This is a genomic window from Rhodopirellula halodulae (genome assembly GCF_020966775.1).
In the GTDB taxonomy this organism is placed as follows: domain Bacteria; phylum Planctomycetota; class Planctomycetia; order Pirellulales; family Pirellulaceae; genus Rhodopirellula; species Rhodopirellula halodulae.
The window spans coordinates 1-57671 of sequence record NZ_JAJKFV010000009.1; the positions used below are offsets into that span (position 1 = coordinate 1).

42 protein-coding genes (1 of these 42 running past the window's edge) are annotated in these 57671 nt (G+C 56.9%); 33 read left to right on the top strand and 9 right to left on the bottom strand.

Going from position 1 to position 57671, the window contains the following annotated elements:
* The first annotated feature begins 230 nt into the window (after positions 1 to 230).
* The 4 genes from LOC70_RS06435 to LOC70_RS06450 all read left to right on the top strand — a co-directional run bounded on the left by LOC70_RS06435 (position 231) and on the right by LOC70_RS06450 (position 4471).
* The gene (locus LOC70_RS06435; protein ID WP_230252645.1) at positions 231 to 1442 is read left to right on the top strand and encodes an AI-2E family transporter; all 1212 of its coding nucleotides are present in this window, start codon (positions 231 to 233) and stop codon (positions 1440 to 1442) included.
* Between the two features lie 119 nt (positions 1443 to 1561).
* Positions 1562 to 2416 (top strand): DUF1206 domain-containing protein, encoded by an 855-nt coding sequence (locus LOC70_RS06440; RefSeq protein WP_230252647.1) that lies wholly within the window; start codon positions 1562 to 1564, stop codon positions 2414 to 2416.
* A 283-nt stretch (positions 2417 to 2699) separates the two neighbouring features.
* Positions 2700 to 3560 (top strand): DUF2314 domain-containing protein, encoded by an 861-nt coding sequence (locus LOC70_RS06445; protein ID WP_230252649.1) that lies wholly within the window; start codon positions 2700 to 2702, stop codon positions 3558 to 3560.
* 47 nt (positions 3561 to 3607) lie between these two features.
* Positions 3608 to 4471 carry a carbon-nitrogen hydrolase family protein gene (locus tag LOC70_RS06450; protein ID WP_230252651.1) on the top strand — a complete coding sequence of 288 codons (864 nt, stop codon included), beginning with the start codon at positions 3608 to 3610 and terminating at the stop codon, positions 4469 to 4471.
* Positions 4472 to 4583: 112 nt separating this feature from the next.
* Here LOC70_RS06450 and LOC70_RS06455 read toward each other — a convergent pair whose 3' ends face one another.
* Entirely contained in the window at positions 4584 to 6443 is a 1860-nt protein-coding gene (locus LOC70_RS06455) for an arylsulfatase (protein WP_230252653.1), read from the bottom strand.
* Between the two features lie 230 nt (positions 6444 to 6673).
* On the opposite strand from LOC70_RS06455, the gene LOC70_RS06460 reads away from it, so the two are divergent.
* Together LOC70_RS06460 and LOC70_RS06465 are read left to right on the top strand one after the other, a co-directional pair.
* Complete coding sequence (locus LOC70_RS06460; protein WP_230252655.1) at positions 6674 to 7690, top strand: transglutaminase-like domain-containing protein; 1017 nt, start codon at positions 6674 to 6676, stop codon at positions 7688 to 7690.
* A 92-nt stretch (positions 7691 to 7782) separates the two neighbouring features.
* On the top strand, positions 7783 to 8640 hold the full coding sequence (locus LOC70_RS06465; protein ID WP_230252657.1) for a dihydroorotate dehydrogenase electron transfer subunit: 858 nt from the start codon (positions 7783 to 7785) through the stop codon (positions 8638 to 8640).
* 117 nt (positions 8641 to 8757) lie between these two features.
* On the opposite strand, the gene LOC70_RS06470 is transcribed toward LOC70_RS06465, so the two are convergent.
* Positions 8758 to 9783 carry a helix-turn-helix transcriptional regulator gene (locus LOC70_RS06470; protein WP_230252658.1) on the bottom strand — a complete coding sequence of 342 codons (1026 nt, stop codon included), beginning with the start codon at positions 9781 to 9783 and terminating at the stop codon, positions 8758 to 8760.
* A gap of 71 nt (positions 9784 to 9854) precedes the next feature.
* Positions 9855 to 10631, bottom strand: a complete 777-nt coding sequence (locus tag LOC70_RS06475) for a hypothetical protein (protein ID WP_230252659.1) — start codon at positions 10629 to 10631, stop codon at positions 9855 to 9857.
* Between the two features lie 488 nt (positions 10632 to 11119).
* Between LOC70_RS06475 and LOC70_RS06480 the strand changes: the two genes are divergently transcribed.
* The gene (locus LOC70_RS06480; RefSeq protein ID WP_230252660.1) at positions 11120 to 11581 is read left to right on the top strand and encodes a ferritin-like domain-containing protein; all 462 of its coding nucleotides are present in this window, start codon (positions 11120 to 11122) and stop codon (positions 11579 to 11581) included.
* 150 nt (positions 11582 to 11731) lie between these two features.
* Here the strand turns inward: LOC70_RS06480 and LOC70_RS06485 are convergent, their stop codons facing one another.
* From LOC70_RS06485 to LOC70_RS06505, 5 genes are all read right to left on the bottom strand, one after another.
* Positions 11732 to 12757, bottom strand: coding sequence for a hypothetical protein (locus LOC70_RS06485; RefSeq protein WP_230252661.1), 1026 nt, complete (start codon positions 12755 to 12757; stop codon positions 11732 to 11734).
* Complete coding sequence (locus LOC70_RS06490) at positions 12748 to 14043, bottom strand: HD-GYP domain-containing protein (protein WP_230252662.1); 1296 nt, start codon at positions 14041 to 14043, stop codon at positions 12748 to 12750. The genes LOC70_RS06485 and LOC70_RS06490 overlap by 10 nt, the downstream gene beginning before the upstream one ends.
* A 99-nt stretch (positions 14044 to 14142) precedes the next feature.
* Positions 14143 to 15330 (bottom strand): hypothetical protein, encoded by a 1188-nt coding sequence (locus tag LOC70_RS06495; protein WP_230252663.1) that lies wholly within the window; start codon positions 15328 to 15330, stop codon positions 14143 to 14145.
* Positions 15331 to 15568: 238 nt separating this feature from the next.
* The gene (locus LOC70_RS06500) at positions 15569 to 16513 is read right to left on the bottom strand and encodes an ATP-binding response regulator (protein WP_230252665.1); all 945 of its coding nucleotides are present in this window, start codon (positions 16511 to 16513) and stop codon (positions 15569 to 15571) included.
* Between the two features lie 300 nt (positions 16514 to 16813).
* Positions 16814 to 19489: a COG1361 S-layer family protein gene (locus LOC70_RS06505; RefSeq protein WP_230252667.1), complete on the bottom strand. Its 2676-nt coding sequence runs from the start codon at positions 19487 to 19489 to the stop codon at positions 16814 to 16816.
* A gap of 467 nt (positions 19490 to 19956) precedes the next feature.
* On the opposite strand from LOC70_RS06505, the gene LOC70_RS06510 reads away from it, so the two are divergent.
* The 23 genes from LOC70_RS06510 (at position 19957) to LOC70_RS06620 (ending at position 53766) form a co-directional block, all read left to right on the top strand.
* A complete protein-coding gene (locus tag LOC70_RS06510) occupies positions 19957 to 20178 on the top strand; it encodes a hypothetical protein (RefSeq protein ID WP_230252669.1) in 222 nt (73 codons plus the stop codon).
* Positions 20179 to 20306: 128 nt separating this feature from the next.
* Positions 20307 to 21464: a DUF1559 domain-containing protein gene (locus tag LOC70_RS06515; protein WP_230252671.1), complete on the top strand. Its 1158-nt coding sequence runs from the start codon at positions 20307 to 20309 to the stop codon at positions 21462 to 21464.
* 408 nt (positions 21465 to 21872) lie between these two features.
* A complete protein-coding gene (locus tag LOC70_RS06520; protein ID WP_230252977.1) occupies positions 21873 to 24026 on the top strand; it encodes an esterase/lipase family protein in 2154 nt (717 codons plus the stop codon).
* A gap of 339 nt (positions 24027 to 24365) precedes the next feature.
* A complete protein-coding gene (locus tag LOC70_RS06525; RefSeq protein ID WP_230252672.1) occupies positions 24366 to 25811 on the top strand; it encodes a UDP-glucose 6-dehydrogenase in 1446 nt (481 codons plus the stop codon).
* A 523-nt stretch (positions 25812 to 26334) separates the two neighbouring features.
* Positions 26335 to 27069, top strand: coding sequence for an FHA domain-containing protein (locus LOC70_RS06530; RefSeq protein ID WP_230252673.1), 735 nt, complete (start codon positions 26335 to 26337; stop codon positions 27067 to 27069).
* A gap of 133 nt (positions 27070 to 27202) precedes the next feature.
* The gene (locus tag LOC70_RS06535; RefSeq protein WP_230252674.1) at positions 27203 to 27778 is read left to right on the top strand and encodes an RNA polymerase sigma factor; all 576 of its coding nucleotides are present in this window, start codon (positions 27203 to 27205) and stop codon (positions 27776 to 27778) included.
* Positions 27775 to 28569, top strand: a complete 795-nt coding sequence (locus tag LOC70_RS06540) for a hypothetical protein (RefSeq protein ID WP_230252675.1) — start codon at positions 27775 to 27777, stop codon at positions 28567 to 28569. The genes LOC70_RS06535 and LOC70_RS06540 overlap by 4 nt, the downstream gene beginning before the upstream one ends.
* 178 nt (positions 28570 to 28747) lie before the next feature.
* On the top strand, positions 28748 to 31192 hold the full coding sequence (locus LOC70_RS06545; protein WP_390889010.1) for an alpha/beta hydrolase: 2445 nt from the start codon (positions 28748 to 28750) through the stop codon (positions 31190 to 31192).
* Positions 31193 to 31368: 176 nt separating this feature from the next.
* Complete coding sequence (locus tag LOC70_RS06550) at positions 31369 to 32430, top strand: AAA family ATPase (RefSeq protein WP_230252677.1); 1062 nt, start codon at positions 31369 to 31371, stop codon at positions 32428 to 32430.
* Complete coding sequence (locus LOC70_RS06555; RefSeq protein WP_230252979.1) at positions 32420 to 33301, top strand: DUF58 domain-containing protein; 882 nt, start codon at positions 32420 to 32422, stop codon at positions 33299 to 33301. Before LOC70_RS06550 ends, LOC70_RS06555 begins: the two co-directional genes overlap by 11 nt.
* A 269-nt stretch (positions 33302 to 33570) precedes the next feature.
* Positions 33571 to 36129 carry a BatA domain-containing protein gene (locus LOC70_RS06560; protein ID WP_230252678.1) on the top strand — a complete coding sequence of 853 codons (2559 nt, stop codon included), beginning with the start codon at positions 33571 to 33573 and terminating at the stop codon, positions 36127 to 36129.
* A complete protein-coding gene (locus LOC70_RS06565; protein ID WP_230252679.1) occupies positions 36126 to 38954 on the top strand; it encodes a VWA domain-containing protein in 2829 nt (942 codons plus the stop codon). The genes LOC70_RS06560 and LOC70_RS06565 overlap by 4 nt, the downstream gene beginning before the upstream one ends.
* A 160-nt stretch (positions 38955 to 39114) precedes the next feature.
* Positions 39115 to 40080 (top strand): NAD-dependent epimerase/dehydratase family protein, encoded by a 966-nt coding sequence (locus LOC70_RS06570; protein WP_230252681.1) that lies wholly within the window; start codon positions 39115 to 39117, stop codon positions 40078 to 40080.
* Positions 40081 to 40169: 89 nt separating this feature from the next.
* Positions 40170 to 42539, top strand: coding sequence for a serine/threonine-protein kinase (locus tag LOC70_RS06575; RefSeq protein ID WP_230252682.1), 2370 nt, complete (start codon positions 40170 to 40172; stop codon positions 42537 to 42539).
* A 209-nt stretch (positions 42540 to 42748) separates the two neighbouring features.
* A complete protein-coding gene (locus LOC70_RS06580; RefSeq protein WP_230252684.1) occupies positions 42749 to 43807 on the top strand; it encodes a hypothetical protein in 1059 nt (352 codons plus the stop codon).
* A gap of 73 nt (positions 43808 to 43880) precedes the next feature.
* Positions 43881 to 45725 (top strand): hypothetical protein, encoded by a 1845-nt coding sequence (locus LOC70_RS06585; RefSeq protein WP_390889011.1) that lies wholly within the window; start codon positions 43881 to 43883, stop codon positions 45723 to 45725.
* Between the two features lie 370 nt (positions 45726 to 46095).
* Positions 46096 to 47466: a Na(+)-translocating NADH-quinone reductase subunit A gene (locus tag LOC70_RS06590; protein ID WP_230252687.1), complete on the top strand. Its 1371-nt coding sequence runs from the start codon at positions 46096 to 46098 to the stop codon at positions 47464 to 47466.
* Between the two features lie 5 nt (positions 47467 to 47471).
* On the top strand, positions 47472 to 48731 hold the full coding sequence (locus tag LOC70_RS06595; RefSeq protein WP_230252688.1) for an NADH:ubiquinone reductase (Na(+)-transporting) subunit B: 1260 nt from the start codon (positions 47472 to 47474) through the stop codon (positions 48729 to 48731).
* Positions 48718 to 49620: a Na(+)-translocating NADH-quinone reductase subunit C gene (locus LOC70_RS06600; RefSeq protein ID WP_390889005.1), complete on the top strand. Its 903-nt coding sequence runs from the start codon at positions 48718 to 48720 to the stop codon at positions 49618 to 49620. Before LOC70_RS06595 ends, LOC70_RS06600 begins: the two co-directional genes overlap by 14 nt.
* A gap of 3 nt (positions 49621 to 49623) precedes the next feature.
* A complete protein-coding gene (locus LOC70_RS06605) occupies positions 49624 to 50250 on the top strand; it encodes an NADH:ubiquinone reductase (Na(+)-transporting) subunit D (RefSeq protein WP_230252690.1) in 627 nt (208 codons plus the stop codon).
* Between the two features lie 3 nt (positions 50251 to 50253).
* Positions 50254 to 50892: an NADH:ubiquinone reductase (Na(+)-transporting) subunit E gene (nqrE, locus tag LOC70_RS06610; protein ID WP_230252691.1), complete on the top strand. Its 639-nt coding sequence runs from the start codon at positions 50254 to 50256 to the stop codon at positions 50890 to 50892.
* Between the two features lie 108 nt (positions 50893 to 51000).
* On the top strand, positions 51001 to 52260 hold the full coding sequence (nqrF, locus tag LOC70_RS06615; RefSeq protein ID WP_230252692.1) for an NADH:ubiquinone reductase (Na(+)-transporting) subunit F: 1260 nt from the start codon (positions 51001 to 51003) through the stop codon (positions 52258 to 52260).
* A gap of 189 nt (positions 52261 to 52449) precedes the next feature.
* Positions 52450 to 53766, top strand: coding sequence for an FAD:protein FMN transferase (locus tag LOC70_RS06620; RefSeq protein WP_230252693.1), 1317 nt, complete (start codon positions 52450 to 52452; stop codon positions 53764 to 53766).
* Between the two features lie 38 nt (positions 53767 to 53804).
* Here LOC70_RS06620 and LOC70_RS06625 read toward each other — a convergent pair whose 3' ends face one another.
* Positions 53805 to 54554: a 4'-phosphopantetheinyl transferase family protein gene (locus tag LOC70_RS06625; RefSeq protein ID WP_230252695.1), complete on the bottom strand. Its 750-nt coding sequence runs from the start codon at positions 54552 to 54554 to the stop codon at positions 53805 to 53807.
* A gap of 158 nt (positions 54555 to 54712) precedes the next feature.
* Between LOC70_RS06625 and LOC70_RS06630 the strand changes: the two genes are divergently transcribed.
* The 3 genes from LOC70_RS06630 to LOC70_RS06640 form a co-directional block, all read left to right on the top strand.
* Positions 54713 to 55105, top strand: coding sequence for a hypothetical protein (locus LOC70_RS06630; RefSeq protein ID WP_230252696.1), 393 nt, complete (start codon positions 54713 to 54715; stop codon positions 55103 to 55105).
* Positions 55106 to 55221: 116 nt separating this feature from the next.
* Positions 55222 to 57549, top strand: a complete 2328-nt coding sequence (locus LOC70_RS06635; RefSeq protein WP_230252699.1) for an SHD1 domain-containing protein — start codon at positions 55222 to 55224, stop codon at positions 57547 to 57549.
* Between the two features lie 4 nt (positions 57550 to 57553).
* A protein-coding gene (locus LOC70_RS06640) for a hypothetical protein (protein WP_230252701.1) crosses the window boundary here: on the top strand, positions 57554 to 57671 show its 5' portion. It continues 272 nt past the right edge of the window; 118 of the gene's 390 nt are visible here — the first part of the coding sequence; it begins with the start codon at positions 57554 to 57556; its stop codon lies off the right edge, out of view.

Here is a 57671-nt window from a genome sequence, read left to right on the forward strand (position 1 = left end):
AGGCAACTTAGGCAGGTAAGACAGGAGCCGTATACGGACCCGTACGTACGGTTCTGTGAGAGGGCTGAGTCAGCGGTCGCTCCGCTGGCTCACCCTACTCGATCGTTGTGGAACATCGTTTGCGTGCCAGATCGGCATCTGCTTTGTAAACACAACCTGATTCTCGTCTGCGGAAAGCAATTCGCTTCAATTCAGCTTTATCGGCGAGACTCAACCATGTATCGAGTTCCATGATCGAGTCCATTCAGCAACCGTCGGAGCGAAAGCTATTGGACGGGAAACGGTTGCGTCTGGACCGTCTGCCGCCGGAACCGTCACCGCGCGGAAGTGATCCATGGTTGATTGTGATCGCGATTTGCATGGTTTGCGGACTGTTGTATCTCGGCGCGTCGTTGTTTGTTCCTTTGACGATCGCCTTGCTCGCTTACCTGTCACTGCGTCCCGCGGTGGCAAAGCTTTGTCATTTTGGGGTGCCGAAAACGTTGGCGAGCATGTCCGTGATCTTGGTCGCGTTTTTGTCCGTTGCTTTGATCGCGACCGTGTTGTATTCGCCCGTTCAGTCTTGGATGCAGCGAGCCCCCGAAACGCTGCAACGGTTTCGTGGGAACTTTGATTCGTTGACTCAGAGACTGGACGAATTGGACGAGGCCGAAGAGTCCGTTCGAGAAACCGGCCGAGAAATCGGTGTGGAGCAGAAAGTAGAAATCGAAGTCGATCAACCGGAGTTGATTGATTCGTCGTATTTGATCAACACGACCGGGAATGTTCTCGCCTTCATCTTGGCGGTGGCGGTGCTGACGTTCTTTATGTTGGCCAGCGGGGACGACCTGCTCAATCGCATTTTGAATGTGTTGCCTGATGAGTCGCGACGCCGCGAGGTGGTGAAAACGATTGGCGATATCCAGGACAACGTCGGTCGCTATCTAGCTCAAATCAGTCTGATCAATTTCGGATTGGCGGTCGCGGTGACGCTTGTGATGTGGGGTGTCGGGATGCCGACTCCGATCCTGTGGGGCGTCTTGGCGGGACTCTTCAACTTCATCCCGTATGTTGGGCCACTGGGGGCCACCGGATTGGTTTTCCTGGCGGCGGGCAGTGCGTTTGATTCGACAAGCCGAGCCGTTTTGACCGCGATTGCGTTTTGGTTGGTGACCGCGGTCGAAGGGCAGTTTGTCACACCGGCGGTGGTCGGCCACACGTTGAAGGTCGGCCCCATCATCGTCTTGGTTGCCGTCGCATTTTGGGGAGTGATGTGGGGACTGCCCGGTGTTCTGCTGGCGGTTCCAATGTTGATCATGATGCGTCAGATCTTTGCCGCGTTTGAATCGACTTTCCCACTCGCGGTGGTGTTGGGCGAATCGGCGTGCGATCCATCTCATTCAGATTGCGAACCAGTCAAAGAAGATCAGCCCATCGCCGAGATGGCGCAGGCCAACGGCTGAATTCGCGTCAGCCGTCGGGTGGCTGGTACGGTGTTTGCGAGAGTAGCGATGAAAATCAAGTTGGTTCGATCACCTCGTTCCGACAGACTTCATCAACTCTCGCACGTAGGATCCCTCCGATGTCCACGACCTCCGCGTCACGATTCTCTTGGCATGGTTTTCAAGAAGCTCGTTTGCCCAAGGTGCCTTCCTGGGTAGAAACGCTGGGAAGAGCGGGGCACATCGCCAAAGGCGTGGTTTATTTCATCGTCGGCTTTCTCGCCTTTCGTGTGACGATTGGTGCGGGAGGCGAGGTTGGTGGAGCCCGCAATGCAATCCAAGAAATTGGACAGCAGCCCTACGGAAAAGCCATGTTGGGTCTGGTTGCCATCGGATTGTTGGGCTACACGGCTTGGCGTTGGGTGCAGGCCGCCAAAGACACCGAGGGCGCGGGGACAGACACGAAAGGTTTGGTGAAACGGACTGGATACGCGATCAGTGGATTGACGTATCTGTTGCTTGGCGGCTACGCGGGTTCGCTCGCGTTGGGACTTGGCGGTTCATCATCGGGTGGTAATTCGCAAGCGTCTTTCTTGTTGGACAGTACGGCGGGCCGAGTGGTGTTGGGCATCGCTGGGGCAATCACGATCGGTGTGGGAATTTACTTCATGATCAAAGGCTATCAAGCGAAGTTCATGTCGAAGTATCACCTGGCTGAAATGAGCAACACCTTCCGCCAAGCCGCTTTGCATGCGGGGCGAATTGGGTTGATCACTCGCGGAATTGCGTTCGCCATCATCGGGTACTTTCTGGCTCAATCGGCGTGGCAAGGAACCGGAGGCGGGGAGATCGCAGGAATGGGAGATGCGCTTTCCGCGATCGCCAGCCAGACTTATGGGCGGATTTTGCTGGGCGTGGTCGGGTTTGGATTGATGGCGTACGCGGTGCACATGGCACTTTTAGGCTGCTATCGCCGTTTCAACGTGGCGAGCTGAGTCGTCGCTGGCTGATCGGTTCGTTTAGGGGCGTGTCGTCTCGCCTTGGCGGCTTTTTCTGTTGTTTCAGGTCGCATTGTTGCACAACAGGCCATTGGATTGCGTTACGTTAAGGCGTTGCGAGCAAATCGAGTCGATCGCGTGTCCAGCGGGGCGATCGGGAATTGCTCCGCCAATCGAATTGAAATTGGCTCGCACGACGTTGTGAGCGTCCGTTGAACTTCAGCGTGATGCGTCCGCAACCGTCGTTTCCGTTTCATTCGATTCGCATGGGTGGAGTTCAATGTCAGCCGAAGCATCCCCAGTGTTCCAAGTGCCCGGTAACGATTCCGAAATGGAAGCCGCCGGAGCCAAAGCCCGCAAAACGTTTCGCTACTTCTGGCGAGAGATGTCGTGGGAGCGGCGGCGAATTATTCCGGGTTTGTCGCTGGCGGCGATCAAGGCGACGTTTCGTGATCCGCCTGAAATGCAATCGACGGATCCCGATGCTTTGGAAGCGGAGCACATGTGGTTGGTGGATGTCGATTTCGATGGTCGGCGTTTGCAGGGGACGCTGATCAATTCGCCTCAGTCGTTGCAATCCATCGACGAGGGCGATCGTGTGACCGTCGCTGGCAAGCAGCTTTGCGATTGGATGTATGTGATCGGTGACAATGTTTATGGTGGTTTCACCGTGGACCTGATGCGGTCACGGATGGGCAAGTCGGAACGCAAGCAACACGACCAGGCATGGGGATTTGACTTCGGCGAGGTCGGCATCGTGAATTTGGTGCCTCCGGACTACATCGGCGATGAACCGCCCGCGAAAAAGGGGCTGTTTTCACGATTCAGTCATCCGGAAGTGTCGCCGCAGGATTACGACAAGGTGGCGGCAACGGAGCATCCGATGTCGGTCAACATACGTGAGTCACTGGAGGAAACCCTGTCGGAAAATCCAGACATGGTCCACGAGTTGGATGACAACGGATACACGTTCTTGCATCAGTTGTCTTTGGCGGGATCGTTGGATGGCGTCGATGTCTGTTTGAAACACGGAGCGGATCCCAATCGAAAGGCGTCCAACGGGATGACGCCCTACGCGTTGGCAAAATGTCTGGGATGGAAACGCGTGATGGCTCGACTGCAAAATGCGATGACCGATTGAGTTATATTGGGTTCATCACCCGAATTTCCTCCGTTCATCGATTTGGCATGAATCACTGCGTTCGACTGTTTGCCGTTCTGTTGCTCGGATTGCCTTGCTACACCGCCGCACACGCGGATTCAAAACGCACTCCCGTAAGAGTCGCGATGGCTCAGATCGTTTGTATCGACAGCGATCGCGATGGGAACTTGCGTCGAATTGAAAACGCGGTGCAAGAGGCAGCCTCGCGGGAGGCCGATCTGGTTTGTTTCCCCGAAACCGCGCTGTACGGTTGGGTCAATCCGAGCGCCCATGAGTTGGCGGATACGATTCCTGGACGCGACTCCGACGCGCTGGCCGCGATTGCGAAACGTCACCAGGTGATGTTGTCCGTCGGGTTGGCGGAAAAGGACGGAGAATCGCTCTATGATTCCGCGGTGTTGATCGATTCCGATGGCACCATCCTGTTGAAGCATCGCAAGATCAACGTGCTGACACATTTGATGCAGCCACCCTATCAAGCTGGCACCGACGTCGAGACCGTGGAGACTCGGTTCGGACGAATGGGGGTGTTGATCTGTGCGGATACCTTTGATGATTCGGTCGTCGAGCGAATGCAAACGCAGCGTCCCGATTTGCTCGTCGTGCCCTATGGCTGGGCCGCGCGAGCCGAAGACTGGCCAAAGCACGGGGAGTCGTTGAAGGCAACCATTTCACGAGCGACGAAGCGGATCGGTTGCACCATCGTCGGAACCAATCTGGTCGGAGCCATCAGCGGTGGGCCGTGGCAAGGCATGATTTACGGCGGTCAAAGTTATTGCGTAAGCGCCGACGGTGAAGTCCTATGCCAAGGTACCGACCGCGATCGAGAAATCAGCGTTTTCGATGTCGCGGTCGGGAACGCCGTCGGTGATGTGGTCGATCAAAACTAGCGATGGCGGCGAGCCAATCGCACGAAAGGCGACTGTCGAATATCAACAGGCGTGCGAGCACGCATCGCCGTCACGAATTAAATGCTTTTTGCGTCGTCCTGATGATCCCTGTTCAGGGGTTTGTGTTTGGAAGACGGTGAACGTCGACGTAGTAGGCGCCGCAGATGGAGTTGCCGTCTTGATCGAGCATCCAGGTCTGCATCTCGATCGGTCCGGCGCTAAGCTGCGTGCGGAACGTGATCGATTGGCCCGATGAATCCACGGGGCTGGTTTGATCAAAGTCGCCGATTCGCAGGCGTCCGGACTGAATCGGAAGTCCTTCCCCGGCGGGAAAGGTTCCGTCCGTGACCTGCTTCAACGGGATGGCTTGGTCAAGTTTTAAACCTGACTCTTTGGGCCAACGTCGCAGTTCGAATTGATAGGTCCCGGGTTGATCGACGATCAAATGCCAAACACCGTTCTTGCGAACCCCGCGACGGATCTGGACTTGTTGGTCGACGAAGATGTCCAGCCATTCGCACGCGGTCAACAGGCTTGGATTTTCGTTTTCGTGACCGATCACCACCCGTTCCGGTTTCATCACATCGTCTTTCACGCCATCCCACCACTGGTCCAGGTGAGTCCGCATCTTGCTGACGACCTCGGGGTGATCGGCGGCGACGTTGTGGTCCTGGTGGAGGTCTCTGCCAACATGGTAAAGACGCCGATTCTCGAGCAGGCGCCATTTTTTCCATAGCACGGCGGCGCCATGTTTTCTCGGAATGGCGGGGTTGCCTTTGGTGTAAGTGACTTTGAATTGAGGCATGCGGCTGTAGTTGATGACCAACATCCGGTCTTCAATCGAGTCGACTTTGCCCGTGATCCGATCGGCCAGACTGGTTCCATCAAGTGCTTCCGGAAGGTTGTCTCGGCAACCGGAAAGATCAGCCAGTGTGGGCAGGAGATCTTGAACATGGGTGAGGTCGTCGATCTCGGCGGGTTGGATCTTGTTCGGCCAGCGAATCAGACAAGGCACCCGGTGCCCGCCTTCCCACAATTGGGTCTTCTTGCCCCTCATGCCCGCGTTGAAATAGTGCAACCCAAAAGTGCTGCCATTGTCGGTCAGAAAGACGACGATCGTGTTGTCGGCCAGGCCCGACTGGTCGAGGAAATGCGTCAACTTGCCGACGTTGTCATCGATGTTGATCCCCATCGCCAAGAAACTGATCAGGTCTTCGTATTGGGCTGGTTTGGTTTCCATGGTGTGACGAAGTGTTTCGTCATCGCCGATCATTTCGCGAACGCGGTCGCGATAGCGGTCAGGGACGAACCACGGCCAGTGGGCTGAGTTCAGCGCGATGTAGGCGAAGAAAGGTTGGGTGTCGTTCTTTGCCCAGCGGATTGCCTCGTCGAAGAACACGTCGGTGCAGTAGCCCGAGTAGGTTTGACGTTGGCCGTTGTGAATGTAGGTGTCGTCGAAGTAGTCGTTGTCCCAGTGATCGGGAACGCTGTTGATGTGTGACGACGGGAACCAAAGAGCCTCTTCGAACCCGCGGTCTTCCGGACGGAAGGGATAGTTGTCACCGAGGTGCCATTTGCCGAAGAGCCCAGTCCGATAGCCGGACTCTTGGAAGACGTCCGCCATCGTCTTCAAATCATGACGCAGCAGTGTCCGACCACTGCTGACGTTGATCGCGGCATTGCGAAAGGCGTCCAGGCCCGACATCAACTGGCCGCGCGTGGGGGTGCACATCGGAGCCACATGAAAATCAGTGAGCTGGACGCTTTCTGATGCGAGACGATCGAGGTGAGGCGTTCGAATGAACGGGTTGTGATTGAACGAAAAGTCGCCGTAGCCTTGGTCATCCGTCATGACCACAATCACGTTGGGCGATTTCGCGAAAGGCGAATCAGCCGCGATTGCATGTGAATTTAGAAGCAATGCATGGGCGAGAAGGCAGCCAACGAGACTGCGTAGTTGGTGGTGGGGCATCGTGCGGATGGGGTGGGAAGTGAAGGTAGGTGGGAAGGAGATGCCGTCGAATGGGGGCAAGCACTTGGCGGCAATCACGCAGTCATGCTACTTGAAAACGGGGCGTGTTGGGTGAGCGGTTTGTATTGGTATTGCTGTTCATGCGCCCACAAAAAGCGGCCTGAAAGATTGCTCGGGTGAGTCGTCGCGAATTTGTTTGGGTGCCGAAGTCGCCGAGGTAAAATGGTGGCATGAAACGAACTGAAAAATCAATGCAGCGTCGATCTTGTTTGCGTGCTCTCACCGGAGCGTTTGCACTGGGGTGCGTCTCCGCCACCGAGTCGTTCTTGTTTGGGCAGGACGCGGAAGAAGCGGTTGCTCCGCCAGCGGCTCCGATGGATCTGACCAAGCCTCAAGCGACTCGTTGGCAGGTGGGTGTGAACATCGATACCCCGGTGACATTCACATCGGGGATTGCGACCTTCCCCGTATTCATGGATTGGCCCGAGCAAACCGTCGCGGTGACCAACCGATTGGTCGAGGGCCGGGTTGGCAACGTTGCGGTTCGTGACTTGCCAGGAGCCAAGCAAGTTGTTTGCACGATCCCTCGACTGACCAGCGGCGGGTCCGTGCGAGTCGAGTTTGAAATGGAGGTTGTGCGGCAGCCGATCGTCGCACCCGAGGACACGAGTGACTTGGTCATCCCAGCTCGGATGCCTCGGGAGATGCGAGCTTACATGGGCAACAGTCCCATGATCGATGCGTCGCACCCATCCATTCGAAATCTGTCTCGCGAGTTGGCAAACGATGCACCGGAGAACGCTTGGGAAAAGGTTCGGCATCTTTACGATGTGGTTCGCGAAAAAGTGAGATACCAAGAAGGGCCGATTCGCGAAGCTTCGGACGCATTGAAGACGGGCGTTGGCGACTGCGAAGACATGACCAGTTTGTTTGTCGCGTTGTGTCGGAACGCGGGGATCCCAGCTCGCATGGTATGGATTCCGGGGCACTGCTATCCCGAGTTCTATTTGGAACCTCGCGAGGCGACGGCGGCTCGCGGTGAATTGGCGGGGCAATGGTACCCGTGCCAAGCGGCGGGGACCGAGCAGTTCGGAGGGATGTTGGAATCTCGGCCCGTGCTGCAAAAGGGCGACCGGTTCCGCGTGCCGGAACAGCGGACACCGGTGCGTTACGTCGCGGAGTTCTTTCGATGCGACCGACAAGGATCCAAGGCGCCTCGCGTTGAGTTCGTGCGAAAGCCCGTGTGACGTCGCGGGCGTGGTTGGCTGGAGCGATTCCCGGCGTGCCGGTACACTTCTCGGACCGAAGAGTTGGTTTCGAGTTTTGACCCCGTGAGCACATGTCCAATCTGCACGCCGCTTATTACGCCGACGCGATGGTTCGAGTCGACGCTCCGTTGATTCGCAATGAGGCCATCGCCGAGAACACTCATTTGTTGCGTGTGGCCGCGCCGGAGATTGCTCGGACGTTTCGTCCGGGGCAATTCGTGATGATTCGGATGACCGGCGTGAACGCTCCTTTGATCGGCCGCGCTTTCGCGATTTACGATGTGCACGCGGGGGCGGATGGTCAGCCCGAATCGATCGATTTGGTCTATCTGCGCAAAGGTGCGTTGACGCTTCCTTTGTCGGAAGCACCCGTGGGAACGATGGTCACCGTTTGGGGGCCATTGGGGAACGGGTTTGATGATCGTTCGTGCGATCGTTTGATCATGGCCGTTGGCGGGATCGGTCAAACGCCGATGTTGGCCGCCGGGCGTGATGCGATGCAGAAGGGTTGGGCAAAGAATGTCGAGCTGATCTACGGGGCACGCCGCGCGTCGTTGCTGGCGGGTGTCGACGATTTTCGTGCTTCGGGTTTTCAGGTGACGACTTGCACGGACGATGGTTCCGAAGGCCGAGCGGCTCGCGTGCCCGACGTTCTGTCCGATCGGTTGAAGGAAGTGCGAGCCACGTCGCCGGATGAGACCGTTCGAGTGATCACGTGTGGTCCCGAAATCATGATGGAAAAGTCAGCCGAGGTTTGCCAGGAACTCGGAGTGGATTGCCAAGTCTCGATGGAAACCCCGATGGCATGCGGGATCGGGATTTGTTTTTCCTGCGTCGCGAAAGTCAAGCAAGACGATGGCGAATGGGATTACAAACGCACGTGTGTGGAAGGCCCGATCTTCGACGCGTGCAAGATCGTTTGGGATTGAGACCGAGCGCGGTGAAGACGCGCGGGTTGGGGGAGGTTCCCGGCTGGTATGGCCGCAAGCTGGCCCGTCCGGCATTGGCGGTACGGTGATCGGTTAGGGAATCGCTGAGGCGAACGTCTACTCGTCGTATGCTTGCGACAGTTTCTTGACCACATCCGCGACGGCTTCGCGGTATTCGGCGGGTTCCAAGACTTCCGCGTCACTTCCGAGCGCCAATACCTTCGGAAGCAATTCGCGAGGATGCGAGGCGGGCACCGTCAGGATGAAATCGCTGGATGAGTCGGCGGTTGATTCAGGTTCCAGCGTTTGTTCGGGGTGCCAGGGATCTTCACGAAGGTACGAGGCCGATCGGTTGCCCAGCCGGATCTTGACTTGCGTGCTGCTGTCTCCTGAAAAGATGCCGATGCTCTTTCCGAGGAACTCGTTCAGGTTGATCTTTGGATCGGGTTTGAAGTAGTCGTCCGTCACGGTGGCTTGCGTGAAGCGATCCAGTTTCCAATTGCGCAAACGTTCGGATTCGTCGGTGACTTCCGGTGCCGCGGCGACGACGTAGATGCTGTTTTGGTGAACCGCCAAACCATACGGTTCAATTTGTCGAAGCGATGCTTCTCGGCCGACCGGTTTGTATTTGATTTCGACGACGCGATGTTCCAGGATCGCGCGGTTGATGGTCTTCAGCATTCCCGATTGGGCTTCGTAGGTCTTGCTGGGGGTGCCAGAGACGTACAGGACTTTGCGATAGCGTTGGTAGTGCTCGTAGACGCCTTCGGGGATTGCTTCTTGGACCTTGTTCCAGAACGTCTCGATGCCTTGCCAGTACTGGGTGCCCATCAGCGGGTAAAGCAGTTCACGGCCAATCGACAGCGCGATCAGCTCGGTGGCTGAGAATGCGATCTCGTGAACCGCAGTGTGGTTGCGGCCCAGGCGATAGATGCGACCACGGTCCAGGACTTCGTTTTGGATGTCATAGCCGGCGCCCTGCAGTGCTTCCAGGTCTCGTCGCACCGTGCGGGTATGCAAGGTGGACAGCCCCAGATCGAGAATCAGATCCCCGCGAAGTTCGTCCAGGGTTCGGCCGAAGCGAGAATCTTCCAGCAGTTGCAGAAGCTTGTGTTGGCGAATCAGTTGTTCGTTGCGTGCCACGTATGAAGAGCCTGGGCGTCAGGTGAGCGGAAGCGATGGTGCGGGAGGCTTGGTCGTCGTGACAGTTCGAACTACTTTTGGGTTCGCGGGCGTTTGGTCTTGGGGGCGGAGGAGTCTTTGCTGGATTTGGCCGGTACACGAATTCGCTGCATCGAGATTTCGCCGTCCTTTGTCTTTTCGACTTGGATTTGTGGTCCGGGGCGGCGACCGCGGCGAGGCCCCGATTCGATGGGAGTGAATCGTTTGTTGATCGGCTGCAGCAATTTGGTCAGGCAGTAGTTGTTAATACTGAGTCCCAATTCCGATGCTTCGGCAACGCAGGTGGCGTGCATGGTGCGAGGCAGTCGCACGGTGATCATTCGCTCGGGTTCGTGCAAGCTGGTTTTGGAACGATCTTGGCTGCGGATCGAGGTCATGATTTCGAGCAGTTCGGCGAACTCCGGCGAGGCCTCGAAGTGTCGGCGCTGGGCGGCTTCGGGGAACAGTTTCCAGACCACTCCATCGCAGCCCATGATTTCGCGATAGAAGACGACCCAACTGCCGGTTTGTGCGAACACTTCAGCGGCCAGTTTCAAGGCCATCTCCGCGCGTTCTTCGTAGGGCATCTCCGGGTCGTAGGGCGACAGAACAATGTCGCTGGCGGTGGAGTCGGCTTCAGGCACAACGCCACGTTTCTTTTGAGTGCTGCTGGGTCGTCCCGCGGACTTTTTCGAAGGCAGATCGCTCGCGTAGATCGCCGCGTTGTTGTCGCTCGCTTCGTTGTCCGAGCTGCCGGAATCGCTTGCGATTTCCAAGGAGGCTTGTCGGGAAGTTTGAGAAGAGTCTCGTTGCGAAGGCGATGACGTCATGTCGTGGGCGATCGGGGTTGGCGGTGCACGGGTCGTTTGGGACGTGGTGCCATCCTCCAAGGTGATCAAATGCGTCTTCGGAACCTTTGCTAGCAATAGGACTTACGTCAGTTGTGTGGCCTTGCTTGTTTTTTGTGCACGCCCATTCGCGGCGGGGTGTCGCCGGCCTGCACGTTTTTTTAGCAGGTGAGAAATGCCTGAATTGAAAGTGTCCACTTCGGTGGGCAAGGGAAAAAGATTGGAAAAGTTTTCTTGAAGAGTGTGAGTCTCGGGCGTCGGATGATCGCTGCTGAAGCGGGTCTTGGGTGGGCTCAACTACTAATGCTGAGAGTCGATATCAACGCCGCGAAAACATCGTTGAAGTCCGCCTTTCGGGGCGTCGGTCGGGGTTTGCGTTGCAGGAGAATTCTGCAAAGCTTGGATTGTGAAAGCGGAGGAAAATTGCTCCGCCAACCCAAACTCATCCGTGACCGCAACAAGGAAATGCAATGGCTAGCGAAGCATTGATCAATCAGTTGAACGAGATCCTGAAGCACGAGTGGACCGGCGTGGCTCAGTACTCCCAAGCGTCCTTCATCATCGAAGGTGTGTGGCGTGAAGTTTACGCCGACAAGTTCTTGGGCGACGCGAAGGAGTCCTTCGGTCACGCTCAATTGGTCGGCGAGAAAATCGTCGCGTTGGGCGGCGTGCCCGTTGCGACTCGCAACGAGATCAAACAAAGCAAGAATCTCGTCGAAGTGCTCGAGTTCAGCCGCGACTTCGAGGCGAAGGCGGTCGAGATGTACACCAAAGCGATCGAGTTGGCCGAGCCCACGCGCAGCTTGGTCGTCTTCTTGGAAGACATCCTGAAAGAAGAACAGGAAGGCGTGGATGAGTACACGAAGTTGCTCCGCGACACGCCCGCTTCGCACGCGTCGATGAGCGGCGAACCTGTCCGCAAGTCGGGCTGAGCGTCCGAAGAGAAAGGTTGTCCGTTTCGACGGAGTTTGGAGGCAGTCCTGTGGGGCTGCCTTTTGTTTTGCGCCGGCGGTTGGTGGACCCTGTTGGGCAGAGAATGGCTATCGCCACTTGCCGGGGGGGCGCGTGGGAGTGGTTTGTGGTCAGCGGGTGCGGACGAGGTCGGAGGGTGAGATGGATTGTTGGCGGCAGGTGTGTTCGGCCGCGACAAGAAATCGGTCGGCATCGACGGGGTAGCCAGCGGTCGGTTGGAATGGGATGTCGCCCGACCAGTGCCTCTGAAAGTAGTCGTTGAAGAACGTCATCGCGATTTCGCGAAGGCACTTGGCGTGCAGCGAGCTGAGTGCGACGGGAGCAAACGAATCACCTTTGACCGTGAAGTGCATTCGCAGGGTTTGGTCATCAAGTCGCACGTCGTAGCTGCTGCACCGATTGGTTTCTTGCACGACGCGAATGTTGGCGTCCGGAAACGTCGCGGAGAGAACACCAGCGTAGTAGCGTCGCCCGCCGTGCCGGTCGAAGAAGACTTGTCCATGGCGATGTTGCTTCAGCGCCGGATCGCGAAGCATGGAAGCGACCAAGTTCAAACTGGTTTCACCGAGCAGGTCGCTTTTGTTGGCGGTGCGTCCGGTGGCGGGACAAGGTTCGCAAAAGGCGTTGAAGGCTTTTGCTGTCACCAGTCTCGCGCGAGCTTCGTGCAAGGACCAGTCCGGAACTTGCCAAGCTTGGAATGCTGGTTCGACGGTCTCACGCGAAAGCCACTTGGTTGGCAAGTCGGTGGGCCAGTTCGTCGCCTGGCGCATGCCGCTCAGCCATGGGATGGCACTGAGTTGCTCGATGTCGTCCGGGATCAGGGTTGGCAATCGTTGTTGCCACGTCGACTCGGGACGCTGCATCGCATGGTGTGCAAACGAGAGTGCTCGGTGCAAATTGCCAAGGGGCGATGAGTCACCGCGTCGATGCGTTCGGCTTTGGAAGACTTTCTTGGAATCGTCGATGACAATTCGTTGCCCATCGATTCGAACGGGCGTCTTCAGAAGGTCGAATCGGTTGGCTGTGTCGTCTGACCATTCCTCGGAGTCGACTGGGCCGTCCCAGCGAGTTGCAGCCACCACCAGCGGTCCGAGTTTTGGGCCATAGCCAGCTTCGTCGACTGCGATTAGGAACATGCGGCGGATTCGGTTTCCGGTTGAGACTGATAGCTCTCCGCGAAACGAATCATGAGGTCTTCATTGCTGAGCAGCGCGTCCACCACATCGGCGGCCCACTGTTTGCCGCGCCCTTCGCGAAAGATTTTGCGTACCTTATCAAGAGGCATGCCGCGTCGGTAAGGGCGGTCGCTGACCATCGCGTCAAACGAATCGGCGACGGCCAAGATCTGTGCTGAGCGAGGGATGTTGTTGCCCGCCAATCCGTCCGGGTACCCGCGGCCGTCCCATGATTCATGGTGGTGACGAACCGCCGGCAGGATATGACGGAAGGGGCGAATCCCTTTCAGGATTTCGTAACCCAGCACCGGGTGAAGTTTGATTTGGTCGAACTCTTCGTCGGTCAGTGCACCGGGCTTTTTCAGCACCGAGTCATCCACGCCAATTTTGCCGATGTCATGCAAGATGCCAGCGAGTTGTAGCGAGTCGGAGTCTTGCTCGGTCATGCCCAATCGCCGCGACAACGCCACCGCCAAATCGGCCACGCGTGAACTGTGTCCGCAGGTGTAAGCGTCTTTTGCATCCAGAGCCGAAGCCAATGATCGGACCATGCCCTCGAGCATGCTTTGCATTTCGATGTATTGGCGTTGATTGACCAAATGCATCGAGAGCATCATCAACACGGAACGCACGAGATCAATGTCGACGGTCGTGAATTCAGGTTGGCTGGTCGAGCGGATCGTGATCATTCGGCCGAGGTGAGTTCCGCCGCGATGAATCGGCAGGATCATGACTCGGATGTTCTCGAGCCTTGGTTCGCTGCTCTGGTTCACGATGGTGATGTCGCGAACGATGCCGTCGGTCTTGGCCACGTGTCGCCAAGCTGCCGCGACGGTGGATTCAATCTCGCTGGTGGAAAGGTCTTCGCCGACCAACAAGCGATCGGGTTCGCCGTCCAAGCAGTCTGTGTCTGCCGGTGCAAGTTCAACAATGAATGTTTTGGATGGGACGCACACTGCCAATTGGTGCAGCATGTCCAACACGACTTCTTCCGCGTTGCTTTCCAATTCCAGCTTGGCGGTCAAGTCGTGGATCAGTCTGATCTCTTCGAACTTGTCCGACAGGGAGATCGACAGTTGCTCGATGTCGTGAACCAAGGTTCGGTTCACACGCTGGATCGCCTCGGCGGGATCGCTCTCGACATTGGCGGCTTCAGTTGCCGCGCGTTCGGCGACGCAGACGCTGGCCATGACACTGGCATGCAGCGGGTCGACGTCGGAAATCGGCTGAGTTGTTGAAGCGGTCATGCCAAACCGTACCACTTCGATCACACTCGCAACGAAAATGTGCCATTTTGGGACCGGCATGGTTCCTTGCCCCCCGCGCGTTCAAGCGGGATGTAACGATTAGGCGTTTTCGCCTTCTTCGCTTTGCAGGCTGCGACGCTCATTCTTAAGTGCGTCACTGACTCTTTGCAGCAGTTCCAGCTCGTCGGCAGACAGCGATTCGACCCCGTCTTGGTGCAATCGCTGCAGGATATCGTCGACTCGGGCGGCGTCGTTGGCTTCTTGCCGTTCCTTCTGCAGTGCGTCGCGAAGTCTTTGTTCTTGCCGACGATTCTCACGAGTCGTCCGATACCTGCGCCACGTTGCGGCGGGGCCGAACTTGCCTCGCAACCGCCCGATGGGATTGATCTCGCCAACCTCGGTGTACTCGGCTCGACGGACAATCGATTCGTAGATCGCGGTCAGGTCCGCGTTGCCGGAGGAAGTGAAAAGCCAGAGCGACAGCGCAACAACGCCGGCCACGGCGGGCCACGCCATGCCGCCCGGTTGTCCCATGATTCCCGTCGTGTGCAAAATCCAGTTTCCGCCAACGAGAATCAAAAGAGCTGACGCGATGACCCAGGCACGCATGCTTCGCAAGCAAACTCGCGGATCGTTTTGGGGACCGCCGCCAAACAGTGCGATCACCAGTGACCAGCCGACTCGTCCGAGCGATTGAGGCAGTGGCGTCAGGTTCCATAAGCCTTGCAAACACCACAACCATGCGGCAGCGGCCCAAGGGTCGTCCAGCCAAACCAACGGCGATCGTTCTGGGGTGGCTTCTCCGAAGAGTAGTGAGATGGCGATCAGTGCCAACGAGCCAACCCCCAGGCTCAGCATGCACAAAGACCATGTCATCAAGACGCCGGCGATGGAGATGCTGTGCGGCCGTCCGCTGGGGGCCGTCCAAACGCCGGCAACGGTGACAATGCATGCGCCCCGCAAAATATTCGCGCCGCGTTGCTGCCAAATAGCAATGCTGGTTTGCAACGCGAGTCCCGCGATCCAAAACGACAGCAGCCATCCCATCCAATGAATATGGGTTTGCCAGTCAGTCGTTCCGTTGGCATCCGCCAAGTAAGCGGAGATGCCAATGGCGATCGCCGCGAAAATTCCGAGCGGCAATGACATGGCAACAGAAACCTCGACGCCCGCCACGCGTGCCACCGGCCAGCGAATCGAACGGCCGAAACACATCGATTGCTCGATGGCTTCTTGTTTCCGCAACGTCGTTGCGGAAGATCGATCGCCGGGGTGGACCGGAGTCATGAGGCAGGGCTGGGGGCGAAATGGCAGGCGGCCGGAGGTTTCTGTTTGGGTATTCCGTCATTGTAGGACGTAGGAAGACCGCGTGCGGATCGCATTTTGAGCGAAAGAAATTCTTGTTGCCTCGGACTCCATGGCGACGCGAGCACCCATGGTGGTGTTGGAGGCAAGCCGCCCGCAGAAAGAGAGCTTCGAGTCCAAAGTGGCTCGGCTGAAGACGCAAAAAGCTGCCGAGTACGGCTCAGGTGGCAACGACGCCGGAACGTTTGCGTTTGATCATCGTCAGCTCGTTCCCAATTTCGTTGTGATGAATCTCGTCCATGAACGCGCTGATCAAAAGCAGTCCCCGGCCGCCGATCGATTCCAGGTTGGCGGGATCGGTTGGATCGGGCAATGCCGACACGTCGTAACCCGGACCTTGGTCTCGGATCACAAACACGGCTTGGCTTCGAGTTGCGGTCAAAGTGACGTAGGTCCGTCGTTCCGCGTAAGGAGACGTTTCGCGGTGGCGAGCGATCTTTTCCTGGTAGGCTTTGCCGTCGTCGACTTCGCGAAGTGCCGATTCGACCTCCAAGTTGCCGTGGATCATCGCGTTCAAGATGGCTTCGTCGAGTGCCATCGCGATTTGCGTCCAGGTCATCTCGTCGAACAAATGAAGTTGTTCGAGTTCATGTTCCAGTCGCGCGATCACCGCGGGAACGAGTTGCTCGTGACTGGGCAAAACCAGTTCCAGCTTGATTCGCGAAACGCACTGGTCGATGTCAGTGGCTTGCGATGCTGATCGGCTGACCTTGAGGACTTGCTCGACCGTTTCGACCAAACCTTCACTGGCCAAATGCAGTGGAATGTAGGTCGCCGCGCCACGCATCAACGCTTCGCCGGCAACGGGTTCGGCTCCCTCGCGTGTGATCAAGATGATTGGAACGCGAGGGGCGAGGGCTCGCAATTGTTCGACCCATCGGATCGCAGCGGTGCCGGCGTCGCTGGAGGGCGAGCTGGAACCGCTCATCGATTTGCACTGAGGAAGCTCGGTGATGATCAAATCGAATGTGTCGACTGACAAATGCTCGAGCGACTGGTCGCAAGTGTTCGCCGAAACGACTTCGAAAGAATCGTCCTCGAGAATGCGCACCAATTCGTCGCGTGCATCCGCATCGGATTCGATAATCAGAACGCGATCACTCACGGGAGCAGACTCCGCGAAGGGCAAACAGTCGAGCCGCTGAATCTCAGTCCCCGGGCATCTCGTGCCCTCTGATTTTCAGCGCCCGGGGCAACGTCCCCAGGAATCCATACTGTAGGTCGCCTTCTCGGGTGAGGAAACCACCCGAAGATGCCGCTCGGGAATGTTAGCCACCAGTCCGTGCTGATCGAGACCTGTGTTCGTCGCGAGTTCGGATTGCTCGCTGCTACTGGTTGGGGCTCGTCAGGTGAGGGGCTCGTCGACCCGACGAGCCAGCCTTACAAACCAACGTCGCGAATTCCATCAGCGATCTGCGTAGACCATGGTCGATTCTTCTTTCGTGACCGGTTTGGGCGATTGGTCGCTGGTCACGATCGCTTTCACGACATGCGTTTCCGCCGCCAAGCCACGAACGCGGATGCGATAGGTCAGTTCGGAGCCAGCCGGCAGTTCGTTTTCCGGGGCGAACATCATGCCGCCTTGACCGTCGGGACGAACGTCCGCGTCGGCACCGACGACTTCCATGCCGCGAGGCACCATCAAACGGACTTGTACATTCGAGTCGTTTCGCGAGCCGGTGTTTTGGACGCGGATCTCGTAGGTGGTTTCGGCGCCCTGCTCGATCGGATCCGCCAAGTCGCTGATGGCGAAGGTCAGCTCGGCTTGCGATTCGACTCGGACGGTGTTCTCGCTGGTCGCACGAGTGTCCAGGTCGGCGGAAGCTTCCAGTTGGATGGCTTGTTCACCTTCTTCAACTGGCAGCAGTGTCAAAGGCACCTTGGCTGGTTTGCCCGGTGGCAGCGAAGCCAGCGACCACAACACGGCGTGGCGGTTGGGATCGTAGTAGCCAGCGTTCTCGGTGCTGACGAAGGTGAACCCGCGATCCAAGCGTGCGATGATTTCGACATTGGTGGCCGGGGCGGTTCCACGGTTCAGCAGTTCCACTTCGTAGGTGGCTTGTCGTTCCAAGAAGCGGCGACCTGGACCGGTCAAGCGAATGTCGATCTCCGGTGCAACGACTTCCACTTCAACGGTGTGTTGGGTGGGCTCGGCATCGTCAGAAACGAGTTGCACGGTATTGCGAATGACGCCTGGAGCGGTGGCTCGCATGCGAAGCACTTCGTGGCGAACTTCACCGGGACGCAAAGTATTCAAATACGAATCCAATTCGCGGCCACCGGGGTGGTCCATGCCTTGCGGGACGTCTTCGCGAAGGACAACGTTTGTTGCGGCACCCGATCCAACGTTGGAAACTTCCAATTCGATTTCGAGCTGTTGTCCGATCAAAACTTGAGTCGGTGCGTGCTGCACCACTTTCAGTTCAGGTCGGGTGCTGCGAGTGCGAACGGACGCGGCCGCTTCGAAAGTCACTCGCGCGATGCTGCCGAGTTCGCCTTCTTCGATCGGTGTCAGGTTCATCGTGATCACGCGTTGCTCGCCGGCGGGCAGATTGCCAAGTTCCCACATCAAGGCATCGCCTTGCATCACGGGATTGCCTGATGCGTCATTGAATCGCATGCCAGCGGGAATCGTGTCGTGGACTCGCACACCCATGGCTTCGGCGGTGCCAACGTTTTGAACATTCAGGCGGAACGTCGCGGGTTGGCCGACTTTGACCTCCGGCGGAGCTTCTTTGTGAATGACGATGCTTGGTGTTTGCATTCCTTCCAATCGTCGTTCGCCGGGCATCGCGAATGCGGTTGATTGAGCTTGTGTGCCCGCGTCGGCTCCACCCATGGCGAAACCGGGTGCGGGCAGTCCACGTTGGCTGGCGAAACGAGTTGGCAACTGGTTCGGCGCCGATGGGTTGGGCGTCGATAGGTCTTGAGCGGCGGGGTGAGGCGAACTTGGTTCGGGCGTGCCGTAGGCGGAAGGTGCGTTCATCGAGTCGTTTGCACCAAACTGCATGTCGGCTGGTGCCGATCGCAGGTCGTTCATGGCGGGAGCACCACGTCGGCTGGTCGGGCCGGTGGGTTCCGGCATGCCGGCGAACTGATTGGGTGATTCGAAAGCGTTTGGCTGGTTGGGATCTGCGCCAAAACCATGATCCGCTGCTGGTCCGTAGTCCGCGCGGTTGGCGGGAGCGGAATCGTTTGAGAATCCGGGAGCGGGCAGGTTTGGAAGTGGTTGGTCGGCGAAAGAGTTTTCTTGGTTTTGTGCCGAAGGCATCCCAACAGGCTCTGGCATGGCGGACATGTTGGGAGCATCGCCCATTCGTAGGGCGTTGCCCGAACGCATGTCGTTGACGGGAACGTCGGTCATCGCCGCAGCGTCAGTGGCTGGGCCAGGGACCGGAGCAGCGGGCATCGATGGTGCACTGGCTTCGCCGAAGCTGCCGAGCATTCCAGGTCCGCCTTGGTCGGTCGCTGGCATGTCCGCGGAAGGTCCTTCGTTGATCGGTGCGGTGGCCTCCATCGGGGCGGGCGTTGACATGGTCATGCTCATGTCAGGCATTTCGAAGCCGCCGGGCATCGATAGATCAGCTTCTGGCATTGCCATGGGTTGGCCTCCGGTTGTGGGCTCGTTCCCATCCGCGGGCGCGTCCATGGGAGGCATGCCGAAAGTCATGGGTGCCGGAGCGTCCGCCACGTTGGCTTCGGGCTGGGATCCAGGTTCGGGCATCGAGAATGACGAAGGACCGGCGCCGGGGTCGGAAACCGATTCGCTATGAGACGCCATGTCGACCGGTTGAGAGACAAAGGTCTCGTCATCGAATCCGACTTGCTGGATCACGCTCGGTTCGTTCGTCGGCGTTGGGTCCGATGAACTATCGAATTGGGGCGCGGCGATGGGGGCCAGCATTTCCGATTGCCAGCTCGGGACGTCGAGCGCGGGTGCGGAGGCCTCGGCCAGTTGGGTGTCGTCCGGCAGTTCGCTGCGTTGGGCTTGGGCTGCGGCAAAAGCACCCAACAAGATTGTCGCGACTCCGCCTGTTAGCCGGTAGCCAATTCGTTTGCCGAAAATTTCCATCGTTCGCATTCCTTTGCGTGTCTTTCGCGTCACATCCTGGCGAAAGTCTGGTTCCAGGCATGCGTGGTTAGCAAACCGTCGCCGCATGAAACAAGGTCAGAAACCGAATCAGCGATGAATTCTCATTCTCGAATTCGTTCCTTTCAGGAGAGTGGGCCTTTGAGCTGAGTCGGCGGTGTTCAGGCGACACCGGCTGTTCGCTGAAAAAGTAGATTCGCGGGCGACCCAAAAATAAAGGGTAAGAAATGTTGCCGTTTCAACTGGCTGCAGTAAGGAAGAGGGGTGGGCGGTGCATCTGCATGAGCGGGTGGGTGCGTAATGTGAGCGTAGGCTCCCCTGGAGGGTGGTTTAGGATCGGTGAAAAAAGAGGGTTTTGCTGCGTAAAATGTCGCAGGCAGCGAACTTATGCGGTTTTTGCGTTGTCGGCTACGCGTCCATAGACTAGCCATGGAGTTGGCGGATCCAGTTCTGACGGTATGCCGCCGCACGCAGAGATTTCATTAGTTTTTCATCAGGAGTGTATGATGGTCAAAAAAGCATTTGCAGCGTTTGCTTCGATAATTTGTCTCGTTGGTGTTGTCGGGTGCGGCCCCAACAACGACGTCACGGTCTCTGAGGTGGACGACAGCGTCGTGCACACCGAAGAGCAAATGGAGGCGATGGAGGAATCCAACGCCGCCGACATGATGAGCAAGTGATTTTGCGAGGCTGACCGACTTCGGGTCGGTTTTGCTGAGACGATTCTGCTCTCGATTGAGAGCTCTTTCTCTGGACACCGTGTTGGTTGTCCACTTTTCTTTTCTTTGTTTTCAAAGGAGCGTTTTCAATGAAACGCAAATCTCCTCAGGGCTTCACCCTCGTCGAATTGTTGGTCGTGATCGCGATCATCGGCGTGCTGGTGGGGCTTCTCTTGCCTGCTGTTCAAGCGGCACGCGAAGCAGCGCGGCGTATGCAGTGCAGCAATAATTTCAAGCAAATTGGCTTGGGTATTCACAACTATCACTCGGCGTACAACCGACTGCCGACCCAAAGTGGTGGTACTTACGACAATCCAGGAAATCGCCACCTGCAGAGCTTTTTGGTCGGGTTGACCCCATTCATTGAGCAGCAGGGGTTGTGGGAGCAAATCGCCAACCCACGCGCTATCAACCACAACGGAAGCACCCGTGGCACCCCGTTCCCCGCGATGGGGCCCGTGCCTTGGGACCGCAACTACACGCCTTGGTTGACTCAGGTGGGTACATTCCGTTGCCCAAGCGATCCGCTTACACCTCCGGGTAACTTTGAAGCCTTCACCAATTACGCAGCTTGTATCGGTGACGGAATCGGCAGTAACAACCACTCATGTGTTAATCAGAACGGCACCGAAATGGGATGGTGCTTGCCACGCCGAGGCGGGATGGACCGGGGGTTCTTCGTGACTCGGGTTCAGACTCGTTTTCGTGACGTCTTGGACGGTTTGAGCAACACGATTGCTTGCGGTGAGATTGTGGTCGACAACAACACGTTGGAAATCAACACCGTGGTCGTCAACCGTAACCGCAACGCTGCCTTCTTCAGTGAGCCAGCGGTTTGCGAAGACACCATTGATCCGGCACGCCCGCAGTTCCACGTCGCTGGCACTAACGCGAATAGGTGGGATATTTCGCAGCGACGCGGGATGCGTTGGGCGGATGGTCGTCCCGTGATGTCGAGTGTGACGACAATTATGCCTCCGAACGGCGTCAGTTGTTCATGGGCCGGCGACGGTTCGGACTGCATGGTCACCGTTGGTAGTCGTCACCAAGGCGGTGCCCACGTGTTGATGGGTGATGGGGCGGTTCGCTTCATCACTGACTCGATCGAAGCGGGGAACTCGCGAGCGAACGCGCCAAACTGGCCGGTTGGATCTTCTACCACACCTCCGGGAGCAAGAAGCCCTTACGGTTTGTGGGGAGCTTTGGGAACCAAGGCGATGAAAGAAACTCAAGGTCTAGAGTTCTGATAGCGGGTCACGGTTGTTTGTCATCAAACTTCCGTTTCCAAGCCAACATCAAGACGCTCGCCGGGATCAATTCTGGCGAGCGTTTTTTCATTGGTGGCTCGAGCGACGCGGCGGCGTGTTCATCGACGAAGGCTGAGATTTGACACCAGCCTTCTCGTGCCGAGCCGCGATGGGGTGGTGCTTGTGAGCGGAAGCGGCGCGATCTGGCCGGTGCACGAGTTGTCTCTTTCGGATTGGTTTGATAGCGGCATGAATTCGCGACTTTCCGGGATCACATTGACATGAAACCCGCGGGTTTCCTAGTGTCCACGCATGGTCCGCTCCGATCGTTCGTACCGACGACCGATTTTGCATTCGAACTCTCCGCCCCCGGTGAGTCGTTTGCGTTGCGCCTGGATCTTCCTGCTATTGCTCGCCTGTTTCGGAAGCTCGACCGGATGTGTCGCTTCTCGTTATCTGGAAAACAGGTCGATTCGCGACAACGCGTTGACCAACACGCTGCACCTTCTGCGTTGGCGTGGGCCCGAGATCAGTGTTCGAACGCAAGGAACACTTCGTCGTTATGGTTTGATCGAAACCTATCAGGATGACAGCAAGATTTGTTTGCATCGCTTGCAAACGCTGAATGCGCAGAACCCCGATGTCGAGCTTGCTTACGCTCTGTCGGAATTGTCTTACGTCGAAGGAAAAATCGCGGACCGCGACGGACGCTCCAGCGATGCGATGAATCACTACGGCGTCGCGCTGACGACCAGCTATCGCTATCTCTTTGGCGATCAGTTGAGCGAAGTTCGCAATCAATACGACCCACAGTTCCGTGCTGTTTGCGATCTGTACAACGAGTCCTTGGAAGACTTGCTGCGGTTGTTGTGTGCGGAAAACCGTTTGCGTCCCGGGCAGACCTACACGATTCAAACCGCGAATCAGAAGTTTGTGATTCGCGCCGAAATGCGCGGGGCTTGGAAGGAAGACGAATTCGACCACTACGAATTCGTCAGCGACTACGACATCAAGACACTGAACAACCGGCATACAACCTACGGCTTGGGGGTTCCATTGATTGCCGTTCGCAAGCCACGTGGCGAGGGGCATCGAGAGGAACAGTACTATCCGGAAGGGTTGAGCTACGCCGTGACCGCGTTGCTGCGTTGTTCAACCGAGCCTCCTTCGCGGCCAAGTCATGCGTCTCGCGTTATGCCAGCCTCGCATTCGGGTGACTTTCGCGCGGCTGAGGAAACGGCGGTTTGTGTCTTGGAGTTCTTTGACCCGCTACGAGCCAACCAGATTCAGTTGGCCGGCAGTTGGGTTCCCTTGGAAACCGACCTGACCACGCCACTGGCGTATTTCTTGGATAGTGACGAATACCGCAAACGCGACCGAGCCACCGAAGGCTTGCTGGATCCAGACGATGCTCAGCAGAAACGCGGCATCTACATGTTGGAGCCGTACGATCCCAATCGCATCCCGGTGTTGATGGTGCACGGTTTGTGGTCCAGCCCGCTGACTTGGATGGACATGTTCAATGACCTCCGCAGCTTTCCGGAAATTCGAGAACGGTACCAGTTTTGGTTTTACCTTTATCCATCGGGTCAACCGTTTTGGTTGAGCGCGACGCAGTTGCGAAGCGACTTGTTCGCCATGCGACAGACGTTCGATCCCGCGGGACAAGATCGTGCGGTCGACCACACCGTCTTGGTCGGACACAGCATGGGTGGGCTGGTGAGCCGAATGCAAACGATCGAAAGCGGCGACGATTTTTGGAACTTAGTCAGTGATCAACCCAAAGAGAAACTGCGCGGACCGCCGGAAGATATCAACAAGCTCGTCAGTGCGTTGGAGTTTCGGCCGAACCAAACGGTCGGCCGAGTCATCACGATCGGAACGCCTCATCGCGGGAGCAACCTCGCAAACACGGCGACGCGTTGGTTGGCCGGCAAGATGATTCAGCTTCCGAAAATGGCTGTGTCGGCAGGCAATCGTTTGACGCGAGCCAACCCAGGGTTCTTCCGCGACACGCGATTGTTGACCGAGGCCAATGCAGTGGACTCATTGGCACCGGACTCACCGATCTTTCCGGTGATGTTGCGTGCCAAGCGTTCGTCGCATGTGAAGTATCACAACATTGTTGGTGTGCTGGAGGATCCACCACTGTTTGCCGGACGGCATCATCGGGGCGATGGCGTTGTGGAGTATGCCAGTGCGACGATGGACGATACGGAGAGCGAATTGCTGGTGGATGCCACGCACACCAAATTGCACATGACCGGCAAAGCCATCTTTGAGGTTCGGCGGATTCTGCTGGAGCACTTGGATGATGTGGACTCGCAAGATCGCTTGGCCTGGGCACCAAAATCGGCGACGCCACTGGTGAGCGATGCGGCGTCAGGGATGATCACGGACCTGGCACCGAATCTCTCGCCGCAGACTCTGTCCGGACGAGGCTCGGTTGGGCCGGTTCCTTCAGGACAGGTGTCGTCAGGGCAGATTTCGCGCGGGCAAATTTCGCCCAGTGCATCGGTCTATCAATTGATGAGCGCGCCGTCGGCTCAATCGCGGCGATGACACGATTTGGTCGGCGTTGTAGCTTCACTGCCGAGCGATGGACTTGGTGGTCGCTGTTCTGCCACCCGTCTACTTTGCCGAATCCGCACAATCGCTACGGGTGTCACAACCGGAATTGAATGCCGGTAGTGGTCTGCTGATCTTTTTAAGCAGCCAGCGAATGCATCGAAGGATTGACCTGCTGCGCCGTTACAACCAAACCCCCGCATGCGAAAAATGGAAGGGTATCGGTACCGGGGGAGGCGAAGTCAGGCGAGGCGACTAGATTGGTGAGGCCACGCCAACGGGCGATTCGACAACGCCCTTTCCTGAACTCGTCTTCAAGTATCGATCTTGCTCATGTCCGCAACTGCTGCTGCCCCCTCGCCCCAACTTCCCGCGGTTGGGCCTGTGAAGAAAATTTGCTGCATCGGCGCTGGTTATGTCGGCGGTCCGACGATGGCGATGATCGCTCACAAGTGCCATGACATCGAAGTCAAAGTCGTCGATATCAACGCGCAGCGAATCGCTCAGTGGAACAGCGACACACTTCCAGTTTATGAACCAGGACTGGACGAGATTGTCAAAGGGCGACGCGACCAGAATTTGATCTTCACCACCGAAGTGGATCAAGCGATTCGCGAAGCCGACATGATTTTCATCTCGGTCAACACGCCCACGAAGACGTTTGGTGTGGGAGCCGGTCGTGCAGCGAACCTCGAGTTCATTGAAAAGTGTGCTCGCAAGATCGCGGAGGTTTCTGAAGGACACAAGATCGTCGTCGAGAAGTCGACGCTGCCGGTTCGTACCGCCGAGGCCGTCAAGGCGATTTTGGGCGAAGCGACTACCGGCGCGACCTTTGACGTTTTGTCCAATCCTGAATTCCTGGCCGAGGGCACTGCGGTTGACGACTTGCTGTCGCCCGACCGTGTTCTGATTGGTGGCGAGCGTGAGGAAGCGATTCAGGCCTTGGTCGATGTGTACGCTCAATGGGTTCCACGCGAACGTTTGCTGACGACCAACTTATGGAGCAGTGAGCTGTCGAAGTTGACCGCCAATGCTTTTTTGGCCCAACGAGTCTCCTCCATCAATTCGATTTCGGCGTTGTGCGAAGCCACCGAAGCCGACGTCGACGAGGTGGCCGCAGCGATCGGCACCGATTCGCGGATCGGGCCAAAGTTTCTGAAAGCATCGGTGGGATTCGGAGGTTCGTGTTTCCAGAAAGACATTCTGAATCTGGTTTATCTGTGCGAATACTTTGGGTTGCCCGAGGTGGCTGATTACTGGCAACAAGTTGTCGCGATGAACGACTACCAGAAACGTCGGTTTGTGCATCGCATGGTTCGGACGATGTTCAACACGGTCTCGGACAAGAAGATCGCGATCTGGGGTTTCGCGTTCAAGAAAGACACCAACGACACGCGGGAATCGGCGGCCATCTATGTGTGTCGAGATCTGTTGCTCGAGAAAGCTCGTTTGTCGATCTATGACCCGCAAGTCACGAAAGAACAGATTGTGTCGGACATGGAAGCCGTTTTCCAAAACGGCGACCAGGAACTCAGCGCGATTTCGCGTCAACTGATCGAAAACAACATCGAAGTCGTTTCGGATGCGGAGTCCGCCGCCAAGGACGCTCACGCGATCGCGGTGCTGACGGAATGGGACGAGTTTGAAGAAGCCGACTTTCGGGCGATCGCCGAGCAGATGAAAAAACCTGCGTTCATCTTTGACGGTCGCAATAAGCTGAAGAGCTTGTCGCTCGAAGAGCTTGGGTTTCAGTACCACGGCATCGGGTTCTCTCGCTAACTGCGAAAATTTTTCTGTTCATCGCAAGATCTCGTTCGGCAGTATCCGTCCAAAGTGGCATGGATTCTGCCGTTCTTTTTTGGCGAGTCAGCAATGATTTCGCTGAGAAAACATGCCTAAAATAGGCAGTTTTTGGATCGTAACGTGGGTCCAAAGGTCATTCGAAGACCACACGGGCCGGCGAGAAGCCGGAAGCCTAGATCCGGCCTGTTCAAGATTGCCGAGTGAGTGCTAGAGATGAGCGGTTCCGTATTCCCCAAAAGAGGTAGTGGTGCCGAAACTTGCTATAACGGGCTGGAATGGAGGATGAATCCTCTCCCACTATTCGGGCAATTACAATAAGATCGGCGACGAACGCGGTTGACGACCGGCCAAGAAATGATTCTTGGTGACAAAAACGATCCCAATCGGTCCTCTCTTTGCACCGGCAATGCACCGCGTTCAGCCACTCATCCATGCGTTTGATTCGTGAACGAATCCGTTCCAGCGATTCAACGTTCGATTTTCGCGACGAAGGGTACCGATGCAAGTCAGACTGCGAGTCCAATCGGGCAGCCATGAAGGCAAAGAGATCGAGGTTTCCGAAAAACGATTCTTGATCGGCCGGAGTGAATCGTGCCAACTGCGACCCAAGAGTGAATCGGTCAGTCGACGCCATTGCATCTTGGCACTGAAAGACGGCCGGGTCCTAGTGCAGGATCTGAAGAGTCGCAACGGCACCTATGTCAACGAGAAACGTCTTCCCGCCGACAAAGCCAAGGTGCTGAAGGACGGTGACCAGCTCCGCATCGGTCGATTGATGTTCACCTTGGTGATCGAACATGGTTTGAACGCAGCGAAAAAGCCGGAAGTCAAAAACGTCGCCGACGCAGCGGCACGAGTGAAGGAAGGTGGCAGCGAAGACAGTCGTTTCGAAGATGTCGACGTCGATTCGTGGTTGGACGAGGCGGATGCGATTGATCGCGTTCGCAAACAAACCGATCCCGACACGCGGCAGTTTCGTTTGGATGGGAAGGACGGCGACAAGAGCGATGATCTGTCCGTCGATGGAACGGTGATGATCGAAGATGCGGTGAAAAAGCCAAAGGCTGACAATGACACTCGCATGTCATCCGACGATGACACCAGCACCGGTTCACGCGTGATCCCGCCGAAAGGCAAGCCTGGCAAGCTGCCCGCTAGTGCAAAGAAGGCATTGAAAGAAAATTCGCGTGACGCGGCTGACGATGCGCTGAAGCGTTTCTTCAGCGGTCGCTGAGTGGATCTTGCTCGAGAAGGCGGATCCGTGTCGGCGAATGAGTCGATGCCCGCTAGCAGAGGAGAGTTTGTCTGCTGGCGGAGTAAGGTTTGCCCGCTGGCGGATGAAGGTGTAATTGAGCGATAGTGATGTTATGAAAACAGGCACGCTTGCGATGTTATCCAATGAGGCGTTGGCGGACGCCTATCTGGGACGTGAATCGGGAATGGATTCCGCCTTTGCTGAACTGTTTCGCCGGCACCGCGAAATGGTCTACCGGGTCTGCGTCCGTTGGTTAGGGCATCATCAAGACGCGGAAGACGTCACGCAAGAAACCTTTCGTCGGGTCGCCGCCTCGATCCAGTCTTGGGATCGAACTCGTCCGATCGAACCGTGGTTGGCAACGATTGCGGGGAATCGCTGCCGATCTTTCTTGGCGAAGCAACGCGGCCGACCACGTGTCGCGTTGATCAACGAATCACACGCGTCCATCGCCGACGAGCGAACCACGGCGGCGGGAGTGGTGGCGGAGCAGTCGTTACAAGAGGCGATGAACGCGTTGTCGCCGACCAGTCGTCAAGCGTTTGAATTGGTTCATTTGGACGGGATGTCGTACGAGCAAGCGTCCCGCTGGATGGGACATCCTCCCGGCACAATCAAAACATGGGTGCATCGCGCCCGTCTTCAGGTTATCGAACGTTTAAGAGAAGAGAGCGGAGGTGTCGCATGACTCGCGAACTTCCTGAATCGGCAATGAAGCCAGAAACAAAACACAACAGTCGCTCCCGCGGAACATGCGAAGCCTTCGAGGCTCGGATGAATCAGTGGATCGATTTGGGCGAAGAAAGTGACATCGAACGCGATCCGCATTTGGTGGGATGTCCGCATTGTCAGCAAACGCTTCAGATTTGGCGTCAGCTGGAGTCCGGATTGAAATCGACGGCGTCGCGACATTCCGCCGATTCGCGGTTGGTTCGTTGGCGAGATTTGTTGCAGCGGGCATCGATGCCCGCTTGGGCGATGGCGATCGGTGCATGTGTGATGGCAGTGATCGTCCTACGGCCGCCGAGCACCCAAATGGCGGCTTTGATGGTGGATTCTGCGTCGACCAATTCATCTGTTGAGGTAGAGTTGAGTCAACAATCGTCGGATCGCGAACGCGTTTTGTCGGGGGCGAGTTCAGGTGCCGAAAGTGGCATGCCGAAAATCGCTTCGGCGGAATCCGGTTCGGATGAGTCCGCTTCCAATGACGGATGGATGTCGGGTCCGCGAACCGACGGTCGGGCGGCTGCGAATTCACAATGGGACCGTTGGCGGATTGCTTCGTCCGAAGCAGCCAAGACCACTGCATCGGTGCCAAATGACTCGGTTTCGCCGCCCGTGGCTGACACGGAACCCGGCGGCCATTCGGTGTTGTTGGCTCAGTGGATTGCGAATTCACGACCGACGATGGCCCAATTGAGCACCGGCGTTGCACCGTTGGGGCGAACGCTTCAACGCACGGCGAATTTGTTTTATTGACTCCGACTGAATCTGTATGAACGCTGCTTCCTCGCTCTCGAACGGCTCGAACCAACAGCAGCGTTCGGAGTGCACTCGGGGGTGGCGTTCTCAAGCTGAGTCAAACGCGGTGAAGGTCGTCTCTCGCGGTTTTGACGCTCGATCGTTTGTCGCGAGATCGGTTTTCATTTGCTCGGTTGTGGCGTTGTGCTGTTTTGGGTTGGTGGCGTGGCCCGCGTCCGTTTCGGCGGAGCAACTGATCTCGCTTCGCAATGGGATGGTGCTGCGTGGGCTTTATCTAGAAGTCGCCAGCATGAACCAGAACGCTTTTTCGGCGGGAAACGAAGGCGGCATACAAAATCGTCCGATCTGGGTGGTCGATGATGGTTTGCGCCGAACCTATGTTCATCGCCGCGGCATGGTGGCGGCGGAGCCTCGCGATGTGCCGGATCTGCATGAACGCATTCAGTTCTTTCAGCCGGTTCCGGATGGTGGGGATCAGGTTGCGTCGATCGGGCAGACGTTGGGGGTGACGCCGTTCAATCAGTTCGGTCGGCGACGCATGACCATTCGCGGGCCCAACGGGGCTCCCTTTCCCGTGCTTCAGGGCATCACCGAGTTGACCGCGAAATATGCCAAGGTCGAAGCACTCAAGACCGACGATTCGATCAAGTTGGACATGCGGATCGCGACGTCGTCGATCAGCAGCGATCAACTGCGCGACATCTTTCGTCGCAGCACTGATCCCAAAGATGTCGACGAGCGTTTGAACGTGGTTCGATTCTTCGCGGAGTCGGAACGTTACGCCGACGCGCGTCGCGAATTGGTTCGGATTTTGGACGAATTCCCCGAGAGTGCGGACCTGAAACCCATCGTCGCTCAATACGTCGAAAACGAAGCCAGCCAACTTCTAGATCAAGCGGCCCTGCGTCGCGAATCGGGGCAGTATGAATTGGCTCGCGAAATTTTGGATCGTTTCCCGACTTCGGTAGTCAGCCGTGTGACTCGGGTGAAGGTTTCGGACCTCATCGCGTCGATGGACGAGACTCAGCAGCAGATCGAAACGGTCAAGCAGCAATTGAGCGAGTTGATCGGAGGGCTTCGTGAACCGGAGCAGAGCGCACTGGACGCGATCGTGTCGGAAATTCAGACCGAGCTGACTCCGGCGACGCTTCCCCGATTGAGTGACTTCATTCGCATGGGAGGCAACTCAACCATCGATCCCGAAACCCGAGTGTCGCTGGCGATCGCCGGTTGGTTGCTCGGCAACGGTTCGGGTGAAACGAACTTGAAGATCGTCTTGTCGCTAATCGAAGTGCGTTCGTTGGTGCGTGAGTACCTGGTGGAGGATGATCCTGGAAAACGCGAGGAGATCCTTCAGCGGTTATCGTCGTTGGAAGGCGCACGCGCGGACTACGTCGCGAAAATGTTGCCGCTGATGAAGCCGCCAAGGATCAACGCCGTCGCGACCGACGAAATGATCCAGCCCGATCCGGTGGTCTCCGGCATGTTCCACGTCGGTTTGGATCAAGCATCCTTTCACCAGTTTCAAGCGGAGGATCCATCCGCGATTCCACCGGCATCGTATGTGGTTCAGTTGCCGCCGGAGTACGACCCCAATCGGGTTTATCCATGCGTGGTCGCGTTGCATGCCGCGGGGGCTCCCGCTGAAACGCAACTCAATTGGTGGTCTGGAGTGCCTCAGGAGTCGTTCCTGCAAAGTGCACGCGATGAGAACGGAGATGGTCCGGCGGATGAAGAGCCCCCGTCGATGATGCGTTTGGGCCACTCGATTCGACATGGTTTTATTGTTGTGGCACCGCGGTGGACGCGTGGTGGCCAACCGGATTACGAATACACGATGCGTGAACACGATGCCGTGCTCTCGTCATTTCGCCACGCCATGCGGCATTTCGCGATTGATGCGGATCGGGTGTTCATCGGTGGTCATGGTGCCGGTGGCACGGCGGCTTGGGACATCGCGGTGTCTCATCCGGATTTATGGTCGGGGATGATCAGCATCAGCAGTCGACCGGACAAAACACTGCAACACTACAACGCAAATTCGAAGTACGTGCCGGTTTACATTGTCAAAGGGGACAAGGATGGTGTGCCATTGCGAGATTTCGGCGCGATCTACGACCGATACATGACGTACGACCACGATGCGATGATCGTGTTGTATCGAGGTCGCGGGTTGGATTTCTTTTCCGAAGAAGCCGATCGGATTTTCGAGTGGATGAAGACGCCGAATCATCGTCGGCCGCCGCCGCCGGAGGACCTCGAAGTTGGATCGATGCGTGACGGAGATCGATTCTTTTGGTGGCTGGAGTGGCAGGAGATGTTGCCCGGGTTAGCAATCAACCCCATCCTTTGGGACGAAGCGGAACGCTTGAAAGCCGCTCCCGTGCGAGCCCGCGTGATGGCAAACAACGAAGTGTTGATTTCTCAGGCACCCTCGGATTCCTTCACCGTTTGGTTGACGCCACAGATGCCGTTGGATTTTAAAGAGCCAATTGCGGTGCGTTATCGATCGCGAAGAAAGGATTTCAACTTCGATCAATCGGTGGGTGTGATGTTGGAAGACGTCCGCGTGCGAGCCGACCGGGCACGGCCTTTTTGGGGGAAAGTCCAGATCCCCTGAGACGCGAATGGCGTAGGTGTCGGATTCCTCCCTCGCGTAACAACTGGGGTGGCTCGGGCGGACCGGTCTACTCCGGCGGTGTTCGGTGGGCTACCTTGGTAAAGCGTGCGGCGCCCTCTGTGACGGACCACCCACGTGACTTTTTCTGCAGAGACATCACGACTGAGACATCTTGGATGAATGCACCTGAATCAAATTCCGCTGCCATCGGCGAGGCGGACCTGAACCTGCTTCATGATGCTCGGCGTCGAGTGTTGGAAGAATTGGGGAAGATCATCGTCGGTCAGCAAGAAGTGATCGACGAAATTCTGATTTGTCTGTTCAGCCGTGGTCACGTGTTGCTGGAAGGCGTGCCTGGTTTGGCGAAAACGTTGATGATCAGCACGTTGGCGAAGACGCTCGATCTGTCGTTCAGCCGCATTCAGTTCACACCCGATTTGATGCCGGCCGACGTGACGGGCACGGAGATCATGGAGGAGGATCGGGCGACGGGGCATCGCGAATTGCGATTCATGCCGGGGCCGTTGTTCGCCAACGTTGTTTTGGCGGACGAAATCAACCGAACACCGCCGAAGACCCAGGCGTCGTTGTTGGAAGCCATGCAGGAACGACAGGTCACGGCCGGTCGTCAGCGGCACCAATTGGATGATCCGTTCTTTGTCTTGGCAACGCAGAACCCGATTGAGCAAGAAGGGACGTACCCACTGCCTGAGGCTCAACAAGACCGGTTCATGTTCAAAATTTATGTCGACTACCCGAGCTTCGATGAGGAGTTTGAGGTGGCTCGTCGGACGACTGGATCGGCAGTCGCGGAAACGCAGCCGGTGCTTCGCAGTGATGAGATCCTGCGGTTGCAGCAATTGGTTCGGCAAGTTCCCGTCAGCGATCACATTGTCCGCTACGCGTTGTCGCTGGTTCGGCAAACACGCGTTGGCGGCGAAGGCGTGCCTGACTTTGTGGAAGACCTGGTGGGCTGGGGGGCCGGTCCTCGGGCGGTTCAGTTTTTGATTCTGGGTGGCAAGGCTCGCGCGTTGCTGCAAGGCCGACATCATGTGCAGGTGGAGGACATCCAAGCGTTGGCGGCTCCCGTTTTGCGTCACCGCATGGTGGTGAACTTTGCTGCCGAAAGCGAAGGGATCACCAGTGATGAAGTGATCGCTCGAATCATTGACGCAACCCCGACGACCGAGGACGAACTGTCTCGCGATGCCCGATTCCAAAAGATATTTGCGTCCTGAGGTCACCGCTCGGATTCGCCGGTTGGAATTGACCGCCCGGCGAGTCGTCGAGGGGTTTCTATCTGGAATGCACCGCAGCCCTTACTTCGGGCAATCCATCGAATTCCTGCAACACCGGCAATACGTTCCCGGGGATGAGTTGCGGCACATCGACTGGAAGGTGTACGCGCGGCAAGACCGTTTGCACATCAAGCAATACGAAGAAGAAACCAACCTGCGTTTGCAGTTGTTGGTCGATTGCAGCGGCAGCATGTCCTACGGCGAAGGCGACCAGAATAAATTCGAGTACGCGGCATCTTTGGCCGCGTCGTTGGCGTATTTGGCTCTGCGGCAAAAAGATGCTTGTGGGTTGTACACATTTGATACGGAGTTGCGTGACAGCGTTCCCGCGAAATCGAGTCAGCATCAACTCAATCGTATGTTGTCCTGTTTGGCGTCAGCGGAACACGACGGTGAGACCAAGTTGGATCATGTTGCCAAACAAGTCGCCTCGGCGATCCCGCGTGCTGGCGTGGTGTGTGTGATTTCGGATTTATTGGGCGTCGAGGAATTGCACGAGGGTTTGCGAGTGTTGCGAGCTCGCGGCCACGATGTTGCCTTGATCCATGTCTTGCACGATGACGAAATGGATTTCGATTTCAGCGGAGCGACACGGTTTGAAGGTTTGGAGGTCGAATCGTTTTTGAATTGCAATCCGGCGGCGCTTCGCGAAGGCTATTTGGAGGCGTTGGACGAGTTTTTGGAGAAGACACGTCGAGCATGTGGGCGGCTCAAAATTGATTATTTGCAGGTTCGCACGAGCGAGCCTTTGGACGCCGTGTTGGCGAAGTTTTTGTCGGCACGTCAGGCATTGCCAAAGTTACGCGGGTGAATGAACGAGACCGGACGGTTCGCACCGTACCACCAGAAGTTGAAAGCGGCACGGCGCAAGCCGTCCGGTAACGATCCAGAACCCCCACACACAACAAGAGATCGATGCAAACCATACGAGCACACAACGCAAGCGAGTGATCACGGCATCATCCTGGCGAGCGGCGAAAGCTGGGATGAGAAGACTGGCCGTTCAACGTTCTCCATTCCAAACGCAACACGAAGAACATCACAACCAAACCCATCTGACCCAACCATAGTTTCAAACCCTTGTTCCTATACCCCGTCCTATCGATTGGCTTCGCTTTTGTGGCGGTGCCTTTGTTGGTGCACCTGATCAACTTGCTTCGGCATCGCCGGACCAAGTGGGCGGCGATGGACTTTTTGTTGGCGAGCTACCGCAAACAACGACGCTGGATTGTTCTGCGTCAACTGTTGTTGTTGCTATCGCGTCTGGCGGTGGCGGCGTTGTTGATCGCTCTGCTGGCTGGGTTGGTCGGCGGTCGGCAGTGGATTGCCGCGATTGGCGGGCAAACGACGCATCACGTGATCGTGTTGGACGACAGCTACTCGATGCAACAATCCGTTTCGCGAGCCGGAAACAACGATGACGAAACGAGCGAAGCCAGCGGCAACACGGCTTACGATCGAGCCTTGGCGTCCGTCGCGGCGTTGGTCAAACGCTTGGCCGCCGATGGTAACAACCACACGTTGACAGTAATGCGTGCCAGTCGCGCGGCCATGGTTGCATCGGGAGAAAACGCGTCCGCTGATGTGGCGGCAGATTTGTCCGCGCAAACCGTGACTCAGGATGGACGGCAAATTGATCGTTTGATGGCCACGCGAGCGTCTTCGTTGCGAACCGACTTGGTACCGGCGATCGATCTGGCTTCGGACTTGATTGCCGCCACCACGGCCGATTCCCAAACGTTGTATGTTGTCAGCGATTTCACTCAGCGAGATTGGGCCTCGCCGCGTCGATTGGCGGAAGCTTTGGAGTCAGCGGACCAGGCCGGCGCAGACATCCGCATGATCGACTGTGCAAGCAACCGAGGCGACACAACAAACCGCAATTTGGCGATCACGGATTTGACGCCTTCGCCCGATGTTTGGGTGGCGGGTGTTCCAGTGGTCGTCAACGTCACGGTCAAGAATTACTCGCAGCGTGAAGCGACCAACGTGGCGCTTTCGGCCAGCGTCATCACCTATGGGGATGATGTGCAAACGGCTGATCCGACGGTGACGGTCAGCGGCGAAGTCCAGAACTTACCCGTGATTTTGATCGACTCGATTCCAGGCGGCCAGCAATTGACGAAGTCGTTTCAGATCTTCGTCAACGAAGTCGGCACGCACGTGGTGAAGGTCGAGTTGCCATCCGATGCACTGGAGATCGACAATTCACGAGTTTGCACGATTCCGCTCGCAGATGCGCAGCGAGTTCTGGTGATTGATGGTGGCGATGCGGATGCGATTGGAGCGTACCATGTTGCGTCGGTCCTGGATCCGGGAAGCCAGGTTCGCATTGGCGCCATTCCTGAGGTGCAGCCGGTCACCATGCTGCGTGACGTAACGGTCGAGCAATTGGCTCGCTACCGGGCGGTTTACTTGATCGACGTGCCGCAGTTATCGCGCCGAGCCGTCGATTCGTTGACGCAATACGTGGAAAACGGCGGAGGGCTTGGTTGGTTCTTGGGCCAAAACGTGGATGCTGAGAACTACAACCAATTGGTTGGTGGTGAAGCGGGAGGCTTGCTGCCTTTCAACATCGCACCGACGCTGAACTTTGGGACGGACTCGGAAGAGTCGCCCAAGTTGGTTCTGGGTGACGATGCCCAGTTGCTAGGTCCGATCGCGTCTGCTGGCAATGGGATCTTTGGCTTGGTCAACATTCGCCAGCAATGGGTTCCGGCGGTTCCTGCATCGGAAGAGCTTCGCAATGAACTCCGTGGCGAGGACAACGAAGCCGATGAAAACCAGCCGAGCAATGTCAGAACTTTGTTGGCCCGAGAAGATGAGACTCCCGTTGCGACCTTGCATTCATTTGGTCGTGGCCGCGTGGTGACGGTGGCAACCGGATTGGACGGCAGTTGGAACAACTGGCCCGGTGATCCCACCTTCGTTGTGTTCTTGCTGCAGAGCAATGCGATGTTGTTCAGTGGTGCGGCACCGCCAACCAGCCGATTGGTCGATTCCGTCGCCTCGGTGGAGGTTCCTGGTGAATCGTATCTGCCATCGGTTGTTTTGTTGCCGCCCGCGAAAGAGCCGCCTCGATTGGAAATCGAATTGGAAGCAGAAGCCAATGCCAACTCGATTGAGATCTCGCCTCGCGAATTGATCGTTGCTGACCAGGCCGGTCTGGACGAGTTGTTGATGCCTGGAACGATTGAATGGCAACGCACGGGCGTCGACGGGCAAACGATGGTGTTGCCGGTCGCCTCTGTACTGAACGTTGGCGAGTCGGATTTGGCTCGCGTGAGCAACGCCGAAGTGATTCGAGATCTGCTGCCGTTGGAAGTGGAGTTTTTGTCGCCCGGCGATTGGGGCGAACCAGGCGGCGGCGGTGGAATGTCGACGTTCTTGTTGATTTTGCTTGCGTTGTTGGCGTTGATGCTGGCGGTGGAACAAGCTTTGGCGGCCTGGGCTTCGTATCACGTTCGTCCAACAGCCGACGGCGCCGGACCCCGGCGAACGGGACGTGCTCGGCGTGAGACTTCCGTGTCCGAGATGCCTCGCCCCGCACCTCGCGGTCGTTCGCGAAAACGCACGGTCTCGGCGGAGAATCGTCACGAACACGAAGCCGGTTCGACCTCCGCGGGAGCTTCGCGATGAACCCAACCGAACAAGTCGTTTACGAATTCGCGCGAGCCACGACCTTGGACGGTTGGTGGATTTGGGCGGCGGTGTTGTTGGTCGTGGTCGCGGCTTTTTCCGCGTGCGTTTACTTCTACCGACGTGATGTGGAAGAGCTTCGCCGGCCGGTCCGATGGACGCTGATCGGTTTGCGTTTGGTCGCGGTTGCCGCCATTGTGTTTTTGTTCTTCGATTTGGTTCGTCGAACGGAACGTCGAGTGACGCGTCCCAGCGAAGTCATTGTGTTGGTGGACACCAGCCAAAGTATGTCGTTGCCATCCGGCGATTCCATCGAAGCTCCGTCAAGAATGGAACGAGCGCGAGAGTTGGTGGCGGATTCGAATCTCGTCGAAACGTTTGCCGAAGAACATCGCACCAGTGTTTACGTGTTTGACCAAGCGACGGAGCCTCGGTTGGTGCAAACGCGTTTCGATCAAGAAGTCAATGCGTCTGAGGAAGCATCGTCGTTGGAAACGGAGAGCGGCGAACCGACCAGCCCGTTTTTGTTGTTTGGCGGTTTTTGTTTGATCGTCTTTGCAATCGCCTCGGTGGTTAGTTTCGCCTTGGGGATTTTCCGCATTGGTTCAGGACGAGGTTCCAACAAGCGAGCCTCGGTGGGGGCTGCGGAATCATCCGCGTCCGCATCGGCGATTGGCTGGGCGTTGTTGGTGGCTGCGATCACCATGGTCTGTGGCATTGTGTCCATCGGTGGTGTGTATGCCGTCCACACCGATCGCACTCTGACTGAATTGATGGGGATGGAGACCCAAGCCACCACGGATGACGAAACGAATGCAGAAGGCGACGAAGAGGTCTCCGGCGAAACCGACGAAGACATGCCGATGAAGGCGGTCGATTGGGATCAAATCATTGTTGCGGGGGGAGCCCAAAGCCGGATTGGCGACGCCTTGCGTTCCGTGTTGGTGGATCATGATCCGACGACGTTGGCCGGCGTGATCGTGATCACTGATGGGCAGAACAACGGCGGAGCAACCTTGACGTCCGCATTGGCGTTGGCCCGCCGCGGTGAAGTGCCGGTTTATCCGGTTGGAATGGGCAGCAGCCAGCCACCCACCAATATTCGCGTTGTCGATTTGGAAGTGCCGCGTCGTGTGTACCCAGGTGACAAGTTTGTGGTCGCCTCGGTCTTGCAAGCCACCGGGACATCGGAAATGGAAGTTGATGTTGAATTGGTGGATGCATTGGACAACGAAGGTGCCGCCGATGAAGGCTCCGCCAATGGCAGCACCACTTTGCCCGGAGGTGTGGTGCTGGAGACCCAGCGAATCACATTGCAGCCCGACGCGACGCTGACTGATTTGCGTTTTGAGATCGAGCCTCAGACCGTAGGGCGTCGTCGTTTGGCGGTTCGTGTTGTGGTTCCCGCGGAAGATCGCAACGACACCGACAACATGCAAACGGCTCGCTACGAAGTCGTCGCTAGAAAGCTGCGTGTATTGGCCATCGCGGGTGGCCCGACGCGGGAATATCGCTTCGTTCGGAACTTGCTCTACCGAGACGAGTCCGTCCAATTGGACGTTTGGCTGCAAACGGGAATGCAGGGCATGAGCCAGGACGCGGATGAACTGCTGAGCGCGTTCCCGGCGACCGCAGAGGATCTTTTCGAATACGACGCGGTGGTGATGTTCGATCCGGATTGGTCGGCGATCGATGCGTCGTCGTTGGATTTGCTGGATCGATTTTTGACGGAACAGGCCGGTGGATTGGTGCTGGTAGCTGGCCCCGTTTTTCATCCCAAGATTTCCGGCGACCGGTCGGACGGACGCTCGAATCAAATCGGTGCTTTCTTTCCGGTGAACTTGGCAACACGAGGACCGTTGTTGGGCGGTGGTCGCCAGGGCGGTTCGGATTCGTGGCCGCTCGAGTTCACACCCGAAGCGTCGCAGGCTGAGTTCCTATGGGTGGCTGATTCCCCCGAAGAAAGCTTCGGAACGTGGCAAGAGTACGGTGGCGTTTACGACTACGTCGGCGTGAAGAGTGCCAAGCCCGGTGCCAAGGTCTACGCGTACTTCTCCGATCCCACGACCGAGGTTAGTGGTAGCCTGCCGATCTTTTTGGCCAGTCAATTCTATGGTGCCGGTCGAGTGTTCTTTCAAGGCAGCGGCGAGGTGTGGCGTTTACGTGCGGCAGGTGATCGCTATTTTGACAGCTACTACACCAAGCTCATACGCTGGGTGAGCGAAGGCCGATTGCTTCGCGATAGCAACCGAGGCGTGTTGTTGGTTGATTCCGACCGTGCGATGGTGGGGCAAAACATCACGTTGCGAGCCGTGTTGGTGGACGATCAATTTCAACCGCTGACGGAACCATCGGTCACCGCGAAGTTGTTGGCTCCGGACGGAAAAATCAAAGACCTGAAGCTCACGCCGGCGGCTGATTCACCGCGAGGAGGCACGTACACGGGCAACTTTGTGGCGACCAAGAGCGGCAGCTACGAGATTCAACTGGCCGTTGGTGATGCCTTGGACGAGCAGCTTTTGCGTCAGAGTGTTCAAGTGCGTTTGCCGACCAGCGAATTGGAACGACCGCGACGGGCGGACGATGAATTGGAGAACTTGGCCGCCGCGACACGAGGCGAGTACGTCCGCGTGGATGACTCCGTCGCAATGCAAACTGTGCAATCAAAGTTGAACGAAGCCATCGTGCCGCAGTCGCAAGTCACCTTGCTGGCGGGAACACCCGACGCGGCGTTCACACTTCGTCGCAACGCGATTTTGATGTGGTTGATCGCATCCGTGTTGACGTTTGAATGGATCACCCGGCGTTTGCATCGCTTGGCTTAGACGATTGGTGTGCGGCAGCGGACTTGCGAGAAACGACCGCAATGACGCGGGCACGGCCTCAAATTTTCGTTGATGAAGTGAACTCAGGTGGAGTGCGTCGCGAAGTTTGATTGGGCTCGCTATCATTGACGCGGTCGCTTCTCTTCTCTCGATGTTCACCATGACCCAGACGCAACGAAAAATTTTGATCACCGGCGGAGCTGGCAACGTGGGCGGTTCGCTCGCGTGTCGCTTGGCGGAATCGCCGCAGAACGAAGTCGTGGTGGTCGACAATTTGGTCACGGGTGATCGTTCCAAACTGCCACCGTCGTCCGCGAAGAACGTGCGGTTCATCAAAGCCGACGTCAATCGCATGAATGATCTGTCGCCGATCATGACGGCGACTCGTTTCGACGCCGTGTTCCACTACGCGGCGTTGGTTGGCGTGCAACGGACGTTGGCCAATCCCGTCGCCGTGTTGGAAGACATCGACGGTATTCGCAATGTCTTGTCGCTGGCGAAGAACACCGGCGTCGGTCGCGTTTTCTATGCCAGCAGCAGCGAGGTGTATGGCGAGCCGGTGGAGCTTCCGCAACACGAACAGACAACGCCGCTGAATTCACGTTTGCCTTACGCGATCATCAAGAACCTGGGCGAGTCATTCTTTCGCTCGTATCACCAAGAGTTCGGGTTGCCGTTCAATGTGTTTCGTTTCTTCAACACGTATGGCCCCAAGCAAACCACGGACTTTGTCGTTCCCAAATTCATCGCGGCGGCACTCAAGAACGAAGACATTCCGGTCTACGGCGACGGGATGCAGACACGAACGTTTTGCTACGTCGATGACAATTTGGACACCACCACCCGTGTGCTGGACGACGAGTGTTGGGCCGGCGAAACAATCAATATCGGCAGTGATATCGAAGTCACGATCAAAGAGTTGGCAGAGTTGGTGATTGAGATGACCGGGAGTTCTTCCAAGGTCGTTCATTTACCGCCGTTGCCCGAGGGCGATATGACTCGGCGTTGCCCTGACATTACAAAGATGAAAAAGATCTTGGGCCGCGAACTCACGCCATTGCAGGTTGGTCTGGAAAGATTGATCCAAGCCGCGACGGATCGCCAGGCATCCCCAAGCTCTCCTTAGCTCCCACCAACTCAGGCCAATCACGGGTGAACAGTTCCTCATCTCCCGAACCGGAAGGCTCTCGTTCGTCCGATCCATCCCGGGAGGGGATGACCGAATCGCAAACGATCGGCGGCCAAGCCGCCGCGCGTCGTTTGTCGATGGGAGCCACCATGCCGCCGGCGGAGGTGCCCGGCGTTCGGTTGCAACGGTTCCTCGGTTCCGGCGCGTTTGGCCAAGTTTGGGTGGGGCGCGACATCAACACGGGACGCGGCGTTGCGGTCAAGTTTTATCTGCACCGCGGCGGCGTGAACTGGTCGTTGCTTTCGCGTGAAGTCAAGAACTTGGTCCAACTGTCGGCGGATCGACACGTGGTGCAGGTGTTGGAAGTTGGCTGGGACGCCGATCCGCCGTACTACGTGATGGAGCTGATCGAAGGCGGTTCGTTGGAGGACATGCTGGTTCGACGCGGGCGTTTGCCGGTCGCGGAAGCTACGGAATTGTTCCGTAAAATCTTGATAGGCTTGAACCATTGCCACGGCAAAGGGGTGCTGCACTGCGACATCAAGCCCGCCAATATCTTGCTCGCGGCGGACAACGAACCGCGATTGGCGGACTTTGGTCAGAGCCGCATGTCGCACGACCAAACGCCCGCCATGGGAACGTTGTTTTACATGGCGCCGGAGCAAGCCGATTTGCAGTCGTCGCCGGATGCACGCTGGGACGTGTATGCGGCGGGAGCGATCTTGTTTCGGATGTTGGCTGGCAATGCCCCGCACCGAGATCAAGCGTTGTTATCGCAGTTGGACACCGCCGGATCGTTGCCTGGTCGGTTGGCTCGCTACCGTGAAGCCATTGCGTCGGCACCTCCCGCGGCGGAGCAACTTCCGCGGCGTGACGTGGATCGTTCTTTGCGAAAAGTGTTGCAGCGGTGCCTGGAGGTTGAGCCCGAGAATCGATACAGCAACGTGCAGCAGATTCTTGATGATCTGCACCGACGCGACAAAATGCGTGCCCGGCGGCCATTGATGTTGCTCGGGATCTTTGGGCCGTTGTTGCTTTTGTTAGCGACGTGTTTCTTTGGTGCACGCAGCATCGATTTGGCGACTCGCACCGCCACACGGGAACTTCGTACCGAAGCGTTCGGCAGCAACCAATTCGCGGCACGGTTGGCGGCACAGACGTTGGAAACCGAAATCCAGCGTTACTTTGATCTGGTTCACGAAGAGGCTCAACGCGAACCATTTGAGAATTTGTTGGCGGATCTGATCGAGGGTGAAACGTCCAAGCCGGTTTTGGAGCGCATTGCTGCGTCCGAAACTCCATTGGATGCCCTGCAGCGAAAGGACGCTCTGGCCGCGCGAGACGTCTTGTTGGAGCACCCGGCTCAACTCAGTTTGGACGCGTATCTCTCGGAGCGTTTGCTGCAATATCGTCAGCCTTCTGAACCCGGACGACAACGTCAGCGATTGGCGACGATGTTTGTCACGGATCGCAACGGAACGATCATGACCATCGTGTATGGCAAGGCCGTTCCGCGAGAACAAAACTCGGTCGGTCGAAACTTTGCCTATCGAACCTACTTCACGGGTCGGCGGGATGACTTGTTGTCGACCATTCCGATGGATTCGGTGAAGCCACTTCGGCACACGCATTTGAGTTCGGCCTTTCAAAGCACCGCGACCAAAATGTGGAAGGTCGCGATCAGTACGCCGTTGTGGTTGGTCGACGGCGAAGTCGTGATCAGCGGTCGTCGCGAAACGCCGGATCGCGATCCCGACGCGGTGTTTGTCGCGACAATCAACCTGGGTGACTTTCAACTGCTGCAGCGGAACGAGTCGGGTGACGACGCCAGCGATGACAACCCCAGCCAGGTGGCCGTGTTGGTGGAAGCTCGCGAAGGTGCCAAGCGTGGCACGGTGTTGCAGCACCCGCTGATGGATCAGCTTCGCGAAGGTGGACAGGCGATGGCTGACACCACTTTCCAAGTCGATGGCCCGACGATGGATCGTTTGTTAGAAGGCGGCGACGTCGATTATCGCGATCCCATGGCCAAGGCTTCGGACGCGAATGGTTTTGGCGGCGAGTGGATTGCGGCGATGCAACCCGTCACCCTGCCGCAACAAGTGGCCGTTGCCGCGAAGGAAACGGCGGAGGGGGCCGAGTCGGATTCGGAAGTCGGGATCGCCGTTCGCGAAACGGCGAACCCGAATGCGTTGGTGGGCGAACCGGAAGGTGAACACACGGATTTGTTGGTGCTGGTCCAGTATCGATTGTCGGAAGTGCTGGGGCCGGTGGACGAGCTTCGTCGCTCGTTGTTGTTCGAAGGTGCGTTCAGTGTGGCTTCGATCTTGGTGATGACGTTGTTGTTGTGGTGGGTGGTCCGCCGAGTCACGACGCAAGACGAACGGCGTGCCGCGCGGGAAGCTCAAACGCCAACTGAACCACCCGAACGAATCGACACGATGACGCTGAACTGATCCCGCTCCATCGATCCGCCCATCGTCTTCTTTCGTGGTGATTGCGTTGCGATGGCATGGAGTGAACAGGATGAATGCTCAAGAGCCCGGAAGCCCGGAAGCCCGAAAGATCGAAAGCCCGGTGCGGCGGATGAAATCGGGTTACACTGCACGTGCTGAGTTCACTGAATGGCTCGTCCATTCGCCGCCGTGACTTCGACCCGCCTTTCATGCCCACCTCTTCCGCCCAATCTGATTCTGCTGCCGCAACGTGCGCGGACGACCGATCTACGGTGGCCGTGCCGAACACCTCGGCCAAGCAGGACTCGATCGACACCATTCACCAACGAAGCTTGCTGTGGATTCTTCGGTTGGCGGCCGGTCTGTGTTTCGCCGGTTGGGCGTGGGTGCATTACTACTGGGAAGGCCCCTACGGTGTCTTGCTTTGGCAGGACGCGACCTACGACTTTGCCGAATCGTTGGGCGTCAGCTGGGATGAATTTGTTGGTACCGGCGCCAACGATGGTTGGTTGCAAATTTGGTTGTCTCGGATCACTTGGCTGTACGTGATTTGCACAATTGTTTGTTTCACCGCCGGCCGGACATCGTTTCGGATGTTCGAGCGGTTGCAGGTCGCGGCTTTGCTGGGCGGTTGTGGTTTGTTGGTGGTGCTGAGCTACGCCAAATACTTGTCTGCCCAGCATCAGTTGCCGATGTTCGTCGAGCACGGTGGGCAAATGCTGGCACCGCTCGCGTTGGTCATGGCGATCACTTTGGGAGTTCGTCACCGAGTCACTGTTGTGACATGCATCGTCGCGGTGGTCATGACGTTCGCGGGGCATGGTTGCTACGCGATTGATTGGTGGCCAACGCCGTCGATTTTCTATGGCATGACCACGGTCGCTTTGGGGGTGGAGTACGAAACCGCGGAAAAACTGTTGCGTGTGGCGGGCGTGTTGGACTTCCTCGTTTGTTTCGCGATTTTTGTCCCGCGAATTCGTTTGGTGGCGGTTGGTTGGGCGACCATTTGGGGATTGCTGACGGCCGCCGCCCGACCGGTGGCGGGAATGTCGATGACGCTGAATTACTGGGGCGCCGACCAATTCCTTCACGAAGCCGTGCTGCGTAGCCCGCATTTTCTGCTTCCGTTGTTTCTGCTGGTATCTTGGTGGTCCATCGAAACCAGGGCGATCCGGAAGGCCTGCAAGAAGCTGGCGGCGCTTTTCGGTCGCCATGATCGGCTTCTCGAATCCCGCACGGAAGGCATGGTTGCCACCACGCAGGTTTGATTCCATTCAGCAAACTATTCACCCATTGTTTCACTTCATGTCAAAGACGCTCTTTGCTCTCTCAGGAAAACCAATGAATCGATTGAGTCGTTTTGCGCTCGCTTATTTCGCGTTGATGTTCTGCGCCGAAACCGTGCTTGCTCAACCAGGATCCGCTCCGCGTCGTCGCCGTGCTGATCTGAGTATCCCCGATGTCGCGAAGAAGGACGTGATTTGTTTTGCGCTCTACACCGTGCATGACAAAACGCTGAAGTTGACGGCGCAGTTTTACCCGCTGGACGACAACGATCCCAAAACTGCACGGTTGGAAGTTCAGCAAGACGGAGCATGGAAGAAGGTCGCGGAAACCAACATCATTGAAGACGGATGGACCGCGCCCTTTCGGGTGGATGATTGGGACGATTCGCAAACGGTTCGATACCGAGTGACCCACGGAACGGAAGCCAGCTACGAAGGCACCGTGCGTCGCAATCCAGTCGACAAGGATGAAATCGTAGTCGCGGGTTTCACTGGCAATTCGATCCAGCCCGCTCACGGAGGCGACATTTCGCGTCAAGATTTGATTGACAATGTCAACAAAGTCGACGCCGACGTGTTGTTCTTTTCAGGCGACCAAGTCTACGACCACAACCGGCATTACGCGGCTTGGTTGAAATTCGGGCGAGATTTCGGCGACATCATCAAAGACCGTCCGACGGTTTGTTTGCCGGACGATCACGACGTGGGGCAGCCCAATCTGTGGGGCGAGAGCGGCAAAATTTCAACGCTGTCGGGTGCCGCCGACGGAGGATACTCGCAACCTGGCAAATACGTTCGCCAAGTCGAGCGGGCTCAGACCAGTCATTTGCCGGACCCGGTTGATCCGCACAAAATCGGCCAAGACATCGGCGTGTATTACACCAACTTGAATTGGGGAAACATCGATTTCGCAATTCTGGAAGATCGCAAATTCAAAACGGGGCCTGCCGGACGAGTGCCAAAGCAGGGGCCGCGTCCCGACCACATTCGCAATCCCGATTACGATCCCGCCAGCGTGGATGTGGACGGAGCAGTGTTGCTGGGCGAGCGACAGCTTGATTTCATCGAGGATTGGACGGCCGATTGGACCAACGCTCACATGAAGGTCGCTTTGTCGCAAACGATCTTCTGCGGTGGGGCTCATATTCACGGAGCCGCCAACGGGCGTTTGCACGCAGACATGGACAGCAACGGTTGGCCACAAACAGGACGCAACAAAGCCTTGGCCGCTCTCCGCAAAGGTTTCGCGTTTCACTACGCCGGTGACCAGCACTTGGCGACGATTTTCCATCACGGGATCGACGAATACCGCGATGCGATTTGGTCGTTCTGCGTTCCATCCATTGCGAACTTGTATTTGCGTTGGTGGTTGCCGGTCGAACCCGGCGCCAACCGCGAACCCGGTGCGCCCGAATACACCGGCGATTCGCTGGACGGGTTTGCGAACAAAGTCACCAATTACGCCGCCGCGAATCCTGAGATGAAACCGCAGGGAAATTTGTTGAACACGCGTGCGGCCGGATTCGGCATCGTGCGTTTCAACACCAAGACTCGCGACATCACAATGGAATGCTGGCCTCGCAATGTGGATGTCACGGACCCGCAGGCAAAGCAATATCCAGGTTGGCCGCGAACCATTTCCCAGTTTGACAATTACCAACCGCCGTCCTGGGGCAAGTTGGGTGAGATGACGTTCGACTTCGAGAACCCGGTGGTTCAATTGGTGGACGCGGAAACGAAGGAAGTGCTCTACACCGTCCGCGTTCCCGGAAAACTGTTTGTCCCGCATGCTCCCAAGGGCAAAGCATTCATCGTGAAAGTCGGCGAAAACGCACCGGACGCAACGATCAGCGTGCAGGCCCGCGTCGGTGGCGAACCAATGCACGTCTCGAAGAAGTGAATCGACGGCTCAAAATCTAATTTCGCATGGGTCGCGGTCTGGCAACTTGTCGGGCCGCGATTTTTTTGTGCGCGACTGAATGATCGGTGATTTACACGGGGCTTTCACAGAGATTTTACGGATGCGTGATCTCGACATCGCCACCATGTTTTCGGTGGCATCTTCGCTATCTCTTGTGACAGGAAAACTTGCCCTGTCGCAATCATTTTCCGGTGTGGAGTGGGAGTGATCTGCCGTTGTCAATCTTCAAACGCTATGCCATGATGACGCCTGCTCGGCCCGCGACAATTTTTCCGGCCAATTGCCTCGGAAAACGTCGCGGGCTTTGGCTCGAACCGACTTTGTTACAAATTTCACAAAGTGCCCTTTCATGGCAATGACTCAAAGCGTGACCCGGATCAAGAAGGGCCTCGACCTTCCCATCACGGGATGCCCCGAACAGCACATTGAAGCCGGTCCTGCGATCCGCCAAGTGGCATTGTTGGGCGACGATTACATCGGAATGAAGCCAACGATGTTGGTGGCCGCGGGCGACCGCGTGGTCTTGGGCCAGCCGGTGTTCGAAGACAAGAAAACACCGGGTGTTGTCTATACATCACCCGCGACGGGAACGGTCGCCGACGTGGTTCGCGGTGCCAAACGTAAATTCGAAGCGATCATCATCGACGTTGACGCTGGCTCCGAGGAAAGCACGACGATCGAAGGCATTGCCGGATCAGACCCGCTGGCTTTGGGCCGCGAAAAGTTGGTCGACGGTTTGGTCAAGATTGGATTGTGGCCGTCGCTTCGCACGCGTCCATTCGGCAAGGTGCCAATGATCGATAGCGTGCCTCACTCGATCTTCGTCACCGCGATCGACACCAATCCATTGGCTGCGGATCCCGCGGTGGTTTTGGCGGACCGCAAAGACCAATTCGTCTTGGGTTTGCAGGCGTTGACCCAATTGACCGACGGTGCGGTTCACCTGTGCCAAGCCGAGAACGCATCGGTGCCGGGTGGCGACGTCAACGGCGTGCAGTCGGCTTCCTTCGCCGGTCCTCACCCCGCCGGTTTGCCCGGAACACACATTCATTTCCTGGATCCCGTCAATCTGAACAAAACGGTTTGGTACATCGGTTACCAAGACGTGATTGCGATCGGTTCGTTCTTACAGACCGGGCAACTGGACACACGCCGCGTGATCTCGCTGGCCGGTCCAATGGTGAACCAACCACGTTTGATCGAAACTCGATCCGGAGCTTGTGTCGATGAATTGATCGAAGGCGAAGTCAACACCTCGGTGAATCTGCGAGTGATCTCAGGTTCGGTGTTGAACGGCCACACCGCCGTCGCGCCGCATCAGTTCTTGGGACGCTATCACAACCAAGTCTCGGTGATTGAAGAAGGCGACCACCGCGAATTCTTGGGATGGCAAAAGCCCGGTTTCGACAAATACTCGGTCAGTCGCATCTTTGCCTCGGCCATGACGCCGGACCGCAAATTCGACTTCACGTCGTCGACCGGTGGCAGTGAGCGGGCCATGGTCCCGTTGGGCACCTACGAAAAAGTGATGCCGTTGGACGTGTTGGCGACTCAGTTGTTGCGATCGTTGATCGTTCGTGACACGGATTCGGCCCAGCAGCTCGGCGTTCTCGAACTAGAAGAAGAAGACTTGGCCCTGTGCACATTTGTGTGCCCCGGCAAATACGAATATGGATCCTTGATCCGAGAAAACCTGACAACCATTGAGCGTGAAGGTTAAGGAATATGAAAGCACTACGCGACGCATTTGATCGCGTCCACCCGTTCTTTGCCAAAGGCGGACTGCTCGAGAAAGCGTACCCGATGTACGAGGCTCTCGACACGTTCTTGTTCACGCCCGGCGAGACGGCTCACGGACGCACGCACGTGCGCGACAACATTGACCTGAAACGCATGATGATCACGGTCGTCTTTGCATTGATTCCGGTCACGTTGTTCGGCATGTGGAACACGGGCTATCAAGCCAACTCGGCCATCCAAAAGATGACCGAAGCCAACGTCGATTTCGACTACGACTGGCACCACACCGTGCACACGGCCATTGGTCTGGGGCACGACCCCGCCAACCACATCGACAACTTCGTTTATGGGGCGATCTTCTTCATCCCGATCTACGTCGTTTGTATGTTTGTCGGTGGTCACGTGGAGTTGGTGTTCAGTGTGCTGCGAGGCCACGAAATCAACGAGGGTTTCCTGGTCACCGGTTTGTTGTTTCCGCTCACGCTTCCCGCTTCGATCCCGCTTTGGCAAGTCGCCGTGGGCATCGCGTTTGGTGTGATTGTCGCGAAAGAAGTCTTTGGCGGCACGGGACGCAACTTCCTGAACGTGGCACTGACTTCGCGAGCTTTCCTGTACTTCGCCTACGCGGGCCAAATCAGCGGTGACAAAGTTTGGACCGCTGTGGATGGCTTCTCCGGTGCAACGGCACTGGGGCAAATGGCAAACGCACGTGACAACGCGGTGGAATCGCTGGGTGCGGTTCAATACGTGTGGGGTGCGGAAGAACCGATCACGTGGATGCAAGCGTTCATCGGAACAATTCAAGGTTGCGTCGGTGAAACGAGTGCTCTGCTTTGTCTGGTCGGAGCATTGATCCTGATCGCCAGCGGAATTGGTTCGTGGAAGATCATGGGTGGCGTGGTCGCTGGCGTGACCGCGACTGCTCTGTTGCTAAACGGCATCGGCAGCGAAACCAATCCCATGTTCGCGGTACCGTTTTACTGGCACCTGGTCATCGGCGGCTTGGCATTCGGTTTGGTCTTCATGGCCACCGACCCAGTCAGTGCTTCCATGACGGAGCTTGGGAAATGGGTTTACGGAATCCTGATCGGATTCATGACCGTCCTGATTCGCGTCGTGAACCCTGCTTTCCCAGAAGGCATCATGCTGGCGATCTTGTTCGGCAACGTGTTCGCACCGTTGATCGACTGGGCCGTCGTCCAACTCAACATTCGACGGAGGGCCGCACGTTATGTCACAGCCTGATTCGACCATGAAGACGATTTTGACCGCCGCCGTTTTGTGCGTGGTCTGCTCGTTGGCCGTGAGTGCCGCCGCTGTGGCATTGCGACCGGCTCAGGAAGAAAACAAAGTCCTCGACCGTCAACGCAACATCTTGGATGCGGCGGGCCTGTCGATGGGCGAATTTGGAAAGCTCTCGTCAGAGCTGGATAAAGAACAAATCGAAACGCTGTGGACTTGGGTCAGCGAAGAGTTGGTCGACCTGGAAACGGGCGAGGTCAACACGGAACTGAACCCCGAGGAGTACGACCCTCGCGAAGCGGCGAAGAAAGACGATCAGAGCATTGAGATCACCGAGCCAACGTTCGACATCGGTGTGCCTCGTCGCGAAAAGGTGGCTCGCGTTTACTACGTGAAAAAGCCGGGGAGCGAAAAGGTCGAGATGGTCGTGCTTCCGGTATACGGCAAAGGCCTTTGGTCCACGTTGTACGGCTACATGGCACTGAAGAACGATCTGGAAACCATCGCTGGTTTGACGTTTTACGAGCACGCCGAAACGCCGGGGCTGGGTGGCGAAGTCGACAACACCAAGTGGAAGGCTCAGTGGGTCGGAAACAAGTTGTATGACGCTGACGGTAACCCCGCCGCTCGTGTCGCCAAAGGGCCGGCTCCTGATGGCGATGAGTACGCGGTCGACGGATTGTCCGGAGCGACGATCACCTGCCGTGGTGTGACGAATCTGGTCCGCTATTGGGCTGGCCCGAACGGATACGGTCCTTTCTTGGATCAATTGAAGAAACGAATTTCCGGTGACGCATCCGCGGAAGCCGATCAACCCGAAACCGACGTTGAAAGTGGTGTCGAACAATACGACATCGACAACGCCGGCACCAAAGAACCGGTGGGAGAGTAAATCATGGCTGCCCCCAAAGTCGGCAAGGTCCTGTTCGGACCCGTCATCGACAACAACCCCATCGCGTTGCAGATCCTTGGGATTTGCAGTGCTTTGGCGGTGACAACGAGTATCCAAGTTTCGATCGTGATGTCACTCGCGGTGATCGCGGTGACGGCGTGTTCGAACGCGGCGGTCTCGGCGATTCGGCACTTCATTCCCGGCAGCATCCGCATCATCGTGCAGATGACGGTGATTGCGTCGTTGGTGATCGTGGTTGACCAAGTCCTGAAGGCTTACATGTACGACATCAGCAAGCAATTGTCGGTGTTCGTCGGTCTGATCATCACGAACTGTATCGTCATGGGACGAGCGGAAGGCTTCGCGATGAAAAACGGCGTCTGGGTCAGCTTCCTGGACGGGATCGGCAACGGTCTTGGTTACGGCATGGTGTTGCTCGTCGTCGCGTTCTTCCGCGAATTGTTCGGCAGCGGTTCGCTGTTGGGCTTCGAACTGTTTCAACTGGACCGCAACGGCGGCTGGTACAACCCGAACAACTTGATGCTGTTGCCGCCCAGTGCGTTCTTCATCATCGGGTTCTTGATTTGGGTCATTCGTGCCAACAAACCCGAACAAATTGAGGAGGCCTAAGCCATGCTCGAACAATATCTCAGCGTCTTTTTGAAGGCGGTTTTCGTCGAGAACCTCGCGTTGGCGTTCTTCCTGGGAATGTGCACGTTTTTGGCGGTCAGTAAGAACGTCAAAACGGCCATCGGATTGGGAATCGCTGTGATCGCGATTGAAACGATCACGGTTCCGGCTAACCAGTTGATCTACAGTTTGCTCTTGAAGAAGGGCGCGTTGACTTGGATGAACGGTTTCATCGGCACGGACACGATCAACTTCGCCGATGTCGACCTCACGTTCCTCGGATTCATCAGCTATATCGGCGTGATCGCCGCGATGGTTCAGATCCTCGAGATGTTCCTGGATCGATTCCTGCCAAGTCTTTACAACGCCCTGGGGATTTTCCTCCCGCTGATCACCGTGAACTGCGCCATCTTGGGTGCGTCGTTGTTCATGGAGCAGCGAGAGTACGCGTTTGGTGAATCGGTTGTCTTCGGTTTCGGCTGCGGTGTCGGTTGGGCCTTGGCGATCATGGCTCTCGCCGGAATTCGCGAAAAATTGAAATACAGCGACGTTCCTCCGCCACTTCGCGGTTTGGGAATCACCTTCATCACGGTTGGATTGATGTCGCTTGCGTTCATGTCGTTCAGCGGTATCCAGTTGTAAGTCGCTGAATTCTTCGAACCTCGTCCTTTCCCAACCACTTTCATTTTCGGTGCAGACAATCCGCGGGATTCCATTTCCGCGGGCTCTCCCTCCTACGATCGAATCAAAATGCTTTCCCTACCTCTGATGATTGCGGCCTTTGACGCTACCGAGGTCATTCTTGGCGTGCTGATGTTCACCGTGGTGGTGATCGCATTGGTGCTGCTCATTTTGGCTGCGAAGAGTCAACTGGTGGCTTCTGGCCCGGTCAAAATCACCATCAACGGCCAAAAAGAAGTTTCGGTTCCCGCCGGTGGTAAATTGCTGGGGGCCCTCGCGGATGCGGGAATCTTCGTCAGCAGTGCATGCGGTGGCGGTGGTACCTGTGCCCAATGCAAAGTGAAAGTGACCGACGGCGGAGGCGACCTGCTCGCAACCGAAGCCGGGCACATCAGCAAGAAGGAAGCCGCAGAAGGCGAGCGTCTTTCATGTCAGGTTGCGGTCAAGAATGACATGATTGTGGAAGTTCCACCGGAAGCGTTTGACACGCAAAAGTGGGAATGCACAGTCAAGAGCAACAACAACGTCGCGACGTTCATCAAAGAGTTCGTCCTTCAGTTGCCCGAAGGTGCCGAGGTCGATTTCCGTGCCGGTGGTTACATCCAGATCGAATGTCCTCCGCACGAAATTCACTATAAAGACTTTGACATCGACGAAGAGTATCACCCGGATTGGGACCAATACAACATTTGGCGTTACGTGTCGAAGGTTGACGAGCCCGTCATTCGTGCTTATTCGATGGCCAACTATCCCGGCGAAAAGGGCATCATCATGCTCAACGTCCGGGTTGCTTCGCCGCCACCGCGTGCACCCGAAGGCACGCCGCCAGGGAAAATGAGTAGTTACATCTTCTCGTTGAAGCCAGGAGACAAGGCAACGATCAGTGGTCCTTATGGAGAGTTCTTCATCAAGGACAGCGATGCCGAGATGGTTTACATCGGTGGTGGTGCAGGGATGGCTCCCTTGCGTAGCCATATCTTCGAATTGTTCAAACGTCAGAAAACGGATCGCAAGGTCAGCTACTGGTACGGTGGTCGAAGTCTTCGTGAATTGTTCTACATCGAGCACTTCCGTGAGATCGAAAAGGACTTCCCGAATTTCAAGTTCAACATCGCGTTGTCAGAGCCTCAGCCCGAGGACAACTGGGACGGATATGTTGGATTCATCCACCAAGTCTTGCTCGATAACTACCTCAGCAAACACCCCGCACCCGAAGACATCGAGTACTACATCTGTGGTCCTCCGATGATGAACGCGGCTGTCTTCCGTATGCTCGATGATCTTGGGGTTGAGCCCGAGAACATCGCCTACGATGACTTCGGCGGCTGATCTCGGCGTTTGATTTCGGCCGATCGCAAATAGACCGCACCGGCGTTTGTCGGTGCCCAAGACCCATCGACGTTTCGACGTCGGCAAAACGAGCTTTCATGTGGAAGCTCGTTTTTTCGTTCTGCTTCGCGTGATTGTCACGCATTCACGCGGCGTGCTTCGCCGCGTTCCTCATCGCCCTGATTGAAGATGAGATATCTCCACCACGTCGCCATCGCGACCGTTTTTGGTTTGGTTGCTAGCCTCGCTGGGGCGGAGTTTGCTTCCGCCGCGGACTTGCTGACTTTCCGTGGTGCGACCATGGGCACGACCTACATGGTCAAAGTGCATGGTGCTCCTGAACGTGAGGATTGGGAAGCAGAAACCGCCACTGCGATTGAACGCGAACTGCGTTCGGTCAATGACCAGATGTCGACTTACCTGAAGACGTCCGAGCTGAGTCGTTTCAATGCGTCGGAGTCGACCGATTGGTTTGAAGTAAGCGCCGACGTGGTCGATGTGGTGAAAGCTGCTCTTGAGTTGTCTGCCCAAACAGAGGGTGCGTTTGATGTCACCGTCGGTCCCTTGGTCGATCGATGGAGTTTCGGTGCTGGAGAGAGAAAACGTGATATTCCGTCGGAGGAGGAACTGGATCAACTCAAAGAACAAACTGGCTACAAGAACCTATCGGCCCGAATGGATCCGCCGGCGTTGAAGAAGGACATTGCAAAGCTGCGTGTGGATTTGTCGTCGATCGCGAAAGGGCACGGCGTGGATCGGATTGTGGCTCTGCTGGCGGATCGTGGTGCCAGCGATGTCTTCGTTGAGATTGGTGGCGAGGTTCGAGTGTCGGGCGACAAGTCGGGCGAGTCTTGGCGGGTTGGAATTCAGAAGCCGGATGCTGGTGGGCAAGAGCTGTTAGTAGCTCACGAAATTCGTGACGCAGCGATGGCGACTTCGGGTGACTATCGCAATTTCTTTGAGGTTGGCGACCAGCGTTTTTCCCACACGATCGATCCCCGAACGGGACGGCCCATCACGAATGGGTTGGCCTCGGTCAGCGTGATTGCAGACAATTGCATGTTGGCTGACGGATGGGCAACGGCATTGAGCGTGGTCGGGGCCGAGGAGGCGATGAAGCTGGCGCGTCAGAATGACTTGAGCGTTTTGGTGGTGCAGCGCGTCGGCGAAGCATTTGTCAGCAGCGGCACGGGCGATTTGTCGGAATATGCTGATGTCGACCAAGCCGACTTGGCTGGCGCGGAGGCCACAACATCATCCTCAGACAATCAGAACGACGCCAGTTTCGCGAAACGCATGACACCGATGCTGATTTTGACGGGGATTGTGTTTGGTGCTTTTCTGCTGGCGATGGCGGTTGGAGTGATCTTTGGTGGCAAAGCCATCAGTGGATCATGCGGTGGTCTGAATGCACAGGTGGGCGAGGACGGTGTGTCTCGTTGCACCATGTGCAGCACACCGTCGGAAGCTTGCCAAGAATTGCGTGAGAAGATGGCGGAGAAGTAGTTGCGGGCTTACTGCTCAAGCTTCTGTTGTTTTCTCGCCTACGCGTTTTGCATCTTCTGTCTGAAATCGGCGAGTTCGATCTTGGGTTGAAGGTTGCTCCGGTCGGTGCCGATGGCAACCGCGGCGATGTAGCCTTGGCGTGGTGTGACACTGCGAACTTGCCAGTGGCGGCCTTGCGCGAGCGAAGGATCCTTCAGTTTCAACGTGGGCGTGTTGGAATTCGCGTTTTCAAACGCAAACTGATCGAGCGGCGTTTGCAGTCCCGTTCCAATCGCTTTGATGAACGCCTCTTTGAGCGTCCAAATTTTCAAGAACAAGAACTGTTTCGCGTCGGACGTTTTGGTTCGTTCGAGTTGCTCGATCTCTTCCGGCGCGAAGTAGCGGTTGGCTAACCCGGGATCGGTCTTGCGCTGGATGCCTTCCACATCGACACCCAGCCAATGGTCCGCGCTCTCCGTACCCAGACCGCACAACACCAAGCCCTTTGTGTGAGCGATGTTGAACGGTCGACGCATTTCGGTGGGGTGTTCGACGATGGGTTTGCCATGATCCAGATGTCGAAACTGGATTTGGTGCGGCGCGGTTTGGTCACCAGCCAAAAGGTAGCGAGCCATGCCGCGGCCGATGACGTGTTGGTGTCGAGCCGAAGCGACTTTGAACTTGGCGGCCGATTGGTGTTCTTCTTGGGCCAGCCAACGCATGCAGAACGTTTCGATTTTCCCTGGGGTGTCTTCGGCCGCCGACGCGTACCAAAGTTGAATGTGGCAAAGTTCCGAGGTGGCGGGCATCGAAATCCTGAATATTCGTGATGGAATGCTGCTCGAAGTGGGACGTTATGATCGGCAAAACCGGGGGCATCCGTCAATCGTGCAAGCGCCCGCCGGATTCGTGTTCGGTTCAGCGTTTGCGTTGAGGTTTGATCGCGGGGCGGTTCGATGTCAACCATATGCTGTGCGCTCCCCTCACACGATCGATCGTCTTCGCCGAATCCGCATTGGAAGCCATTGCGTTTGATCGCGGAACGTTGTGGTTGGTGGCTGGTTTTTTGATGCTCGGCTGGGTCATGGCTCGGATGACCATCACCCGGCGTCGCAAGGGGATCCAGCAACGGAGCGAAAACCGCGAGGTGCATCGCCGTTTGGAAAACAAAAGCAACACTGCGTTGCCGTTGAGCGATGCTCCGGTCGAGACCCAACGTTGGCAAGTCGCAATGTTTGATTTACAGCGAGAGTTGACCGGCGAATTGGACACTCGCGTTGCGATCGTTCAAAACCTGTTGCGTCAGGTCGATCAACGAATCGCGGTGCTCCAAGAATTGGAAAAACGTCAGCGAGGTTGATCTGCACGTATCGACTCGCTCGCGGACGTGGAGTGCTGGCATCGAGCACTGACCCCGCTGGATGAGGGTACAATGGAGGACTGTTCTGCCAGTCTTTTCATTCAGGGGCACGATTCATGTGCGGCAACCTAGAAGCGAGTTGCAATCGCTTCCTCTTCCTTGCGTTCACGTTCGCTGCGTTTGCCTGTACGGGTGGCGTTTCTCACGCGGAAGACTTGGTGAAGTCCACCGAGGGAATGGTTCAGTACAAGCTTTCGAAAGTTCGTATTGAAAATTCGGTGCTGGGTGAGGTCATGGCGATCGACTACAAACGCACGCGAGAGGGCACGGGAAACGTGTCGTTGTCCATCCGCAGCGACAACGGTCCCGTCCGAGTCATGGGGTTGGGACCGCGGATTGAATCTTCCGGCACGATCCGGTTGCGAGACATGTTGGCTCGCATACGATCCACGCTGGCGGACGGGCAGCCAGACGGATTGGAGTTTTGCATCACGGCAACCGTGTCGACTCTGCCCGGCAATCCGAAGTTTCTGGTTTCCAATATCGTTCGACACGGCAAGCTCGGCAGCAAGTGGAAGCCTCGCGATTTGAACGATCGCGAAAAAGAATTTTTGGAACAGGAACGGTTGCGGACCAATCCGCCAGAGTCCGTTCCCGATGGATACGAGCGTTCCACCAGCGACACAAAGCTGGTGCCTGGCATGCCGGTGATGTACGGCAGCATGGGAGAGTGGTTGCCGGCAGTCGTGGCTCGACCAAGCAGTCGTACCTTTGTCCATCTGTACGTGGACGGTCGCGAAACGTTGTTGGTGGTCAAGCGTCAGGATTGGTTGGCGGTGTCCAAAAAGGTGGCCAAGCAAGCTTCTCGAGACCCGGATGCGTTTTCATTCGCAGAGAGCGTTTTGCCGGGCACGATCTTTCTCTTGAAGGACGAACAAGTCCCCGCGACGGAAGTGGACGAACTCGTTCCGGGAACACCGTTGCTGTGGGCTCGCGGGATCAAATGGCAATCGGTGCACTGGATGGCAGAGGAAGGCGACCGGTTTCGAGTGCTGGATCGAAGCAGCAACGCACCGAAGATGGAAACGGACAAGGCCACGCAATTTGCCGTGACGAAGGAAACGTTGAAAAAATTGAAGGCGGGTGACACCGACTCTTTCGCGGCCAATATCAAAGGGTTTGAATCACTGCGAATCGCGAGTGCGGCAACGAGTGGTACATCGTCCGCGACAGGCGGGATGAACTTGGGAGTCGCACCCGCTCGTTCGGAAACACCGGTGCCATCTTCCGAAGAGCCCGCGGCCGAGGTGCGGACGTGGAGCGATGCATCGGGGAAATTTCAGATTGTCGCCGCCTTGGTTGCTCGCGATGATTCCCAAGTCACGCTGCAGCGAGGTGACGGTCGCACGGTGAAGGTGCCCATCGATCGTTTGAGCGACGACGACCGCGAATGGTTGGAACGAGAGCCGGAGCCAGAAGAACCGGACGACAACCCCTTCGCGATCGAACCCATTTCGTCGACCACAGCCGTGGATGACTACAAGGGCCAATTCAATCGCGTGGCGGCACTGCAAGACATTAGTTGGGGAGCACAATCGCTGGGGTTTTCCCCGGACGCGAACCAAGTGGTGGTTGGGTCGCGGTCGGGTACGTTTTGGTTCAGTGAGATCACGACCGCAGGATTGCAAACGGTCTCTTTGAAAGACGCGGAGATTGGCGAATTCAATTCGATCGCCTTCACGCCGGATGGGCAGACATTATTGCTAGGTGGTGCACGCGGCGAAGTGATGGTCTACGCGGTGGATAGCAGCGGCCGATTGACTTTCGAGTCTCGGTACAAGCTGCACGATCGAAAGGTATCGCAGATCGTTGTCTCGCCTGACGGTAAAAAAGCGTTGTCGGCGGGAGACGACAAGCAGGCACTCTGTTGGGACGTAGCGACTGGCCGGCGCATCGCATTGTTGGATCAATTTAGCGGTCGTGTGAAGGCGTGCCAGTTCGCGCAGGGCGGTTCGATCATTCTGGCCACGGATGGAAAGGATGTGATTGGGTTTGATTTAGCCAATGACCGGTCGCTCAATCCAGTGGCGGTGGCGAGGTCACACGCCGCTGGACAATCCGCTGCGTTTTCACCCGATGGGACGCAGTTGGCCGTCGGAGACACCTATGCAATCAAAGTCTTTGATTTGACCACCGGACGGCAAACCAAATTGCTGCAGAGCACCGAGATCCAGTGGTCGATGCGTTTTGCGCCCAACGGCCGTCATCTTTTCAGCGGTGGCAATGGCAAGGTCAATTTGTGGGACACCCAGACCGGTGGTTTGGTGCATTCGGAAACGGTTGGTTCCAGCTTCTATGTGCAGTCGCTCGCAATCTCGTCGGATGGTCGTCGTCTGTTCTGTCCGACGGATCACAACACCGCCACGGTGTTTGAGGTGAAATGAAACCATGTTGCGCTTTAGTTTGGCATCGTTTTTCGTGCTGCCCGTTGCTTTGGGGTACTTTGATCTCACCGTGGTGAGGCCCGTTGTTGCGGCAATCGTTCTCGGTGTCGTCGCGGTGGTTT

Bases quoted from the DNA above. Each gene is read 5' to 3' on its own strand.
- LOC70_RS06575 (WP_230252682.1), top strand. From the start codon at position 40,170: ATGACCGAATCGCAAACGATCGGCGGCCAAGCCGCCGCGCGTCGTTTG.
- LOC70_RS06435 (WP_230252645.1), top strand. From the start codon at position 231: ATGATCGAGTCCATTCAGCAACCGTCGGAGCGAAAGCTATTGGACGGG.
- LOC70_RS06535 (WP_230252674.1), top strand. From the start codon at position 27,203: ATGAAAACAGGCACGCTTGCGATGTTATCCAATGAGGCGTTGGCGGAC.
- LOC70_RS06635 (WP_230252699.1), top strand. From the start codon at position 55,222: ATGTGCGGCAACCTAGAAGCGAGTTGCAATCGCTTCCTCTTCCTTGCG.
- LOC70_RS06605 (WP_230252690.1), top strand. From the start codon at position 49,624: ATGGCTGCCCCCAAAGTCGGCAAGGTCCTGTTCGGACCCGTCATCGAC.
- LOC70_RS06620 (WP_230252693.1), top strand. From the start codon at position 52,450: ATGAGATATCTCCACCACGTCGCCATCGCGACCGTTTTTGGTTTGGTT.
- LOC70_RS06600 (WP_390889005.1), top strand. From the start codon at position 48,718: ATGTCACAGCCTGATTCGACCATGAAGACGATTTTGACCGCCGCCGTT.
- LOC70_RS06570 (WP_230252681.1), top strand. From the start codon at position 39,115: ATGACCCAGACGCAACGAAAAATTTTGATCACCGGCGGAGCTGGCAAC.
- LOC70_RS06565 (WP_230252679.1), top strand. From the start codon at position 36,126: ATGAACCCAACCGAACAAGTCGTTTACGAATTCGCGCGAGCCACGACC.
- LOC70_RS06445 (WP_230252649.1), top strand. From the start codon at position 2,700: ATGTCAGCCGAAGCATCCCCAGTGTTCCAAGTGCCCGGTAACGATTCC.
- nqrF (WP_230252692.1), top strand. From the start codon at position 51,001: ATGCTTTCCCTACCTCTGATGATTGCGGCCTTTGACGCTACCGAGGTC.
- LOC70_RS06440 (WP_230252647.1), top strand. From the start codon at position 1,562: ATGTCCACGACCTCCGCGTCACGATTCTCTTGGCATGGTTTTCAAGAA.
- LOC70_RS06515 (WP_230252671.1), top strand. From the start codon at position 20,307: ATGAAACGCAAATCTCCTCAGGGCTTCACCCTCGTCGAATTGTTGGTC.
- LOC70_RS06580 (WP_230252684.1), top strand. From the start codon at position 42,749: ATGCCCACCTCTTCCGCCCAATCTGATTCTGCTGCCGCAACGTGCGCG.
- LOC70_RS06480 (WP_230252660.1), top strand. From the start codon at position 11,120: ATGGCTAGCGAAGCATTGATCAATCAGTTGAACGAGATCCTGAAGCAC.
- LOC70_RS06590 (WP_230252687.1), top strand. From the start codon at position 46,096: ATGGCAATGACTCAAAGCGTGACCCGGATCAAGAAGGGCCTCGACCTT.
- LOC70_RS06630 (WP_230252696.1), top strand. From the start codon at position 54,713: ATGCTGTGCGCTCCCCTCACACGATCGATCGTCTTCGCCGAATCCGCA.
- LOC70_RS06525 (WP_230252672.1), top strand. From the start codon at position 24,366: ATGTCCGCAACTGCTGCTGCCCCCTCGCCCCAACTTCCCGCGGTTGGG.
- nqrE (WP_230252691.1), top strand. From the start codon at position 50,254: ATGCTCGAACAATATCTCAGCGTCTTTTTGAAGGCGGTTTTCGTCGAG.
- LOC70_RS06485 (WP_230252661.1), bottom strand. From the start codon at position 12,757: ATGTTCCTAATCGCAGTCGACGAAGCTGGCTATGGCCCAAAACTCGGA.
- LOC70_RS06490 (WP_230252662.1), bottom strand. From the start codon at position 14,043: ATGACCGCTTCAACAACTCAGCCGATTTCCGACGTCGACCCGCTGCAT.
- LOC70_RS06495 (WP_230252663.1), bottom strand. From the start codon at position 15,330: ATGACTCCGGTCCACCCCGGCGATCGATCTTCCGCAACGACGTTGCGG.
- LOC70_RS06450 (WP_230252651.1), top strand. From the start codon at position 3,608: ATGAATCACTGCGTTCGACTGTTTGCCGTTCTGTTGCTCGGATTGCCT.
- LOC70_RS06505 (WP_230252667.1), bottom strand. From the start codon at position 19,489: ATGCGAACGATGGAAATTTTCGGCAAACGAATTGGCTACCGGCTAACA.
- LOC70_RS06540 (WP_230252675.1), top strand. From the start codon at position 27,775: ATGACTCGCGAACTTCCTGAATCGGCAATGAAGCCAGAAACAAAACAC.
- LOC70_RS06550 (WP_230252677.1), top strand. From the start codon at position 31,369: ATGAATGCACCTGAATCAAATTCCGCTGCCATCGGCGAGGCGGACCTG.
- LOC70_RS06455 (WP_230252653.1), bottom strand. From the start codon at position 6,443: ATGCCCCACCACCAACTACGCAGTCTCGTTGGCTGCCTTCTCGCCCAT.
- LOC70_RS06595 (WP_230252688.1), top strand. From the start codon at position 47,472: ATGAAAGCACTACGCGACGCATTTGATCGCGTCCACCCGTTCTTTGCC.
- LOC70_RS06460 (WP_230252655.1), top strand. From the start codon at position 6,674: ATGAAACGAACTGAAAAATCAATGCAGCGTCGATCTTGTTTGCGTGCT.
- LOC70_RS06625 (WP_230252695.1), bottom strand. From the start codon at position 54,554: ATGCCCGCCACCTCGGAACTTTGCCACATTCAACTTTGGTACGCGTCG.
- LOC70_RS06585 (WP_390889011.1), top strand. From the start codon at position 43,881: ATGAATCGATTGAGTCGTTTTGCGCTCGCTTATTTCGCGTTGATGTTC.
- LOC70_RS06510 (WP_230252669.1), top strand. From the start codon at position 19,957: ATGCCGCCGCACGCAGAGATTTCATTAGTTTTTCATCAGGAGTGTATG.
- LOC70_RS06465 (WP_230252657.1), top strand. From the start codon at position 7,783: ATGTCCAATCTGCACGCCGCTTATTACGCCGACGCGATGGTTCGAGTC.
- LOC70_RS06475 (WP_230252659.1), bottom strand. From the start codon at position 10,631: ATGACGTCATCGCCTTCGCAACGAGACTCTTCTCAAACTTCCCGACAA.
- LOC70_RS06530 (WP_230252673.1), top strand. From the start codon at position 26,335: ATGCAAGTCAGACTGCGAGTCCAATCGGGCAGCCATGAAGGCAAAGAG.